The organism is Flavobacterium sp. MFBS3-15 (assembly GCF_026107645.2).
In the GTDB taxonomy this organism is placed as follows: Bacteria; Bacteroidota; Bacteroidia; order Flavobacteriales; family Flavobacteriaceae; genus Flavobacterium.
Map to the genome: position 1 here is coordinate 57672 of NZ_JAPCHV010000012.1, position 57671 is coordinate 115342.

Consider the following 57671-nt stretch of genomic DNA (forward strand, 5'->3'; position numbering starts at 1 on the left):
AGGGTATTCTCCAGCGTTGCCTGCGGGATCTGTGCGAGGCCCGTAAGGTTTAGCTCGGCAAGGAGCTCTCCGAATGCCGTGTTGGTCGGTGCAAATACGGTGAACGGAGCGTTTTGGGTACCCGAAAGAATACCTGCGAAATCAGGCTGGTCGTCCCTTGTAAGGGCCTGCACTAGTATGGAGAAGTTCGGATTCGCTATCGCATGGTTAACGATTGTAGGAAGGCCGATCACGTTGCCCACAACATGCACTACACCGTTGCTGGCCATAATGTCAGCGGTAGTTACGGTAGCACCGCCATTGGCAGCACCGCCATTGATCACCACGCCGTTTGCGGTGTTGATGAACATGCTGAGGGTATTGGTGGATGAAGCACTACCCTTGGCAAGGGTCTTTACATAACCTGTTGACAGGGATGTCGAGGTTGCAGCCCCGGAAACCACGTGGTTGAGCAACACTTCTTTCAATAAAGGTACCGGCACCTCCTCAAGGGAATCAAAACCGTTCTGCTGGAGGAAAGCCGTAAACGCCTGGTTGGTAGGGGCAAATACGATATAGCTGCCGCTTCCGTCAAGCGTAGCAGTAAGGCCGGCGCGGTCAAGCGCATCAACTAGTATGGAAAGGTTCGCATTAGCCGAAGCCACCTCGGCGATAGTGTCACCCTGGGGCATGGTATTGGTGTCGTCGTCGCTGCATGATACCAGCGGAAGGAAAGCCAATGTAAGGATTGCCGCTCCCTTCTTGAAAAAATCTTTTGTCATATTAATTTATTTTTAGGTTTGAGCCTCAAAATTAAACCAAAAGATTTTGTTTATGTATTTTTTAAATTATATTAAACAAAAATTTATATTTTGTTCAGGTGCCCCACTCTAGCAGGCAACGCGCTGTACCACAGGTGGCGGGCATGTGATGGAAAATGACGCTGCAGGAATTTAGTCCCAGGGCTTAACAAAGCATCAGTAAGGGAATCCTGAACATCAGGTAAAACGCGCCGCAATCTCTTCGAGCGAGGCAAACCGGCGAAGGCCTTCAGCCTCCATAGGACCCAGTTCAGCCACACGGCGCCCGACAACCCACAGGTCGGAGTCAGCACCCCGGACTTTTTCCAGCAACGCCTCGATATATTGCTGTAAAGGTTTCTCCTCGGGCAGTACGGTAAGGTAGGTTATGAAGGTCACCCCGGTAAATAGGCGCGTGACCTCCGAGAGGCTGTCTAGGGGTATATTGCTGCCCAAATACACGCAGCCACTGCCCTGTAGCGTTATGAGGTACTGCAGGTACATCAGGCCAAGTTCGTGGATCTCACCGAACGGCAGGAACAGTACATAACCCGGCACGGTCCCTTTCCTGACTTTCCTGCTGCAGAGCGCTGTCTGCTGCATGACAACCATCCGGATAAGGCAACTGATGAAATGCTCGTGCGCCGGCTGTATTTTCCCAGCCTGCCACATGAGCCCGATCTCTTCCAGAAACGGAAGGTAATACGCACGAAAGACCTCACTGAACGGCATCTTGGCCAATAGGTGGTCGGTAGCATCAAGGAACAGGGGCTGGTCGAAAGTCATCATAGCCAGCTTGAAGAGATGTACACTGTGGCTTATATCCCGCCTGCCGACCCTGATCTCCCCCACCATCATCTCTATCTCGGCCGTACCCATTTTGGCAACCTTCGATATCTTTAGACCGTATCCTGTCAAAAGTACTACATTGAGGAGCTTGCGCAGTTCATCAAGGCTGTAATTTCGAAGGTTATTTCCACTGCGTTGCGGGGACAGCAACCCGTAGCGCTTTTCCCATATCCGGATTGTATGCGCCTTGACGCCCGTCAAATCCTCCAGGTCCCCGATTGAAAATTCAGTCTTAATATTGTTCATAAGCACGGTTGGAGCCGCACATAACAGCCAAAGAGGCATGTCCGCAGGCATCCCGATGGTAAAAGTAAATAAAATTTTGTTTAACTTGATCTAATATTATATTAAACAATAATTTGTTTATGTATATTTGCTGTAACACTAAACAAAATAACGGTCGTTATGGAATTCCCTACAACGGTAAGCAGCATCGAAGAGCGGATTGATCGGATTGACCCTGAAGCGTACGCCCGGACACGGAATTATCTTTCCGGCGCCGTCTCACAACTTTCGGCCTACCTGTCACGCGGAATGATCAGCCCACGTTACGTCTATGCACGCCTGAGGCAGCGCCACAGCGCTGCTGCGTGCAGCAGGTTCCTCAGCGAATTGCTGTGGCGGGAGTACTTCCAGCGCCTCCAGCAGCACGATCCCTCCATCGAAAAGAATCCGCGCCTGGGAAAAGGTTCCGGCCACAGGGCCGTCCCGGCAGCCATCATGCGGGCAGCCACCGGCATTACGGCAATTGATGCCGCGATTGAAACGCTCTACAGTTCGGGATACATGCACAACCATGCTCGGTTGTATACCGCAGCGGTCTGCATGATGGCCGGCTATCACTATCTGCAGCCGGCTCCGTGGATGTACTACCACCTGCTGGATGGCGATGTCGCAAGCAACTACTGTTCCTGGCAATGGGTCGCAGGCCTGCACACCGGAATCCGCTATATCGCCAACCAGCAGAATATCGACCGGTACTGCAACACTTCGCAGCCCGGGACATTCCTTGACAGAAGCTATGAGGAACTAAAAAACGTCCACGAGCTGCCCGGACTGAGCGAGCAGGCGGAATCCGGCTTCGCCACCATCCTTCCGCCGACGCAGGAGATACCCGCAGGTAACCGGCCTATCCTTATCTATAATAGTTATAATCTGGATCCGGTGTGGAATGCCGGGCTCGACGCCGAGCGCGTATTGCTGCTCGACCCACTCCACTTCCGGGAGCACCCGGTCAGCGAAAAGGTTATGGCGTTCCTACTGGGAGCTGCCAGGAATATAAGCGGGATCCGGATCTATACGGGCAGCTATGCGCAGCTGAAACGGGATCATCCCTCGAGGGCGTTCATTGCGAAGGAGCACCCGCTGTTCGACTACCCGGGCGCCAGAATCGAACCCCGGGAGTGGCTTGCCGAGGCAGTCGACGGCAGCTATCCTTCCTTTACAAAATATTATGCAACCGTATTACAGAAATATCATGGAGAATTCGCTTAAAACTTATATCGTCGCCGGTGCCAGCAGCGGGATCGGGCTGGAACTCGCACGCCTGATGCTGCGCGAGGGCAGTACCGTGTATGGCATCAGCAGGACCCCCGGCCCGCTTGACGGGAAGCCGAACTATACGCACCTGCCGCACGATTTTCTCGGCGATGGGGAGCTGCCCGAAGTGCCTTCGAACGCCAACGGGATCGCCTATTGCCCGGGAAGCATCGTGCTCAAGCCCTTCGAACGGCTGACCCGACAGGACATCGTGGAGGCCATAACGCTAAATGCGACATCTGCATTCTGGTTTGCCAGGCGGTACCTTACCAATATCAGGGGTGCCAACGACGCGTCAGTGCTCTTGTTTAGCACCGTGGCTGTACAATCGGGGCTTCCCTACCATACGGGTGTCGCTATGGCAAAGGGTGCGGTTGAGGGCCTGACACGCGCACTCGCCGCCGAGCTTGCACCGGGCATACGAGTCAATGCCATTGCCCCGTCGCTGACCGATACCCCGCTGGCTGCCGGCCTGCTCAATTCCGATGCAAAGGCTGCGTCGGCGGCAGCACGCCACCCCCTGGCCGCTATCGGGACCGCCAGCGAGGTAGCGCTGTTGGGCTATCATGTCATGACCCAATACCGATGGTTAACCGGCCAGGTATTAGGCATTAATGGCGGACTCGGAACACTAATACGTTAATTATGAAGATACTCCTTACAGGCGCAACAGGCTATATCGCGCAAAGGCTGCTGCCTGTGCTGCTAGAGCAGGGCCATACGGTGGTATGCCTTGTACGGGACGCAGGTCGGTTCGACAGACGGAAGTTCGGCGCCGACAATGCCCCCGAGGTACTGGAGGCTGACCTGCTGGAACCCGAAAGCCTGTCCGGGTTGCCCTCCGATATCGATGCGGCCTATTACCTGGTCCATTCCATGGGGGCACAAGGGGAATTCAGTGCCATGGAAGAGCGTGCCGCACGCAATTTCTCGGCAGCGGTGGGTCGCACGCAGGCACGGCAGGTCATCTACCTTACAGGCATCGTGAATGAGGACAGGCTGTCAAAGCACCTGGCATCGCGGAAGAACGTTGAGGACATACTCGCCTCCGCAAAGGTGCCCCTGACGGCACTCCGGGCGGGGATAATCGTCGGCTCGGGCAGCGCTTCCTTTGAAATCATACGGGACCTTGTCGAAAAGCTCCCGGTCATGGTGGCACCCAAATGGCTGCATACCCGCTGCCAGCCCATTGCCATCCGCAACGTGGTCGAATTCCTCTCAGGCGTACTGCTAAGAGCGGAAACCTTTGGCAGGCATTATGACATTTATGGCCCGGACATCCTCTCCTACAAGGAAATGCTGCTTGATTTTGCAGCGGTCAGGGGGCTAAGGAGGAGGATACTGACGGTTCCGGTGATGACACCCCGCCTCTCCTCCTACTGGCTTTACTTTGTCACCTCGACATCTTATCCACTGGCCAGGAACCTGGTCGAGAGCATGAAGGTGGATGTAGTTGCGCAGCCCAACGGCCTCGCAGAATCCCTTGGGATACGCCTGATGCCTTACCGCGAAGCGATTGCGATCGCCTTCGGCAGGATCGAGCAGAATATGGTTATCTCTACCTGGAAAGATGCTATGGGCCCGCGACGGGCAGGGCATCTCTCCCTCCAGGTGCAGGTCCCCGAGTATGGCGTCTTTACCGATGTGAAGACCCTGCGGGCAAAAGATCCCGAAACCTCAGCGGACCGCATCTTCGCCATCGGCGGTACTGCCGGGTGGTACTACGCGGACTGGCTTTGGGGCTTCAGGGGATTCCTTGACAAACTCTTCGGCGGTGTGGGCCTGACACGCGGACGCAGGGACGCCAAGGCGCTTTCGGCAGGCGAGTCGCTTGATTTCTGGCGCGTGATCTACGCTGACCGCGGCGAAAAGCGGCTGCTCCTGTATGCCGAGATGCGGCTTCCGGGCGAGGCATGGCTGGAATTCACCATCGCCGACGGCCTGATCACGCAGACCGCCACCTTCCGCCCGCTTGGCCTTGCCGGCAGGCTGTACTGGTATCTTGTGCTGCCGTTCCATTATTTTATATTCAACGGGATGATCAAAAAGATAGCGCAATGAAGAGAAAAGTACAGCAATTCAGCATGGAGGAGCTCGACAGGATTATCGAGATGGCTTGGGAAGACCGTACCCCCTTTGAAGCGATACGGGCGCAGTTCGGGCTCAGTGAAGGGGGCGTACGCGGGCTGATGCGCAAAGAGCTCAGTCCGGCCAGTTACAGGAACTGGCGCACGCGTGTGGAACGCTGCCGTACCAAGCACCTGCACCGGCGCGACGAAGCGATCAGCAGGTTTCGCAGCAGCAGGCAGCGTGCCATCACCGGAAATAAGATATCGAAGCGATGAAAGGGTTCAAAAAAGCGAACCTGCCGTCAAAAGGCTGCAAAAATTGCGGCCTGCTCTTCACTTTACATGAGAAATTGGAGGAAGACTTGAAAAAAATATACTGCCTTCACAAGACGGGACTATTTGGCTACCAATAAAATATTTCAGGATATATTTCAGGGACTGACACGTTAATAGCGTTAAATAAATGGTAAAATCGCTGAATTAATAGTATTACTATTATATTTGCGACAAATATTGTTTTAATGAGAACATTGCTTTCAAATATAAAAGTGCAGGTCAACCCGAAAATCTACATCAAGGACCCTGAAACCTCTGTTTTAGGACGCAAGATCATCCAGGAGAGTATAATTCTCATTGATGAAATTGGGTTTGACAGCTTTACATTTAAGAAGCTTGGCGACCGCATTGGTTCCAACGAGAGTTCCGTCTACCGGTATTTTGAAAACAAGCACAAGCTGTTGGTTTACCTTTCCTCCTGGTACTGGAGCTGGATGGAATACCGGATCGTTTTCGCTACTGCCAACATTGCCGACCCGTCGGAGAAACTCCGTAAGGCGATTACACTCGTTACCGAAAAGATTGAAGACGATGCCACTACCGACTATATCGACGAATCGGTGCTGAACAGGATAATAATAGCTGAATTCACAAAGACTTTCCTTACAAAAGAGGTCGATTTGGAGAATAAGGAAGGTTTTTTCCTGATCTACAAGCGTGTTGTCAACCGTATCGTAGACATAATTACCGAAATAAGCCCTGATTTCCCTTTCCCGAAAAGCTTTGCCTCGGGTATCGTTGAGGGTTCCCTGCACCAGCATTTCATCAAGGACCATTTCAAGACGATCACCGACTGCAATGATGATGTCAGTCCTACAGATTTCTACCTCCATCTCGCAACATTTATAACCAAACAACCATGACACCGGCAAAACGATTCTTCAGCCTTCTAAAGCTTGACAGGAAAGATGTCTATCAGATATTCTTCTATGCGCTCTTTGCAGGGCTAATAAGCCTTTCGCTTCCTTTGGGAATACAGGCCATCATCAATTTTATCCAAAGCGGCAGGGTGAGCGTCTCATGGATAGTGCTCATTGTGGTAGTCGTGGCGGGTGTGGCCCTTGTCGGCTTGCTTTCGCTAATGCAGCTGCGCATCACCGAGAACCTTCAGCAGAAAATTTTTGTGCGCTCCTCCTTTGAATTCGCCTACCGGCTTCCAAAAATCCGCTTTGACGAGCTGTACAACAATGTGTATCCTCCGGAGCTGGCGAACAGGTTCTTTGATACGCTCACCATACAGAAGGGGGTGTCAAAGCTTCTGATCGATTTCTCTGCAGCACTACTGCAGATCGGCTTTGGCATCATCCTGCTCTCGCTGTACCACCCATTTTTTATCCTCTTCGGCATCCTGCTTGTGTTGCTGCTCTACATGATATTCAGGTTTTCTTACAAAGCCGGCCTCGATACGAGCCTAAGCGAATCGAAGTATAAGTACCAGGCAGCCGACTGGCTGCAGGAAATTGCGCGCAACAATTCATCATTCCGTACCCGTGTGAACTTCGACTATGCTCTGGAAAAAAATAATAGCCTTGTCGGCAGCTATCTCAACTATCGCGAGAAGCACTTCAACATCATCAGGCGCCAGTTTACTCAGCTCATCATCTTTAAGGTCATCATTACTGCTGGCCTGCTGCTCATCGGGGGCTACCTTGTGCTTGGGCAGCAGATGAACATTGGGCAGTTTGTAGCTGCGGAGATCATAATACTTTTAGTAATCAACTCTGTCGAGAAGATTGTCCTGGGCCTGGAGACATTTTATGATGTACTGACCGCTACCGAGAAAATTGGGCAGGTGGCAGATATGGACATTGAGGAGGGCACGCCGTCGGCAACCTTGCCTAATGATCAGCCAATAACGATAGAAGTGGAAAATATCAGGTTCCGGTATCCGGGGGCTCAAAAGGATATTATACGGAATGTCAGCCTGAAGATAGCACCCGGTGAAAAGATTTTGCTGCAGGGGGCGAATGGCTCGGGCAAGACAACACTGATACGCCTCCTTTCGGGTTTGCTGCAGCCCAGCTCAGGAAGCATTTTCATCAACGACGACACATTCACCAAAATTGACAATGCCAGCTACCGGTCTAAAATTGGCAGCATTATCCAGGGCGAAAGGCCATTTGAGGGTACAATCCTGGAGAATATCACTTTTAACAACCCTGCCGTAAGCCAGGAGGATATACGATGGGCGCTGGACTCGGTACAGTTGACCGACTTTATAAAGACCTTGCCGGAGGGGCTCAATACGCGTATATTTCCTGAAGGCAAGCAGCTTTCATCGTCTAATGCTCAAAAAGTGCTGCTTGCCCGCAGCATTGTCCACAGGCCTTCGATACTTTTCTACGAGGACCCCACTGACCGGATGGACGCGCAAACCGCTGCTGCGCTGATTGACTTCATATTTGCGAAAGAAAATCCATGGACCGCCGTCGTGTCGTCGGCCAATCCTCATTGGCAGGCAGGATCGACAAGACAAGTCACTATGGAAAATGGAAAAATAACCGAAGATAAAGTAGGATAGCCATGCTGAACATCTCCAATAACAAGAAAGCGCGGCTGGAAGCCGTTGCCCATTACAGCACGATACGGCAGTTGGCCCAACGGCCACACTACAAGGTGCTGAACCGGATCATAGCCGGCCTGAGCCTGCTGGCCGTGTTATTTCTTTTTCTCCCATGGACACAAAACATATCGGGTACCGGGGCAGTAACAACCTTAAAGCCAGACCAGCGGCCACAAACCATACATACAGCGATCCCCGGACGAATAGAACGGTGGTATGTCAATGAAGGGGACTTTGTGGAAAAAGGTGACACGATACTCTTCATATCCGAGATCAAGGAGGATTATTTTGACCCCAATCTCGTAGAGAATACCAAACAGCAGGTGGATGCCAAGAAAAATGCGCTCAGTTCGTATGATGGCAAGGTGGATGCACTGGAATCGCAGATGGCAGCGCTTGCCAATGAGAAGGGACTCAAAATCCAGCAGGCACGCAATAAGATACGGCAATCCCTGCTGAAGGTGAAAAGTGACAGTATCGACCTAGAGGCGGTAAAAACACAATTGCGTATAGCAACAACACAGTATGACCGGTCTGTCCAGCTAAATAAGGAAGGCTTAAAGCCGCTTACCGATGTTGAGGAGAAAAGGCTCAAGCTCCAGGATGCACAAGCGAAGATCATAACGCAGGAGAACAAGCTCCTTACAGCTAAGAATGAGCTTATCAACGCGCAGGTGGAAATCAACCGCATCACTGCGGAATACTCGGAAAAGATATCAAAGTCAAACAGTGACAAATTCACTGCCCTTAGCAGCCAGTTCGACACCGAGGCGCAGGTGAATAAGCTTGAAAACCAATTCGTGAATTACAGTATACGTAATGGCATGTACTATATAAAGGCCCCACAGGACGGTTACGTGAACCGGGCGCTGCAGTCCGGCGTGGGAGAGACCATCAAGGAAGGCACGCCAATCGTCAGCATCATGCCGGCGCAATATGACATCGCCGTCGAGACTTATGTCAGGCCCATCGACCTGCCCCTACTGAAGAAGGGCGACGAGATACGCGTATGGTTTGACGGCTGGCCCACCATAGTTTTTTCAGGCTGGCCTGATATGTCCTACGGTACTTTTGGCGGCAGGGTGGTTGCCATAGAAAACTTCATCAGCCCTAACGGCAAATACAGGGTCCTGATAGCACCGGATAAAGCGGAAGCGCCATGGCCGAAGCAGCTCAGCATCGGTGCAGGGGCACAGACGATAGCCCTTCTTGACACCGTACCTGTCTGGTTTGAAATATGGCGCACCCTGAACGGCTTCCCACCAAATTACTATCAAAAATCCGAGGGCAATACTAAAGAGAAAGACAAATGATCAGATTAGCGTACACACTGTTGCTCGGCCTGACGGTGCATGGTGCCTTCGGGCAGGGCCTCCAGCCCGGGGAGTTAAGTTTCAGCGAATATCTGGGCTACGTAAAGAAGTACCATCCCATGGTCCGCCAGGCCAACCTTACCATCAGCAGCGCGCAGGCGGAACTCATGTCGGCACGCGGCGCTTTTGACCCCAAAATTGAGGTCGATTTCGCTGAAAAGGAATTTAAAGGCACGGAATACTATTCGCTACTCAACTCAAGCTTCAAAATTCCAACATGGTATGGTATTGAAGTCAAGGCCGCGTTCGACAACAGCGAGGGCATGTATGTGAACCCGCAAAACACCACCCCGAACAGTGGCCTGACATCACTCGGCGTCAGCGTCCCTTTGGCTCAGGGGCTTCTCATCAACAGGAGGATGGCGGATTTGAGGTCGTCTAAAATCCAGCTTCGCCTCAGTGAGGCAGAGCGGAAACTGCAGGCTACCGATGCAATTTACCTTGCCGCGATAGCCTACTTCGACTGGAAAAAGGCATTCGATGAGGTGCGCCTCTACCGGACGTACCTGGAATTTGCGGAAACGAGGTATCTCGGGATCACCAAACTCATTGAAGCCGGAGATAAGCCGGGAATCGACAGCATCGAAGCGGGGATACTGGTGAAGTCAAGAAAATTATCGCTGGCTGAAGCATCGCTAAAGCTGACCAAAGCGCGGCTGGAGATGTCAAACTTCATCTGGATTGATAATGTCCCTGTTGAGCTTGATGAAAATATCGTACCCGAAAATGATGTGGCCGCTTCCATTACCGAAGAGCTTAACCTCAATGATTTTGCCACGGCAGCGCCCGATGTCGAAAACCACCCAAAAATCGTGGCGTTGCGCAATAAGTTAGACATCATGGAGGTAGAGCGGCGCTACAAAGCGAACCTCCTGTTGCCGAAAGTGGATATAAGTTACAATTATCTTTCCGAACCTTCCTATTTCAGCAATTACCGATTCGAAGACTATAAGGTCGGACTTAATTTCTCTTTCCCTATTTTCCTGCGCAAGGAACGCGGGGGATTGCGTCTGGCCAAGCTGAAGATACAGGATGGACAGCTGGATCTCGACCTCGAAAGGGTCGCCATAAAGAATAAGATTGCGGCCCGCCAGGCTGAAATTGCCTCCATCAGTGAGCAAAAAAGAATCATCGACGGCCTGGTGCAGGACTACAGTGTTATGTTGCAATCGGAAGAGCGGCTGTTCTCTTTTGGCGAAAGCTCGATGTTCCTTATCAATTCCAGGGAAAATTCAGTAGTTAGTGCAAAACTCTCGCAAATTGGTATAGAGAACAGGCTGCTCCAATCTAATGCAGAGCTGTTCAGGTCGGTGAGCAACCCTGATTGAAAAGTATTTAACTAGTTATTGGCCGCAGGAACTTGAAAAAAAATTATTATTGATAATAATGCTTATGACTGCGAATCAGCGCTTGAGGCCGTACAGGACATTTATCTGTAATCGAATGTAGTGAGCAGCAAGGCAGCACGCTGGCATTGCAGTTTCCTGAAAAGCAATGAGCGCTTTGGCATGATTATCCTAAACTGAATTTGGAAGATATGGGCAGGATAATGCCCGTCGTTCTACTATAATGTCTCACTGAAAGCGAAGTGTATTTCCTTGGATTAATCACGTCCCTCATCCGCCCCTTGTAGCAAAAACAACAAACGATCGTATAATTACTTTCTGCATCGGCAAATAAAAATCACAAAAAAACTTGCACAGTAAAATTTAATTGCCGTAAATTTGCCTAACGGTGTTAAGTGATTTAAACACTTACAAATCATGGGAAGTAAAGAGCGTATTTTAAGGCAAAAAGAACAGACCCGTGCCAATATCCTGAAAGCTGCGAGGCAAATCGTAAAACAGGAAGGATGGCAAGGACTCAGCATGCGTAAGATTGCCGATAAGATAGAATATACCGCCCCAATTATTTACGAATACTTTTCCAGCAAGGAAGCCATACTGCAGGAGCTTACCTGTAAAGGGTTCCAATTGCTGTCCAAAGACCTTGACGAGGCGAAGAAAAAATATGACGATCCTGTAGAGCAACTGGAATGCATGTGGATGGCCTACTGGGATTTTGCCCACAATAACAAGGAAATGTACCAGTTGATGTATGGCGTTCAGATGACGTGCTGCTCGCAATCGACACCCGAAAGCGATCACCCGTATGACCTCATCACAGAAGTTATCGGAGAGATAATGAAGAGCGATGATGAAGACGTAGTTATGCAAAAGTACTTTACCTTTTTCTCTGTTATACATGGGCTTATCTCCATTAATATGCTGAGCCAGGGACTGGGCGACGATATGAATAAACAAATATTGAAGGATGCTATAACCGGGATTACCCGAACCCTGCACCCGTAGCTTTTTTTTAACCTTTTACTTAACACTGTTAAACCATTTAAATCCATTTAAATCCATTCTATAATGCCATACCGGGCATATTTTTTAAACCTTTTACTTAACACCGTTAAATACTTTTATTTCGTTTAATTTAAAAATTTTTGAACCTTTACTTAACACCATTAAATAATTTAAGATCATTATGAAGCCAGTTAATCAAATTTTATCGCTTGCAGTAATTGCCTTGCTGTATGCATGTTCCGGCAAGCAGGACCAACCGGCACCAACCGCACAGGCCGTACCTGTTCCCGTTTATAATGTAACACAGCACGATGCCTTTACCTGGCAGGAATACCCGGTAATGCTGGAAGGCCGCACCGATGTGGAAATAAGGCCGCAGGTAGACGGCTACCTCCAAAGCGTATTGGTAGACGAAGGCGCCTACGTAAAAGCAGGGCAGCCCATTTTTAAGATACAGGACCACCGCTACCGCGAGGCACTCAACAATGCCTCAGGAAGCCTGAACGCCGCCGAGGCCGCGCTCATCAACGCTAAACTTGAAGTTGAAAAGCTTACCCCCTTGGTAGACGGAAAGGTAATTTCGGAATACCAGCTTAAATCGGCCAAGGCAGCCCTGAAGATTGCAGAAGGTAATAAAAAGCAGGCTGAAGCAGTGGTGGCTTCGGCACGCATCAACCTTGAGTTTACTACAGTTAAGGCGCCGGTAAGCGGCTACATTACCCGCCTGCCGAAAAAACAGGGAAGCCTTGTATCGGCAGCCGACCCGCTGCCTCTTACCACTCTTTCTGACAATGCCGAAATGCACGCCTATTTCTCGGTTAGCGAAGCTGATTTCATTGCCTTCCGCGACAAAAACGAGGGCGCTACGCTGAAAGATAAGCTGGCCCACCTTCCTGCCCTGTCGTTAGTGCTTCCTGACAATACCGAGTATGCGCAAAAAGGGAAGATCGATATGGTAGACGGGCAGTTCAACAAGACTACCGGGGCAATTACCCTGAGGGCAAGCTTCCCCAACGCGCAGGGGCTGCTCCGTGCCGGAAACACCGGTAAGGTAAGGCTTGGCCTGCCGCACGCCAATGCTGTTTTAGTACCGCAGGCAGCCACAGTAGAACTACAGGATAAAGTGTATGTATATACCGTGGATGCTTCTAACAAAGTAACTAAAACCCCTATAGTTGTAGTAGGCAAATCAGGCAACGACTATATCATTAAAGAGGGGGTAAAGGCAGGCGACCGCATTGTGTACAAAGGCTTCGAAGGCTTGCAGGATGGCGTGACCATAGCCCCTGAGAAGATAAAAGCCGAAATTGCATCTAAATAATTACAGTACAAAGACTTAACACTTAACAGAAATGCTTAAAAAATTTATAGACCGGCCGGTTCTGGCCACGGTCATATCCCTTATTTTGGCTATTTTAGGGACCATAGGCCTCGCCTCGCTGCCCCTCAGGCAGTTCCCTGACATCGCTCCTCCCGCGGTTCAGGTAACGGCCCTATACCCCGGCGCCAATGCCGAAACTGTGCTCCGCTCGGTAGCGCCATCGCTGGAAGAAGCAATCAATGGGGTGGAGAACATGAGCTACATGACCTCTACCGCCAGTAACGACGGATCGCTTGTGATTTCGGTATTCTTTAAACTGGGCACCGACCCCGACCAGGCTGCCGTAAACGTGCAAAACCGTGTGGCACAGGCCACCAGCCAGCTTCCTTCCGAAGTGATACAGGCGGGCATCACTACAGCCAAACAACAGAACAGCCTTATCATGGTGGTGGATATGTTCAGTGAGGACGAATCGAAATATGACCAGACCTTCCTCGCCAATTATGCACAGATCAACATCATCCCTGAAATCAAACGTATACCCGGTGTGGGCCAGTCGATCATCTTCGGTGGTAACAAAGACTATTCAATGCGTGTATGGCTCAACCCATCACAAATGGCATCGTACAACATTACGCCGCGTGAGGTAATGGCCGCCATACAGGACAAGAACCTTGAGGCTGCTCCGGGCAAGTTTGGCGAAAACAGCACACAGTCGTTCGAGTATGTTATCAAATACAAAGGCAAGCTCAACAAACCGGGCGATTATGAGAACATCATCGTCCGCACCAATCCCGACGGTACCATGCTGCGCCTTAAAGATGTGGCAAAGATTGAATTCGGTGCCTATACCTACGGTAACTTTACCCGTGTGAACGGCAAGCCGGGCATCAACATTGCCGTGATGCAGCTGCCGGGATCGAACGCCAACGAGATCCAGATTGCCATTGACGAGCTTATGGAAAAGGCTTCAAAGAAATTCCCTAAAGATGTAAAGCATCTTGTGCTGTACAATACTAAAACCATGCTCGATGCGTCAATAGCACAGGTTCGTTCAACATTGATTGAAGCATTCATACTGGTATTCATCGTCGTGTACCTGTTCCTTCAGGATTTCCGTTCCACGCTCATCCCGGCCATTGCGGTTCCTGTTGCCTTGCTTGGTACATTCTTCTTCATGTCGATATTCGGGTTCTCCATCAACCTGCTTACATTGTTTGCTCTGGTGCTCGCCATAGGTATCGTAGTGGATGATGCCATCGTCGTCGTCGAGGCCGTGCATGCCAAGATGGAGCATAAGCACCTCCCTCCTAAAGCTGCAACCACATCGGCCATGAGCGAAATTACAGGTGCTATCATCTCGATTACATTGGTAATGTCGGCAGTGTTCCTTCCGGTGGGTTTCATGCAGGGGTCAACCGGGGTATTCTACAGGCAGTTTGCCTTTACACTCGCCATTGCCATCATCATATCGGCCATTAATGCGCTTACACTCAGCCCTGCTCTCGCAGCCCTGTTCCTGAAACAGCACACCCCCCACCCTGTAAATAAGGGTGTTGGCGAGCCGTACAAAGCACCAACATTCAAGCAGCGTTTCTTTGCGGGCTTCAATGCTAATTTCGACAAGCTTACCAACCGTTATGTAGGAAGCCTGCGCTTTTTGGTACGCTACCGCTGGGCAACGTTGGCAAGCCTTGCAGGACTTATAGTACTTACCGTATGGATGGTACGCCGCACACCATCAGGTTTCATACCGAGTGAAGACCAGGGCTTCATAGCCATATCACTGTCAATGCCTGCGGGAAGCTCGCTCGACCGTACTACTGCCGCCATGCAGGAAGCAGAGAAAGCACTAGAACCGATGGAAGCCAAGCGTACGCTAATGGGGCTGTCGGGCTTCAACATTCTCACGCAATCATCCAGCCCGTCGTTCGGGGTGGCGTTCATCCTACTGAAAGAATCGAAAGAACGTGGCAGCATCAAAGACATTAACGCCATAATGGACGATGCGAGGCAGCGGCTTTCGGCAGTAAAGGGAGCCAACTTCTTTGTGTTCACCTTCCCTACCGTGCCGGGATTCAGTAATGTGGACGGGCTTGACTTTGTATTGCAGGACCGCACAGGAGGATCACTGGGTAAGTTCAGCGAGACGGGCAACAAGTTCATAGGTGAACTGATGAAGCGTCCTGAAATCGCCGTCGCCTTTACCTCCTTCCGTGCCGACTACCCACAATTTGAGATGGAAGTGGACGACGTGAAGGCCGAGCAGCTTGGCGTAAGCGTGAAAGACCTGATGCAGACGGTGCAGGCCTATTACGGAAGCGCACAGGTGAGCGATTTTAACCGCTTTGGCAAATACTACCGCGTGATGGTGCAGGCAGATAAAGGTACGCGCGCCACACCGGAATCGCTGGATGCCGTATTTGTGAAAAACAAAAATGGCGAGATGGTACCGGTAAACACGCTGGTAAAACTGGCCAGGGTATATGGTCCGGAAAATGCCTCGCGCTATAACCTGTTCAACTCGATGGGAATAAACGCCATACAAAAGCCGGGCTACAGCTCTGGTGATGCTATACGTGCCGTAGAGGAAGTTGCCGCACAGTCGTTACCGGAAGGCTACTCCTATGAGTTCTCGGGTATGACGAGGGAAGAAATATCATCGGGCGGGCAGTCGGCCATCATTTTTGGGCTCAGCCTCATCTTTGTGTACTTCCTGTTGGCAGCACAATATGAGAGCTACATACTGCCAATGGCTGTAATCCTCTCAATACCTACGGGCATCTTTGGGGTGTTTGCCGCCATAGGCATGACCGGAATTTCCAACAACATTTACGTGCAGGTAGCGCTGGTGATGCTTATTGGCCTTTTGGCTAAAAATGCCATCCTGATCGTGGAATTTGCCGTACAGCGAAGGCGGGCGGGCAAGTCTTTGCTGTCTTCTGCCCTTGAGGCTGCCAAGCTAAGGCTAAGGCCGATTATTATGACATCGCTTGCCTTTATCGTAGGGCTAATCCCTATGATGGGTGCCACAGGGCCGTCGGCGCAGGGTAACCACTCCATCAGTATTGGCGCTGCAGGCGGTATGCTTTCGGGCGTAATCCTTGGCCTGTTTGTCATACCGGTATTATTCATCGTTTTCCAATACCTGCAGGAGAAGGTTTCACGTAAAGTAGAAGAACCACAGCCTGCCCTTGAAACTGAACTTATAAAATAAAACAATGAGAACATTTAGTTATATACTCCTACTGCTCACGCTGATAGGATGCAAAGTTTCGAAAGACACGCCATTGCCGCAACAGGATCTGCCGGAAGCTTACCGCAATGCCTTTGCAACCGACACCACAACCATTGCCGACCTGAAATGGGATGCATTTTTTACCGACCCTCAATTACAGGAACTCATAGGCAACACTATAAAAGGCAACCTTGACCTGCAAATTGCCGTGAAGAACATCGAGGCATCAAGGCAGATGCTCCGCCAGAGCAAATGGGGACAGGTGCCGCAGCTTAACGCTTATGTCTCGGCAAGCAGCAACATACCGAGTGAGAACAGCCTGAACGGGCTGAGCCTGAATAACTTTCTTGGCACCAGCCATATTGAGGATTATAATGCCGGGCTATCACTTTCATGGGAAGCTGATATTTGGGGGAAGATCAGCAGCCGTAAAAAAGAGGCGCTGGCAAACTACCTTAAAACTGAAGAAGCCAAAAAGCTGGTACAGGCCAATCTTGTAGCCAGTGCGGCTCAAGGCTATTATAACCTCCTCATGCTGGATGCCCAACTGGAAGTGGCCCTGAAGAATCGTACCCTCAGCGAAAATACCGTGAATATGGTAACGCGCCAGTTCGATGCCGGGCAGGTAACCCACCTGGCGGTAGAGCAGGCCGAAGCCCAAAGGCTGCGTGCCGCACAAATAGTTCCGCAGCTCGAAAAGGAAATACTGCTACAGGAAAATGCGCTTAGCCTGCTTACTGGTACAGTACCAGGAGCCATAGGAAGATCGGGGACGATTGCTAATACAGCGCTGCACAGCGAGCTGCCAACAGGTATCCCTGCATCGATACTGAGCCGCAGGCCCGATGTAAAGGCACAGGAGCATGAGCTGGCCGCCGCCAATGCCCGTGTGGGTATCGCCAAAGCCTTCATGTATCCCGCACTGAATATCACTGCCAATGGTGGCCTGAACTCCTTTAAGTCGGATAACTGGTTCAACATGCCGTCGTCGCTGTTCGGGCTGGTAACAGGAAGCCTCGCGCAGCCGCTATTGCAGGGGCGCAGGCTGAAAACCCAATATGAAGTGGCCAAAACCGAACGCGAAAAAGCTGTTATAGGCTTCCGCCAGCAGGTGCTGGTAGCTGTGGGTGAAGTATCGGACGCATTGGCTGAAATAGAAAAACTTAAAGAAGAGGTGGCATTCGCCAATGAAAGGGTGGCCAACCTGCAAAAAGCCGTGGGCAATGCCGACAAGCTGTTTGGAAGCGGGCTGGCCAGCTACTTAGAAGTAATAACCGCACAAAGCAACGTATTGCAGAGCGAGCTCGACCTTGCCACTGTAAAACGAAACCAACTGGCCGCCGAAGTAAAACTCTACAGGGCACTGGGCGGCGGCTGGAAATAAAGATTGATTATTTGTTTTCTGTTAACTGGGAGGCTGTCACGGAGAAATCTGTGGCAGCTTTTCTTTTTATTGAGTAATTTGCCGCAAATAGCGATCATTGTGTATAATAATTAATTTTGACTATCAAATAGTCGTTTATTTAAATATTGCTTACTTTTAAGGAATATGGCAAAATTCCCCATGCATAATTATAAATATCAAAGAAAAACATTAGCCACACAAGCAGTGTTATGCCTGATTATTGCAATAATGGCAATATCATGCCAAAAAAACCGACAGGCGCCCGTATCCCGCTTACCACAAAAAGCAAGCATTGGAAATGTAAAAAGTCTTCAGGACGATAATCAGAAATATATAACTGAAGCGCTTGATAATACCGCCGGTCTTTCTAACAGCTCGGTGAATTGTGTTTTTCAGGATTCGCAAAACCTGTTATGGATAGGTACATGGGATGGGCTAAACCGATATGATGGCAGCAGCTTTAAGATTTTCAGGCCTGAACCCAACAACAGCAATTCCCTGAGCAACCAGGTTGTGCTGGATGTTGTCGAGGACGATAACGGCCAGATATGGGTACTAACCATGCATGGCATCAATCGTTACGACAAAACCACCGATAAATTTTACCAGTATTTTTATTCTGCTGATAGTGCCCCTCCCCTATCCGAATCACATTTTAAGCTTGCCCTCAACAAGGACAAAAAAGTCTTTTGTGCCGTAAAGGGATGGGGAATAGGTTATTTTGATGGCAATAAATTTAAAGTTCTTAAAACCGGGCTTGCAAAAGACAGAACCATACGCAGCCTTGAGTTTATGCAAAAGGATAAACTGCTTGCGCTAACAGAAGACAACAACCTTTACTCTATAGATATTAATGAAACGGAGCAATTGGCTACTGCAAAAAAAGCATTAGGAAATATAAAAGCATTTGATATACTTCCTGACAGAAACATCTGCATCGTATCGACTGACGGAATAGTCTCAATACTTGATGAAAACCTTAGAGCAAAAGAGGTATTCAGTGGCGGAATTGAAACTATCATAGGTCATACAGCCTCCGAATTACTCTTTCTAGGCAGACAGGGTTATACTACAACTGATTTTTCAGGTAATAAAATCCAAAGAAAGTGGGTGGACGCGCTGTCCAGGCACAAGGTTACCTCTATTATCAAAGGAAGCGAAGGCATAGTCTGGATGGGTACTGATGGTGACGGCCTATTGAAAGCTTCCCCACAGGAAAAGCTGTTTAGAACAATATCAAAAACACAGCTCCCTGAAATGGATGGAGGCATTGTAAGGTCGTTCTTAAAAGATGAAGACAATACCTTTTGGATAGGCACTAAGGGCAAAGGGCTGTTTCACATCACTTCAAATCTTTATACTGATTCACCCGCACCTTTGAACTATACTTTTTTTAACGAGGTCAACAGCCCTTTGGATAACGCTGTATATTCTCTTTGCAAGGGACAAGACGGGCTTATCTTCATTGGCACTGATGATGCAGGGCTAACTGTTTATGACAACAAAACCAAACAAGTTGTAGCATGGAAAGATATTGAAGGCAGCAATAATTGCGATTATTTTAAATCGGTTTATGCGATTTACCAGGACAATATGCAAAACATATGGCTGGGTACTAATGGCTATGGGATGATAAAGCTGAGCCTTGAACGCATGGGCCAAAAACTGAAAGTAGGCGCATTTAAAAAATATTCGGCCGCAAATGGGAGCACAAATGCTTTGGGCAGTAACATCATTTTTTCCATTGTCCCAAAAAATGAAAAAGAACTTTGGCTGGGTACCCGACTTGGCGGCCTTAATTTATTTAGTAAAACAACTGAAAAATTCCTTGCCTTTAAAAACAAGCCGGGAGATAGCTCCAGCCTTTCCAATAATGACATCCTGAGCCTGGGCTTTGACAAAAAAGGAAAGCTGTGGATAGGAACCAGCTATGGACTCAGCACACTGGAAAGCTTTGATGGCAGCAGTCCGAAATTCAAAAACTATTCGGTAAATGACGGTTTGCCCAACAATACTATACACGGCATCCTGGCAGACAGGAACAACAACCTGTGGATAAGCACTAACTTTGGACTTTCCGCGTTCAATGCCGATAGGGATAAGTTTACCAACTATGTAAAAAGCGATGGCCTGCAAAACAATGAGTTTGCAGACGGCGCGTTTTACTCTGATGCTGAGGCAGGACATATTTTTATGGGAGGCATTAAGGGTTTCAATTATTTTTCCCCACAAAAGATTAAGGAATCAACTGTGCTTCCCGACCTTTTCATAGACCGCATAAGCGGGCATAATCAGCCGGTACCATTTTACCAGGGCTTGCTGGTAGCGCCTGACAAGGATAATGCCCCGGCCCTTACCCTGAAGCACAACCAAAACTTTCTGGACATATACCTTACTGCACTTACATTTACTAACAACGAAAAGTGCCGCTATGCCTATCAACTGAAAGGTTTTGACAAGAACTGGAATACCATAGACAACCGCAAGATCATTTCATTTACCAATGTGCCTCCGGGCAACTACTCGCTGTACATGAAATGGAGCAACAGCGACGGTGTATGGACACAACCTGTGCATACTGCCGACATAAAAATTAAACCCGTTTGGTGGCAATCGAACATGGCATTGGTTATCTATACGATACTCGGGATAGGCTTCGTATTATTTGTCAGGAGCTATAACCTAAAGCGTCAATCATTGAGGCAAAATATCCTCTTCAGGCAACGCGAGGAAGAATTGCACGAGAACAGGCTTACTTTTTTTACGAATATTGCCCACGAGTTCCTTACTCCACTAACCCTCATTGCAGGACCGGTACAAAAGCTGAACGAAGCCGGAAACATGGATGAACGAAGCCGGAAGTTCATTAAAATGATACAGCGCAACGCATCAAGGCTATCTTTCCTTACACAACAACTACTGGAGTTTCGCAAGGCCGAGCACGACCATCTTGAGGTACGTGTAAGGCATTTTGACATGGTAGGCATTGTTGAGCAGATAGCCGAATTGTTTGACGACTGGGCCATTGACAAAAACATTAACTACCAGTTACAGGTACCCAACTCGCTTGAAGGATGGTTTGATAAGGAGAAGATTGAGAAAATACTTTTCAACCTCCTCTCAAATGCTTTTAAGTATACACCCATCGAAGGAAAGATCAGCTTTGCCTCCGAGATTGACTATGCGAAAGACGAAACCCTTAAGATAACGGTGACAAATACCGGCAAAGGCATTCCTAAGGAAAAACTCGACTCGCTGTTTGACCGTTTCTTTTTATCGGATCCCAACCAGGTATCAGATACCGAGATGTTTCGTACCGGTATAGGGCTGGCCTACGTAAAAAGGCTGGTAACAGTATTACGGGGCGAAATAGTGGTATCAAGCATACCCGATGAGACGACCACTTTTACCATACTGATTCCATGTGGCAAATCAGCTTTTACCGAAAAAGAAATAGATAACAGCACAACTTCGGGCCTTATTTCAAGACACTTAAAAGATATACTGGAAGAACCTGCACTATCGCAGGAAAGTATACATAAAAAACTGTCCTCTATTGAAAAAGCGCAGGACAACCGAAAGAAGCTTCTTATTGTAGAAGACGAAAAGGAAATACACACCTACCTAAAAGATTTGCTTGGTGAAAAATATAGCCTGGCCTTTGCCCTGAACGGTGCAGATGCTATGAAAATTGTAGAGAAAGACCTGCCCGACCTTATCATTAGCGATGTGATGATGCCGGTAATGGACGGCGTGGAGCTGTGCCGGATTATTAAGACAGATGTGCGTACCTGCCACATACCGTTTATAATGCTTACCGCAAAAAGCTCGGTAGAGCATCGGATCGAGGGACTGGAAAGCGGAGCCAATTCCTATATCCCCAAACCTTTTTACCCGGACCACCTTATGGTACGTGTGCAAAAGCTGCTGGAGGAAAAAGAACTTATACTTAAGCATTTTGCACAGGATACACTTGTAGAAAGCCTTAATGAAATACCTCTGGATAATGATGAGAAGGCGTTTATCAAATCCGCTATAGATATCATAAGGAAAAATATAGACAGCGAAAACCTGGACAGCGCTTTTATCGAGAAAGCTTTGGGTATAAGCAATTCGCAACTGTACCGCAAAACTAAGGAGTTTTTCAACCTCTCACCGGGCGACCTCATACGTACAGTAAGGCTTAAGTATGCTGCCGAGTTATTGCGCAAAAATGTGCTTACTGTATCGGAAATATGCTACAAATCGGGTTTCAACAACCGATCTTACTTTTACAGGGAGTTTAAAAAACTATACGGAACCACACCAAAAAACTACCAGTTGCAATTCAGCGCAAAAAAGGCAGCATTCAAATAATCTTGAAAATCAACAACTTAACATCAGTGTACACTTTTGAAGAAATAGTGTACACAATTTTTTTATGCGTTATTTACATTTACAACGTTTTCGTAACCCAATAATTAACTAAAATCCAAATTTAAACCAATGTTAATGACACACATGAAAAAAAATTATCAAAACATTAACAAAACACATTTCTGATATGAGTAAGAAAATTATTTGCCATTTGCTCCTTATGTGGGCAACATTATCAGGGGGGGCAATATTTGCCCAAACCGTATCGGGTACTGTAACCGATAAAGATGGGCCCCTGCCATCGGTTAGTGTTATTGTAAAAGGATCTGCCACAGGCACTACAACCGATTTTGACGGTAATTATACGATTAATGCAGGGCCTACAGATGTAATTGTATTTAGCTTTATCGGCTACGCTACGCAAGAGGTACCTAATAACGGATCAGGTACAATAAACGTTGTATTAGCCGAAGACACCCAGCAGCTTGACGAGATTGTGGTTGTGGGCTATACCGGACAGAAAAAAAGTTCGATCTCGGGTGCGGTTGCGCAGATCGATGTGGAGAACATGACTAAAACAAGGGTACATGATGTTGCACAGGCATTACAAGGGCAGGCTGCCGGTGTATTTGTAGCTGCCAATACAGGTGCTCCCGGTGACGGCATAAAAATTCGTATACGTGGTGAAGGCACTGTTAATGGAAATGACATACTTTATATTGTTGATGGCGTGCCAACTACAGAAATATCATTCCTTAACCAAGGGGATATTAAAACTATTACAGTATTAAAGGATGCTGCATCAGCATCGATTTACGGTTCGCGGGCAGGCAACGGGGTTGTTGTGATTACCACTAAACAGGGCGCAGAAGGAAAGGGTACGCTTGATGTGAATGCTTTTACAGGAATTCACTTTGCACAAAACCTGCCGGACATGCTGAATGCAGACCAGTACCTTACGGTTAAAGACCGTGCATGGCATAACACTATAGGAAATGATCCAAGCGCGGAAAGCCCCTATGCTTTTGACCGCAGGACTAGAACAGACCTTGCCAATACTAACTGGCTTGACGAATTGTTTAACACAGGTATATCAAACAACGTGCAGGTATCGGCAAGTGGTGGAAATGAAAAGATGCACTACCTTATATCAGGAGGATACTATGGAATGGACGGTATCGTAACCGAAGACAAGGATAAGTACAAGCGTGTAAATTTTAGGACAAACATTAACGGTGAATTATTTGACAGGTTTACGGTAGGCACAAACCTGCAGATAAGCTTTGCGTCGCAAGACAAGCTTTCATCTGCTGGTGACGCACCTGGCGTAATCCGCCACGCGCTTATCCGGCCGCCTGTTATTCCGGTTTACAAAGACCCTACCGACCCAACATGGTCATCGAGAAACCCTTACACCGACTTGCCATTTTACACTGGACCTGACGGCGGATGGAGTAAAATATACGAATACACCTCTAACCCTTTGGCAATAGTACACTTTACGGATGACAAGAGAAATACCTACCAGACATTTGGTAACGTATTTGCAGAATATGCTTTCCTTAGCGACAAATCGCTAAAGTTGAGGAGCAACCTGGGTGTTGACGCTAAGTTTTCGCATAACAAAAACTTTGGTGAAAATTATGGAGACCCTAACATTGCCAACCCAGCCGATGTATATTATGGACTTGGCAGAAACAATAGACCCAATAGCCTGAATGAAAACCGTGGTCAGGATGTGACCTTTACATGGTCAAACACACTGAATTTTGTAAAAAACTTTGGCGACCACAGCATTAATGCCTTGGCCGGCTCAGAGATAATTAAGAATAAAGCCGCTGCAATAGGTGGTGCACGCTCAAATTTTGATATTTTTACCGATCCTTTCCGCTACCTTGACTATGGCGGCATAGGAAGTGCAAACACTCCTTACCCTTATAGTTCGGGCAGCGAAACACAATGGACACTTGTTTCCTTTTTTGGCACTGCTACCTATGGATATAAAGACAGGTATTATGCTACTGCCACTATGAGGGCTGACGGTTCTTCACGATTTGGGCCTAATAATAAATGGGGCTACTTTCCTGCCCTTTCCGGTAACTGGATCATATCAAACGAAGATTTTCTGAAGGACTCTAATGCTTTATCATACCTGAGGCTAAGGGCCGGATGGGGACAAAATGGTAATCAAAACCTGCCATTCAATGGATATGACACCTTTGTTTTTTATACCGAAAATGGCCCTCAATTTCAGCGATTCGGAAATGATGACCTGAAATGGGAAACCACTACGCAAACTAACATAGGTCTTGATTTCTCATTCTTAAACAATAAACTCTCATTTTCAGCAGATTATTTCCATAAAAAAACAGACGACATCCTTCTAACTATAACACCTCCGGGTATTGCGGGTAACCTAAGCCCAACATGGATAAATGCCGGATCGGTAGTAAACAAGGGACTTGAATTGATGGCGAGTTACCAAAACAATGACAGTGACTTTAAATATGGTATATCTGCAAATATGGCTACCCTAAAAAATGAGGTAACACAGCTTGAAGGAAGAGTACCTTATATAAATTACACCGGCGATAACACAAGAGTTGAAGTAGGACAGGCTTTGCATTCGTACTATGGATATGAATTTATCGGCATATACCAAAACCAGGCTGAAATTGACGAATACCTATATACAAACGCTAACGGAAGACAGCCCGGAGATATGAAGTTTAGAGATGTAAACGGAGATGGCGAAATCAATGCTCAGGATAGAAAAATTATTGGTAACCCAACTCCTGAGATAACATATGGTATCAATTTTAATGCATCGTATAAAAACTTTGATTTGTCGTTCTTGTGGCAGGGCGTTAGTAACATTGACCGTTACAATGACCTTAAACAGATACTCGATTATGATACAAGGCCTTTCAATTCTACTACCGCAGTACTTGGAGCATGGGACGGTGAAGGCTCAACCAACTCAACCCCACGCTTAACTTTTAATCCTAATGGTGGGCAAGAGATTTCAAGCAAATTTGTTGAGGATGCATCCTACCTTAGACTGAAAAACATAGAATTGGGCTACACATTCACAAATTCGATAAAAGGTTTTACCAGCCTGCGAATCTACGCTTCAGGACAAAACCTGCTAACATTTACCAAATACACAGGCCTGGATCCCGAATCTACATTATATAAAGACCAGGGTACTTACCCACAATCTGCCGCTGTATTGTTTGGTGCACAGATTAAACTCTAAAAAAACAGTTATGAAAAATTATATTAAAATTGGATTATTAGCAGGCGTTATGGCATTTACTGCCTGTGAAGATGAACTGGATAACCCTCCGTATGGTGTATTAACGCAGGACGAAGCTGACGATACTCCAACTATCACTTCTATGGAAAATACAGTACGCTCATCGTACGACCTGCTTTCTAACAGGCTGAACATTTTAGGCGACTGGAACTGGGCCGGCGGCCTTGTGTTCCAAAACGATTATATACTTCAGGACATCGCATCGGACGATATGGAGAAAAAATGGGTCACTGATGGTGACCAGCCCTGGATGGACGAGATAAACAACTTTACGTTTACCTCTACCAACGGAGGGCCAAACGGATTATGGAAATATAATTATGAAGCTATAAAAAGGCTGAACACTGTACTGGAACATTTAAACAAAGATAACATCGAGGAAATCACAGGGATAACTACTGAAAGGAAAAATCAGTTGAAAGGTGAAGCCTACTTCCTCCGATCTTACTATTATTTCTCGCTTGTAACAAATTTTGGAGATGTGCCACTTGTACTTCAACCGATTAAAACTTTTGAGCAGTCGTTTGAAGTGGCAGTACGTGCACCAAAAGAACAAGTATGGGAGCAGATTAAGGCTGATCTTGTTATCGCGAAAGGATTGTTGCCTAACACGAAGTATTCTTCTGAAACAGAAAAATGGAGGGTATCTAAAGGCGCTGTGATTGCATTACAGGCAAAATCAGAACTGTATACAGAGAATTGGAGTGCAGTGCCGACGCTTGTAGATGAGCTTGGTCCTTTGGGTTTCAGCCTGAATACAAATTACTTTGACTCGTTCAGGACATCGTCTGAATTTAATGAAAATGAAGTAATTTTTTGTTTCGACCACCAGACTAACGCCACTCCTCGCAGAGGCAATGGTATATGTGCACCACTTGGCTGGGGCTTTTTTGCGCCAAGCAGTGATTTCCTCGCGGCATTTGAACCTAATGATCCCAGGCTATTATATACAGTAAATGTAGGGCCACAAAACGTGAACAAAATGCTGGGCAGCCTCGATGGTCTAAATAAAGGCAATGATGATGCGCCAAATAATAAGATATATATGCGCTATGCCGATGCATTGCTTTGGAAGGCCGAAGCTTTATTGAAAACTGGCGATCATGCGGGAGCAATCGCAATCATCAACCAGATAAGAGAAAGAGCCAGAACAACGGTAACAGCTGATGGCGATTTTGCGCCAGCGGGCACGCTGCCAGCAAGGCCGTCTTCTACCGATACGGCTACTGTGATGGATTGGCTTATCCATGAAAGAAGAGTGGAACTTGGCTTTGAGAACCAAAGGATGCTCGACCTGAAACGTTGGGGGATAGCAAAAGAAGTACTACAGGCGCACGGAAAGAACTTCCAGGATAAGCACTACCTCTATCCGATTCCACAATCTGAAATAGATGTTTCGGCAGGTACGCTTACACAAAATCCTGGATACTAAGAAAACTTATTAAAAATACGTGTTTGGGTTAGTGCCCGGGACTGTTCGTAATCAGACCGGGCTAACCTAAATCACTTTACAATTGCAAATGAAAGATTTAGCAAAACGCTTTCCACAAAATCCATTACTATCTCCGGCCGACCTTATTCCAAGCAGGGACGGGCTGGAAATTACCTGCTTGCTCAACCCCGGTGCCTTTACTTTTCAGGGTAAAACATGGCTTATAGTGCGCGTGGCAGAAAGGCCAAAGCAGGCTGAAAAAGTGATCTCCTTCCCTATCCTTACCGGAAACGGGAGCATAGAGATTATGGAGATTGACAAGAACGACCCGGAGTTGATAGCCGATGACGCAAGGGTCATTAACTACAAGGGCGAGGATTACCTTACTACCCTGTCGCACCTGCGCCTGCTGTGCAGCGACAACGGTATTGATTTTTATGAACCGGATGGCTACCCAGTGCTTGTGGGCGAAGGCATTATGGAAACCTTCGGCATTGAGGATTGCCGCGTGGCCGAAATTGACGGCACTTATTACCTAACTTTTACTTCAGTTTCGCCAAACGGCGTGGGTGTTGGTTTGCGCACAACTAGAGACTGGAAAAACTTTGAGAAACACGGGCTTATATTCCCGGCGCACAATAAAGATTGTGCCATTTTTGACGAGAAGATAAACGGCCTGTTCTATGCCATACACCGACCAAGCAGTGTAGACATAGGCGGTAACTATATATGGATCGCCTCATCCCCGGACGGCATTTACTGGGGCGGCCACAAATGCATTGTAAAAACCCGCAAAGGCCATTGGGACAGCAAGCGCGTAGGCGGAGGCGCTGCCCCGATAAAAACGGAAAAAGGCTGGCTGGAAATATACCATGGCGCTAACGAGGCACACCAATATTGCCTTGGAGCAGTCCTTTTGGATTTGAACGACCCCTCTAAAGTGCTGGCACGTACGGAAGAGCCTATCATGAGACCGCTGGAAGAGTATGAATTGAAAGGCTTTTTCGGTCATGTGGTGTTTACCAACGGGCATATTGTGGAGCCTGACGGCGACACAGTAACGGTTTACTACGGCGCGGCAGACGAATTTGTATGCGCTGCGAAATTCTCCATTCAGGATATCCTTTCACTTTTAAAATACGACCGATGCTGAAAAAACTTATTACAGAGGTCGACCATTTTAAAAACCAGTCGCATAACTTTAAAATACTGGTGCTTACCAATCTGGTATATGCGTTGGTACAGCCGGTGATTGATATATTTGTGGCGGCCTATATCATGCGGAATTCTGATGATACCTCGATGGTAGTGACTTACCAGCTGGCTATTTACACGGGTATCCCCCTTACGTTTTTGCTGAATGGCTTTTTGCTGAAACATATCAGTATAAGGATGCTCTATTCGATAGGTATGATGCTTAGCGGCGTTTCGATGATCATCATGATGTCCCTTACTACACTTACTCTTGGAGGCATTGCAGTAGCGGGCATTACAATGGGGTTGTCGTTCGGGCTGTATTGGTCCAACCGCGACTACCTGGCGATATACACCACAAACGACGACAACCGGAACTACTACTACGGCCTCGAAACGTTTTTTTACACCATCATTGCCATAATAATCCCGGTTGCCATAGGCTGGTTCATCCAGTCAAAATCAGGTGCCGACGGAAAGCACGATGCGTACGTTATCATTACCTGTATCGTATTTGTCATCACCATGTGCGCTTCGGCAGTATGCTTCAGGGGCAGATTTGAAAATCCGGTACAGAAGAAATACATCTTCTTCAAGTTTCATCCTCTGTGGTACAAACTACTTTCATTAGCAGCTTTCAAAGGGTTGGCACAGGGATTCCTGGTAACCGCCCCTGCCATGCTTATCTTTAAAATATTGGGCGAAGAAGGTGCGCTGGGCAATGCACAATCCATAGGAGCCGTGTTGGCCGCCATCATCATTTATTTCGTAGGTCGTTTCTCGAAGCCGTCTGACAGGGTAAAGACGTTTACCGTAGGGCTTGTGCTTTTTGCGATAGGTGCATGCGCCAATGGCCTTCTGTTCAACGAAACGGGCGTTATCGTGTTCCTGCTGCTGCTGCTCATGGCAAAACCTCTAATGGACCTGGCCTACTACCCTATCCAGCTGCGTGTTATCGACATTGTATCGAAAATAGAAAAGCGTGGCGAGTTTGCCTACATCCTGAACCACGAAGCCGGACTATATCTTGGAAGACTGCTGGGCGCGGGTACATTCCTGCTGTTGTTTTATTTTGTATCTGAAGACTTTGCCCTTCAATATGCAGTGGCCATCATTGCCATATTGCAATTATGCTCTATCTTCATCAGCAAAAACATTATTTCCCATGGCAACAGGATAGCCACTGAGCCTGAAAAGATTGAACCTGAAGAAGTGATGCAGGAAGCAGCTTCTAACTTAGTATAACAAATCATCAATCAGAAAATGAACAATATATTAAAAGCCTATTTATTATTCGTATCTGCCTACAGCCTGCAAGCGCAGGTAACACAAATCCCGATTCCACGCGTTGACCAGATGCCCGATATGCCTGCGCATTTTGAAATCATCGACTACAACAAGCTGTCGCACGACTTCAATACCGTGGTTTTCGACTTTAATGCCAAAGGGAAACACTGGCCGATTGTGTGGATAGACAAATCGCAAAAAAATTTTCCACAGGATGTTGTGGGTATGTATACCGCGATGGGCGATGTAAGGCAGGGACCAAATAACAATAGAGGGATGTTCCATGAAGCACTGGCAAGCATGGGAGCAACGTTGGGAGCAACGTTGGTGGGCATCGACAAGACCAAAGACCGTGGCCACAATTATGTTGCCATGCTCAAAAACTACTTCAACAGCGAGACCGGCTGGGACATCATGATGAACAATACCTGTCCTGAAGTAGCATTGCTGGGTGGCGGCTATGGGCGCGACTGGTGGTATGATGTGTATCCGAACGTGCTTTTTTATGCCATTTACGAAAAATACCCGAACGAACCGGGACTGGAGCAGATGGCACGCAAAATAGCCGATAAGTTCTATGAGGCCGACAAGATACTGAACGGCAACTACGACTACTCGTTCTTTGACTACGGGAAAATGCAGCCGATGAAGAACAACATTTGCGCACAGCCCGATGCTGCGGCAGGCCATGCTTGGGTACTGTACTCTGCCTACAAGAAATTCGGGGACAAGAAATATCTTGACGGGGCCATATCGGCGCTTAATGCGTTACAGTCACAGCCCATCAACCCCACCTACGAACTACTGATGCCTTTTGGGGCCTACCTGGCCGCAAGGATCAACGCCGAAGAAGGTAAAACCTACGACATCGACAAAATGCTTGCCTGGAGTTTTGACGGCACCGCAATTTGCCGCGAGGGCTGGGGAGTGCTGGTGGGCAACTGGAATGGCTACGACATTTCAGGCACAGTGGGCAGCACGGTAGACCGCGGCGGCTACGGCTTCCTGATGAATACCTACGACATGGCATGGCCCATTGTACCGATGGCCCGCTATAACCAGGCATACGCCAATGCCATCGGCAAATGGATGCTGAATGCTGCCAATGCCTCAAAATTCTTCTACCCGCAGTACATGCCGGATGAGCATGAAACCATTCCGGAGCTGGCAGATGCAAGTAAAAACGTTATCGCCTATGAAGGTATCATCAAGCGCTCAAACATGGATCGGTACCAACACGTACCCGCACCGGTAGCCCAGGGCGACGGACCTCTATGGGTACCGGGACAGAACCCGCCGGAGTCGCAATTGAGCGTGTACGGCAGCGGCCACGTGGGGATATTCGGCAGCATCATAAAAAAGACGGATGTGGAGGGAATATTGCAGCTTGACCTGCTGGCAACCGACTCATTCCATGATAAGGCATATCCATCATACTTGTACTATAACCCTCATGGGGAAACAAAAACCATTACTGTAAAAGCCGCTAAAGGCCAAAAAGTAGATCTATACGACACCATATCAGGCAAGTTTATTGCGAAGAACGTGAAGGCATCTGCCAAGGTTACCATCCCGGCAAAAGGATCAGCGGTGATTGTGATGGTCCCTGCTAAAGGCAAAGTGACCCGTTCAGGCTCTAAGATGCTTGTTGACAATGTGGTAATTGATTATAATGCAGCAAAATAATGCGCAGCCTTTCCACCAAAATAGCAATCCTGTTCATGGCTTTGTGGGTTAGTAATTCTTTTGGACAGGAAAAACATTGGTGGAAGGAAAGCGTATTTTACCAGATATACATGCCCAGTTATGCCGACAGCGGTGGGGACGGCTATGGCGACTTTAAGGGTATCACGCAAAAGCTGGATCATATTAAAGGACTGGGCATTAAATGTATATGGCTAACCCCTTTTTTAAAATCGCCCAAGGTGGATAATGGCTATGATGTAGCAGACTATTATACTGTTGACCCAACCTACGGCACGATGGAGGATTTTCAGGATTTTCTTTATGAGGCGCACAAACGGGACATTAATGTAATTATGGATATGGTGGTGAACCACACCTCAACCGAATGTGAATGGTTTAAGGAAGCTCAAAAATCAAAGGATAACTACTATCGCGATTACTACATATGGAAGGACAATCCCAACAACTGGGAATCATTCTTCGGAGGGACGGCATGGCAACTGGACGAAACTACTAACCAATATTATTACCACAAATTTGATGTATCCATGGCCGACCTGAACTGGTCGAACCCCAAAGTCATAGCCGAAATTGAAAAGGTATTGAAATTCTGGCTTGAGATGGGCGTAGATGGTTTCCGGTTTGACGTGATCAACTTCCTTACCACCGATGGCATCCTTCAGGACAACCCTATGAAAAGTGACCGTCAGGAACATCTGTACGACATCAACCAACCCGGTATAAAAAACGCGCTCAAAAAACTGAAGGCCGTAGTAAACAGCTATCCCAATCGTTTTACTGTGGGAGAAATAGGCAGCGACAAGATTGATGTATTAAAACAATACCAGTCGCCCGATATGATGGATGTGGTGTTCAATTTTAATTTTGGCAGCATACCCGAATTTTCGGCAGAGAAAATATTAGGAGAACTGCACAGCATGGAAAAGGAAATGGAAGGATACCCTACCCTGTTCTTTGGCAGCCACGACATGCCTAGGATGATGGACCGACTGGCAGGTGGCAACGAGGAGAGGGCTTTGGCTTTGGCAACCCTGATGCTCACTGCCAAAGGCGTTCCTTTCATTTATTTTGGGGAGGAAATAGGGATGAAAAATATAGTGGCCAAATCGTATGATGACATTGTCGACATACAGGGCAAAACCCATTACAGGCTGGCTAAAACTAACGGTAAAACCGATGCCGAGGCGCTTGTAATAGCCAACGGCCATAATCGGGACAAATCACGCGGCCCGATGCAGTGGGATGCTTCCGCGAATTCGGGATTCACTACAGGTAAACCCTGGATAAAGGTACACCCTGATTACAAAATCACCAATGTTGCGGTACAGTCGAAAGTTAAAACCTCATTGCTCAATGAATACAAAAAGCTAATTGCCCTGCGCAACAACACACCTGTATTACAATACGGACAATACACCCAACTGGAATTTGCCGGTGACAGGATCACTTTTACCCGTAGCTTTGAAGGTAGCAGCATTACCGTTATCATCAATTTTGGCAAAAGCTATACTCCTTCCCTTCCGAAAAAAGCAAAAATTTTAGCGGGGAATAAAAATCTTCGTCCCAACAGCTATCTTATTTACAATCACTAACCAAGTTTCTCAAAACATTTTATGGTATGTGACACAGGTCATTTACCCAGAATTGTCATTGCGTTAATTTTGCTTTGTTACGGATAATGCCTTTTGGCTCCGTAGCCTAACAACGATGCGATGGAACGATCTATAATAAAATTCGGTGAGGCCGGGACGGGCAATGCTTCAGAAATAGGGAGCAAAAATGCCGCTTTAGAGGATTTGTATGCAATCCCGGCCACTAAGGGCCTTCATGTTCCCGATGGATTTGCGGTAACGGTGGCTGTCTTTACGAAGTTCATGCAGCACAACGGTCTGCAGGAATCGCTTAGGCAGCTCATGGAACGGTTGGAGAGGAAAGATTTTTCTAACCTTAATGAAACCGGTACAGCAGCACGAAGGCTTATCATGGAAGCGAAATTCCCGCGGATTCAGGAACAGGAAATAACTGATGCGTATGCTGCACTCCTTCCCCTGAAAAATGGCGATGTGGCTGTACGCAGCAGTCCGTTTGCTACAGGATTTTCAAATCTTTTTCCGGAAGGGCTGCACGAATCGTACCTCAATATAAGAGGGCCATTGGCGCTCATTTATGCCATAAAATGCTGCTATGCGTCGCTCTACAGCAACAAGGCGATAAAATTCCGCGAAACCCACGGCATTGCGCATGATGCTGTATATCTTGCCATCGGCATACAGCGCATGGTACGTGCAGGCACAGGATGCTCCGGGATTTGCAACACACCGCACTCCGGTTCCGGTTTTCCCGATGGGGTCCGGATCACTGCCAACTGGGGATTGGGCCAGAATACCCTGCCGGAAACGTGGGACGAATACATCATCCGCCGGCCGTTGCAAAATATGGCAGGCAATATCCAAAAAAGCACCGGCAGCAAAAGCAGGATGACGGTGTACAAGGATGTATCTGCCGGAACCAACTCGACCCTCACAATCATTACCCTTCCTGAACTGCGCGTTAAGACGGTGCTTGACGATGCAGAAATTTTTGAGCTTGCCCGGCTTGCGCTGCTTCTTGAGGTACACTATGGCCGTCCTGTAGGATTTGAATGGGCCAAAGACGGTGACGATGACCTGTTTTACATTACCGGGTTATGCCCTGAAGACCCGCGCAGCTACAGACACACGGAAGTAATGCATCCCAAACCGCAAAAGGGCTACGATGTAGCATAAGTGACTTTTATGATAAATCTTACAGATTATTTTCCCGATATTTGTTTTTTAGTAAAAGACACCTGATGAAAAACGAGGCGCTTTTAAACTCCATCGTAGAGAATGCAATAGACGGCATCATTACCATCAACGACCGGGGCATAGTAGAATCCATAAACCCTGCGGCATGCCAGCTCTTCCTGTACTCTCCTGAAGAGGTTGTAGGCCGGAATATTTCAATGCTCATGCCGCCCCCTGATAAGGAGAGGCATGACGACTACATTGAGAGATACCGGCACACCGGGCAGGCCCATATCATAGGATACGGCCGGGATGTTATAGGCCTGAAAAAGGACGGCAGCGTTTTCCCTTTCCGTTTGGGTGTTAGTGAAGTGAAGTATGAAGGAGAGCGCATGTTTGCGGGTTTTATACACGACCTGAGCCACCAGAAAGAGGCAGAAAATCGCCTTATGGAATATACTCAGCATCTGGAGGATGTAGTAAAGGAACGTACAACTTCACTCAACGAAACCATTGAGGAACTGACCAAGGCCAAAGAAGAAGTGAGCCTGTCGCTCGAAAAGGAAAAAGAACTGGGTAAGCTCAAGAGCCGGCTGCTCTCTATGGCTTCGCACGAGTTCCGCACACCGCTGAGTTCCATACAGCTTTCGGCATCCCTGATAGAACGCTATACAGCCCAATTGGAAAATGCCAATGTAGAAAAGCACTTATACAAAATAAAAGGTGCTGTAAACAACCTTACTACCATTCTCAACGACTTCCTGCACGTGGAGAAGGCAGAGGCCGGAAAGGTAGAAGTAAAATGGGGCTCTTTTGACATTGAACACTTTTGCAGGGAAATTGTTGATGAGATACAACTGCTTGCCAAAAAAGACCAGAATATCATCTACAATCATGTAGGTAAAAATACGGAAGTATTCCTGGACCGAAACCTGTTGCGCAACTGTATTTTCAACCTCATGTCGAACGCAATAAAATACTCCGGAGAGAATACTACCATACACCTCAGCACATGCATTGATGCGGATAGTTTTACCATCACTGTGGAGGATAACGGCATAGGCATACCCAAAGAGGAGCATAAGCACCTGTTTGAAGCCTTTTTCAGGGCACAAAACACGGGGAACATACCGGGCACCGGGCTTGGCCTCAATATTGTACTGCGCTATGTAACCCTGATGAATGGCACCATCAACTTTAAAAGTGCCACCAACGAAGGAACTTTATTTACAATTACATTCCCAATACAATGACCAGAGTACTGATAATAGAGGATAATGACGATATTCGCGAAAACGTAGTGGAAATACTGGAGCTTTCCGGATACACGGCATATGCTGCACCAAACGGGAAAGCAGGAGTTGAGGTGGCCATAAAACAGCTGCCCGACATCATACTTTGCGACATCATGATGCCTGAAATGGATGGCTACGGCGTTATAGAGGCGCTGAACAATCACCCGCAAACCCGTGCAACGCCTTTCATTTTTCTTACGGCAAAAGCAGAACGCACGGATGTGCGAAAGGGCATGGACCTGGGCGCTGATGACTACCTGACAAAGCCTTTTGATGATACCGAACTGTTAAATGCCATTGAAAGCCGGCTGAAGAAAAAAGAGGTACAACAGCTGTTTTATGGCAAAACCGCTGAGAAACTTGACAGCATCATGAGCAAAAACAATGGCCTTGAAGAGCTGAAAAAGGTAATGCAGGAGCGCGATACTCGCATTTTTAAAAAGAACCAGGCCATACACCATGAAGGCGACCGCGTAACAGGCATCTACTTCATCATCAGCGGGAAGGTAAAAACGGTACAGCTGACACAGGACGGCCGCGAACTGATAACCGGGATGTATGCAGCCAACGACTACCTGGACCTGAACATCATACTGTCCAACGACACTTATATTGATACTGCCATTGCCGTGGAAGAGGCCGAACTGAGTTTCCTGCCAAGCGAGCAGCTGGACAAGCTGCTATTCCTTCACCCGGACATTGGGGCAAAATTCATAAAGATGCTGGCCAACAACATACGCGATAAGGAAACAAGGCTGTTGCAAATTGCTTACCTATCGGTACGCAAGCGTATTGCACAGTCGATTATACGCCTGTTGGATCAGGAGGGCAATGGTGTGAGGAGCATCAAAGTAAGCCGTGATGACCTGGCTGCGATATGCGGTACAGCCCCGGAAACCGTGAGCCGCACCCTAACCGACTTTAAGGAGGAAGGCCTTATTGAAAAAAGCGGCAGTACCATACAGGTGCTGAATTATGAAAAGCTGGACAAACTGAAGAATTAAGCCTCAGGCTATTTATAACTTTTCCATTCCTGCAAGGGTTTCCATCAGCTTGGCTTCTTTTTCGCGATAGCTTTCCATAAATCGCTCCATCCTTTGTATAACTGAGGCATCTATGGCAAAGGCATCTATTTTTTCCTCAAAACGCTCTCCCCTGAGCAGTTTTTCGCTAAGCTGTTCGAGTTGGCCATCAGCTTTAAAAATGGCATTGCGCAGTTGCCCCTTGTTTTTGCCGTCCGGATCGTCGAGCCTGTCGGCTGCACGGGAAATCTTTTTTCGTGCTGCAAGGACATTGTTTTCAGACTGCCGTTTAAACAGTTTCCAGTCGTCCATTGCATTCCGTATTTTGTAATCCAGCTCTTCATAATCAGCCTGTACGGTAGTTTCGTACTGCTCTTTTTCTTCCTGGTCTTCAGCACATCCTTTGGGAGCCAGTGCCAGCAATATACCGGCAAGCACATAAATTTTCATAGTGTTGATGTTTTATGGCAAATCTCAACCATTATTTAAAGCCATAAAATGATTCCTGTCACTACAAGCCAGGGCAAATATTGCAAAGGTGATGCCTGTCATTTTTTGCAGTTGTACCGTCCCGTACTTTTGAAACATAAAAAATGACGGAAATGGAAAGTTCGATATTGCAAAAATATAATGTACCGGGGCCGCGCTACACCAGCTACCCTACTGTTCCCTATTGGGATAATTCAGGTTTTACAGAAACATTGTGGCAGGACAGCGTAGTGCGCTCATTTGGCGAAAGCAATGGTGTGCAGGGCATCAGCCTGTACATCCATCTTCCGTTCTGCGAAAGTATGTGCACCTTTTGCGGGTGCAACAAGCGTATCACGAAAAACCATGCGGTAGAAGCAAGGTACATAAGTGCCATACTGAAGGAATGGGTGATGTACCGTGATCTTTTCAGGAGCAGGCCCCGCATAAAAGAGCTGCATCTTGGCGGGGGAACACCTACATTCTTCAGTCCTGAAAACCTCGAAAAACTTATTAAGGGCATCTTTGAACTGGCCGATGCGGCGCCGGGATATGAGTTCAGCTTTGAAGGACACCCCAACAACACTACCCGCGAACATTTGGAAACCCTATACAACCTGGGATTCCGCAGGGTAAGCTTTGGCGTTCAGGACTACAGCGAAACCGTACAAAAAGCCATCAACCGTATACAACCTTTTGAAAATGTGGCAAAAGTGACCCGTTGGGCCCGTGAAATCGGGTACAGCTCCATCAGCCATGACCTGGTGTTTGGGCTGCCGCACCAAACGGTTGAAAACATTGTGGACACTATTGAAAAGACCAATGCGCTCAGGCCCGACCGCATCTCTTTTTACAGCTATGCCCATGTGCCGTGGATAAAAGGCACAGGACAACGCGGCTTTGATGACGCGAGCTTGCCAAAAGATAACGAAAAACGCAGGCTGTATGAAGTTGGAAAAAAAATACTCTGCGACAAAGGGTATCACGAAATTGGCATGGACCATTTTGCATTGAAGAGCGATAGCATGCACGAATCATTTAAGAAAGGAACGCTTCACCGCAACTTCATGGGGTACAGCTCTTCCAGCACCCAACTGATGATCGGGCTGGGCGTATCTTCCATCAGCGACAGCTGGTACAGCTTTGCGCAAAATGAAAAAACACTGGAGGATTATTACCAAAGGATAGAACAAAATGAGTTACCGGTTTTCCGAGGGCACATTCTTACAGAAGAAGATCTTGCCATACGCAGGCACATACTGAACCTGATGTGCCGGTTTGAAACATTATGGGATGATGAAGACAGTTATTTCAACGAATTGCCGGAAGTGCTTTGGGATTTGAGGGAGATGGAAAAAGACGGGTTGGTAATAATTGACGATATGTCGATAATGATAACTGAAAAAGGCCTTCCGTTTGTACGTAACATCTGCATGGCCTTCGACCTGAGGCTGAAAAGGAAGGCTCCGGAGACGAAGCTGTTTTCGATGACGATATAATTTTAGGATTTAGTTTAGAAAACCGGTATTGCATGATACCGGTTTTTTTATCACCTTTCGAATAAGTTAGTGCCCAGGTGTAACGCAGTCCGGGGCAGAGGTCACAAAAAGGGAAAGGTCGCCGGGAGAAAGATACGGGATACTCAGTCCCAACCCTCGCACGATGAACAACATGCCGATGGCTACTGCCGCATAAGGGACTATCTTACTGAAGGAATTACGCAGGGGATTTTTCAAAATCCCGGAAGCATAGACTACCATGCTCATCAAAGGGATGGTCCCGGCACCGAACAGCATCATGTACAGCATTCCGAGCGGCACGCTTTGCATGGCAATGGCACCAAATAATGCTGCATAGACCAATCCGCACGGCAGGAAACCGTTAAGCACCCCGGCAGTATACAATGACCTGTAGCCCTTTTTCCTGAACCTGCTCCCCAATCCGGTTTTCACTTTCGAAATAGCCATGTACACCGGCTTACTAAAATTATAGCGCGCAAAGATATTCTCCGGTACCATTACAATCGCAATCATCACAATACCTGTAATGATGGAAAACTGTTGTTGGATTCCGGCAAGGTAGAGCCCCCTGCCCATTGTACCAAAAATCAGCCCTAACGAACCGTAAGCCGTTAGCCTGCCTGCGTGGTAGGTAAGTATCTGTAAGGTTTTCTTAGCAGGGTTGTTGCGATCCACCGGCAGCATCATGGCTATGGGCCCGCACATGCCAATGCAGTGCAGGCTGGAAACAAGGCCGAGTATGATGGCGGAGTAAAGCATCTTTTTTTAGATTGTTGGATTTTTAGATGAGAGATAATAAACGAATAGATGATGGACTAAATCCGTAATGCTAATGTCTATTATCTATCATCTATTATCTCTTTGTCTATTGTCTTCTTACAATGTCAGCACTTGTCGTACAAGGTATCCCTTATTGTCGTATTGCCAGTCTACAGTAATGTCCCATCGACCGCCTGCCAGGTCACTTTTAGGTATGAGCAAATGATGGCCTGATAATGAAAAAGGGACTTCAAAATCAAGTTTCTGGTCAGACGGCCTGTAAAGGGACACTTTACCTTTAATTTTCTTATAATCGAGCTCTTCCGGGAAACTGATAGCTATACCTCCTCCCTGATTTACAATGAGCACCTTGTGCTCCAGCCCGGCAGCATTTTGTTCCTTGTCCAGCTGTGCCTGCAGTGTGCGCTCCTGTTTGTAGTATTCCTCTACCACAAGCTCATTATCGTATTTGCTGTCGCTTTGCACCCGGAAGACAAAAAACAATATGAATCCCATAAAAAGTGCAAACGCTGTTACTATTCCCGTACCCCAATTGAATTTCATGTCATTTTAGTTTTAGTTGAACGTCCGTGGCCCCAAAAAGTTAGTAGTCTCGGTATCTAAGCGTTTATCCCCGTTGTACACTTCCAGGGTAATTTTCGTTTTGTCTCCCTTAAGCCAGACGGGATTTATCTCTACAAACAATGTCCCTGAAGCGATCCCCTCCCTTGGCACTTTAAACCTTGGCGCGCCTACTGGTTTTACGATGCCCTTAGGGCTGGACAGTACAAAGTGTACATCGTTAAAATCTCTTGTGGTTTTATTGATTACCTTATATGTAAACACATTGCTTATATTCCCGCCTTTATGTTCAAAAAGCTGTCCCGGAAGGCGTAGAACAGTTGCCTCAACATCGTTACGTAAAAAGAGCATCCCTGAAAAGACACCTGTCAATATGAGCAGTACCGCTGCATAGCCCTTCATCCGCGTGGTAAAAACGAACTTTTCCTTTTTGGTTATTTCATCCTCACTTGCATAGCGTATCAATCCCTGCGGAAAGCCTACCTTATCCATAATGGTATTACACTCATCAATACAAGCGGTGCAGTTGGTGCACTCAAGCTGGGTTCCGTTGCGTATATCGATTCCCATTGGGCAAACGCTCACACAAAGCTTGCAGTCGATACAATCTCCCTTGCCCGAAAGTATCCGGTCTTCATTCTTAATTATCCTGCCGCGGCCGTTTTCAGCTTCGCCACGCACATGGTCGTAGGCAACTACAATCGTTTTATTATCAAGGAGTGCGCCCTGCAGCCTACCGTAAGGGCAGGCGATGATGCATACCTGCTCCCTAAACCAAATATATATGAAATAAAAAACTCCTGTAAATATCAGCAGGGCAATCAGGGTACCCATGTTATCGGCAGGACCTTCCTCAACCATTTCGATCAGCTCATCACTGCCGGTGAGATAGGCCAGGAACACATTGGCAATGACAAAAGAGATGACAAAAAACACAAACCACTTGAGGCCCTTCTTACGGATTTTCTCCTGGTTCCACTCCTGCTTATCGAGTTTTATCTGCGCATTCCTGTCACCTTCAATCCAGTATTCTATCCGGCGGAATACCATTTCCATGAAGATTGTCTGGGGGCATATCCACCCACAAAAGATTCGCCCGAACGCGACTGTGAAAAGTGCCACAAACACGACCCCAATGATCATTGAAATAACAAAAAGGTGAAAATCCTGTGGCCAGAAAGGAAAACCGAAAATATTAAACTTACGCTCTAATACATTGAACATAAGGAACTGGTTACCATTAATTTTAACAAATGGCGCCGCTATCAAAAAAGCCAATAAGAACCACGAAACAGTTTTCCTGTACTCATACAGTTTTCCCTGTGGCTTTTTAGGATACACCCATGCCCTTTTTCCTTCTTCATCTACTGTTCCGAGACGGTCCCGAAACTCCTCATCATGCAAATCGTCCATGTAATATTATTTACTGTTAGCCGCCACTTCAGGTGCTTTTGTAGTCTCGTCTTTCCAGACTTCACCATCCGGGGCTTTAGGATCTTTAGGGTTTGAGCCCTGTAGCGAAATTACATAGCTTGCCACCTTTTGTATCTCCGATGGCTTTAGTGTCCCTTTCCACGGCACCATACCCTTACCGTCGCGCCCACCTTCGGTTATGGTGTGGAAGACATTTTTGATACCTCCGCCCAAAATCCAGTGTTCGTCCGTTAGGTTTGGCCCTATAGCGCCACCGGCATCTGCCCTGTGGCATGCGGCACAGTTGGTTTCAAATATCTTTTTCCCTTCTGCAAGTTCCCCTGCATCAGTCAGTAAGGTTACAGTATTGGCATCAATCAGGTCTTTAGCGGTCTTCCTGTATTCCTCAACGGCAATGCGCGCCTCTTCCATTTCAGTGTCAAATTCTGCTTTTTGGTCGTCACCGTCCATAATGTGGAAACGTACCAGGTATACCGCAGCAAACAAGATGGTTACATAAAAGAGCTTTACCCACCACGGAGGCAACACATTGTCCAGCTCGTGTATGCCGTCGTAATCGTGGTTCATAAGTACAGTACCCTCTTCTTCTATTGACTTGCCTTTTATAAAGAACCCTCTAAGTTTTATAAACCACGCACTCTGCGTGAAGTCAGTTTCATCGGCTGCGGCCAGTCTTGCTTTCTGCTCCTCGTTCATAAGGGCATTGGTTACCTTATCAACTGCAGCCACCATAATTTCAATGGCTATCAGTATGAAAACGACTATGAAAAGGAATAGCGAAACTTCGGGATATTTAATAAATGCCGGCCTGTCGCCTGAATCGATGAAAAACTCAAGTGCTGCAAAAATTATTGCAAATATCAGTGGTGCCCTTACATAAACAGGAAAATACTTTTTCATATGGCTTTGTTTTAAATTGTATTATTTTCATCCTCTCCCGAAAAAGGAAGGTTACTCAGTTCCTCAATTTTATCTTTCTTGTATGTGTAGACCCACGTGTACAATCCCACAAAAAAAATGAAGAATATAAGCAGCGAAATGATAGGGTAAATCTCAATCCCTGCAATGGATTCCAGATTGTGCTTTACAAACTTTAGCATGGCTTATTATTTTGAAGGTTTGTTTTCTTTAATCTTTATATCTGTACCAAGGCGCTGCAGGTACGCTATCAGGGCCACAATTTCGCGGTCTTTCATAGGAACAAACTCCTCACCCCTTGCCTGTGAAGCTTTTCGGCTTTCCTCGTAGCTCTTTACAAAGTCGGGATCCGCATGCAGGCTTTTCTCGATTTTGGACGCCTGCTCGCTAATGCTGGCTTTCGCATTGGCAATATCCTTTTTGCTGTAAGGAACTCCAAGTTGCCCCATCACTTCCATCTTTTTCTCAATGTCGGAATAATCCATTTTTTTGTTATCAAAGAGCCACTTATAGGCAGGCATGATTGAGCCTTCGGAAGTGCTTTGCGGATCCCACATGTGGTTAAAATGCCAGTTGTCGCTGTACTTGCCCCCTACCCTCATCAGATCCGGGCCGGTGCGCTTTGACCCCCACAGGAACGGATGGTCGTACACATATTCACCCGATTTGGAATACTCGCCATAACGCTCCACCTCACTTCTGAAAGGCCTGATCATCTGTGAATGGCAGCCTACACAACCCTCACGGATGTAAAGGTCACGCCCTTCAAGCTCCAATGGCGTATATGGTTTTACAGTAGAAATTGTAGGTATGTTGGACTTTACCATTATAGTCGGAACAATCTGTATAACTCCTCCTATCAGTACAGCAATGGTGGCAAGTATTGCAAGTTGTATCGGCTTTCTTTCAAGCCATGGGTGGAATTTTTCACCCTTAAGCCTTTTGCTGCTTATTTTTTGCAGTTCAGGCGCTTCGGCAAGCTCGTCCTCGATTTTCTGGCCCTGCCTTACAGTCATTATGATATTATACACAAGTACAAGCAATCCTATCACGAAAAGCGTTCCGCCTATCGCCCTCATCCAGTACATTGGCATGATTTGCTTCACCGTTTCAAGGAAGTTGCCGTATTTCAATGTTCCGTCAGGATTAAACTCCTTCCACATAGAAGCCTGGGTAAAACCGGCAACATACATAGGCAATGAATACATGATGATACCCAGCGTACCGATCCAGAAGTGGAAATTGGCCAGCTTAACAGAGTATAGCGAAGTCTTAGTCATGCGCGGTATGAGCCAGTAGATCATACCGAAGGTAAGGAACCCGTTCCAAGCCAGTGCACCGACGTGCACGTGTGCAACGATCCAGTCGGTAAAGTGGGCAATGGCGTTTACATTCTTAAGCGAAAGCATCGGCCCTTCGAACGTCGCCATGCCATAGCCGGTAATGGCAACCACAAAAAATTTGAGTACCGGGCTTGTGCGCACTTTATCCCACGCGCCGCGCAATGTCAGCAATCCGTTGATCATGCCACCCCATGATGGCGCGATAAGCATGATGGAAAATACCACGCCCAGGTTTTGCGCCCAGTCGGGCAACGCTGAATACAGCAGGTGGTGCGGCCCGGCCCAGATGTAGATGAATATGAGCGACCAAAAGTGGATGATGGATAGCTTATAAGAATACACAGGACGGTTAGCGGCCTTCGGTACAAAATAGTACATCAGTCCCAGGAATGGCGTGGTCAGGAAAAAAGCCACCGCGTTATGACCGTACCACCATTGTACCAGCGCATCCTGAACGCCTGCATAGGCTGAATAGCTTTTCATGCCACTTACAGGCAGGGCAAGGCTGTTAAAAATGTGAAGTATTGCTACAGTTATGAATGTGGCCAGGTAAAACCAGATAGCAACGTACATATGGCGTTCCCGCCTTTTGATGATGGTGCCAATCATGTTGATGCCAAACACCACCCATATCAGTGCAATGGCAATGTCTATGGGCCACTCGAGCTCGGCATATTCTTTAGAAGAGGTATAACCCAACGGGAGCGATATGGCTGCGGCGACAATGATGAGCTGCCAGCCCCAAAAGTGAATGTTGCTCAGTGCGTTGCTAAACATCCTTGTTTTAAGAAGTCGCTGCATTGAATAATAAATACCCGCAAACATAGCATTTCCCACAAAGGCGAAAATAACCGCATTGGTATGCAGCGGCCTCAGCCTTCCGTAACTTAGCCAGGAAACACCGTCGGTAAGGTTGGGGAACAGGTACATCGAGGCTATCAGCAGCCCCACGAGCATTCCCACTACCCCGAATACAATCGTAGCGTAAAGGAACTTTTTTACTATCTTATTGTCGTAATAAAATTGTTGCATTTCCATGATCAGGCGTTATTTTGATTTTGTGGTTTGTTTTCTTCCTTCTTTATCTCGTCGTCAAATAATACCCTGACAGAAGGGGTATAACTGTCGTCAAATTGCCCCTGCTTCACTGCCTTTATGAAGGCATAAAGAAAAAGGACCGCGACAATAATACTGATGGTGATCAATAAATAGATTACGCTCATGGTTCTTAAATTTATGTTAACAAAATTAGTTGAGGCACGGTTCTTAAAATATGACGATGGTCATGTTTACTGTTTTTTTTACAATTATTTTCTGCGTGCATAATAATTACTCATTACCGTCACAAAACTGATGATGGTAATTGTGCTCAGCGGCATGATGATCGCGGCTGTGAGCGGCATAAGCCTTCCTGTAACGGCGAAAGACAACCCCACCACATTGTACAGCAGCGACAGTACAAAACTCATCCGGATGGTGTTGATAGTCCGTTTGGAAAGCTGCATGAAATATCCCAGTTTTCGGAATTCTCCCGCATCGAATATGCCATCACAGGCAGGCGAGAACACATTGACATTTTCAGAGATGGCGATTCCGACATTGCTTTGTGCCAGAGCACCGGCATCGTTAAGCCCGTCGCCAATCATCATTACGTTACTGCCTTTCATTTGGAGATTTTCAATAAAAGCCAGCTTCTGCTCCGGTTTTTGGTTAAAATGAAATTCAGTCCCCAGAGGGAGCAGCTGTTCCAGCACATGCCTCTCGCCGGCATTGTCGCCTGATAGTATTTTAAGTGAATAATTCTTCTGCAATTCGGCAAAAAGCCCCTTCAGGCCTTCGCGATATTGATTATCAAAAACATACTTGCCCATGTAGTTGCGGTTAATGGCAATGTGCACGTTGGTCTGCATCAGGTTATCCTCCTCGTAGCCTACAAATGCCGCCGACCCGATTTTAATATGAATACCATCAATTACCCCACTAATCCCTTTTCCGGTTACTTCCTCAAAATCATCTACCGGGAGCGCGCGCGTCATAGGCAGCGCATCATACAGCATCCTGCTCAAGGGGTGGTTCGAGCCGCGCAGTACATTCCTTATGTACATCAGCTGCTTGTCGTCAGGAGCGGTACCCTCAAAATAGATTTCCGACTTTTTATTGGTGGTTATGGTTCCTGTCTTATCAAAAACTATGGTATCAATCTTTGCCATCTGCTCTATCACGGTGGCATTTTTAAGATAGAGTTTGCGGTTGCCCATTATCCGGAGCACGTTGCCCAACGTAAATGGGGCGCTCAAAGCCAATGCGCATGGGCACGCCACTATAAGCACGGCAGTAAACACATTGAAGGCAGTTTGCGTATCAATAAAAATCCATATGCCGAAAGAAACAACTGCTATCAATAGCAATAATGGAGTAAAATATCGGCTGATGGTATCGGTCATGGTCTTGTAATCCCTGTCGCCCTTTCGGGAAAACACGTCATTGCTCCACAACTGTGTAAGGTAGCTTTGCGATACCGACCGCAGCACTTCCATTTCGACCACAGGGCCAATCTGCTTACCTCCTGCATATATCTTGTCACCGGAATGCTTGGTTACGGGAACCGATTCACCTGTTACAAAGCTGTAGTCTATCAGGGTGCTCTCGCTCATCAGTATCCCGTCTACAGGAATGAGCTCGTTGTTGCGTATCAGTAGCCTGTCACCTGGCTGCACATCATATACAGGTATTGATACTTCGCCCCTGTCGGCCACTAACTTAGTTACCGCTATAGGAAAATAGGATTTGAAATCACGTTCGAAAGAAAGGAAATTATACGTTTTTTGCTGGAAAAGTTTTCCTAAAAGCATAAAGAACACCAGCCCCGTAAGGCTGTCGAAAAAGCCCTGCCCGTAGCCAAAGATGATGTCGACAGTACTGCGAACAAACATCACCACGATACCCAATGCGATGGGTACTTCGATATTTAACATGCCCGCCCTGACACTTTTCCATGCCGATATGTAATATCCGCTTGCCGAGTAGAGGAACGACGGTAATGCCAATGTAAATACAAGCCAACGGAAAAAGCCGCGGTAATTGTCCAGCCAGTACTCCTCCATTTCAAAATATTCGGGAAATGACAGCAGCATGATGTTTCCAAAGCAAAAGAACGCGACGCCCAGCTTATAGATAAGGTCGCGGCTCACACTTTTAGGCTTATTGTCATAATTGTCGAGGCTGATATAAGGCTCATAGCCAATGGAGTTGAGCATATATACAATTTCCTTAAGCGTAGTGGCCGATGGGTCAAAGATGATGCGCACCCTTTTTTCATGGAAATTGACCTGCGAGCTGCTTACGGCCTTGTTGAGTTTATTAAGGTTTTCCAATATCCAAATACAGGAGCTGCAATGGATGTGCGGAATGTAGAGGCTAATAATATGTAAATTGTCCTCTTCAAATTCCAAAAGCCTTTTAACGATGTCCTCATTGTCAAGAAAGTCATACTTGCCACTGATTTCCTGTGGTGTTGATCCCGGCGACCGCTCAAAGCTGTAATAATCCGTAAGCCCGTTGAGGCTGAAAATTTCATATACGGTCTTACAGCCGTTGCAGCAAAAAGATTTCTCATCAAAAATGATCTCCTCTTTCTTTACAACGTCCAGTCCGCAATGAAAACATTTTTGCGTGTCCATTATTTGCTCATTTTACCTGTGGGCAAAATTGGCTCCTATGCCCAGAAAGGGAAATGACATGCATCATTAAGGCTGTGCATGTTTAGATGTTAAAAGTGACAAAAGTCATATTTACTACAATCGGGCAGACGTAATTTTACACCAAAATTTAACCTCATGACCCGATATACCACAGCAGAAGAAGCCGTAAAAATCGTACAGTCCAACCAAAGGGTATATGTACAGGCCGCGGCAGCGACGCCTTACTTCCTTACCAAAGCACTGAGTGAAAGGGCCTCAGAGCTGCGCAATGTAGAACTTTGCCATCTTCATACCGAAGGCGAAGCGCATTATGCCAATCCTGAACTGGCCGACAGTTTCCATGTGAATTCCTTTTTCATTGGCAAGAATGTGCGCCACACGCTGGCAGCAGGCAACGGATCTTACACCCCAGTGTTCCTAAGCGAATTGCCAAACCTGTTCCGGCGTAAGATTATTGCCCTTGACGCGGCGTTCATCCATGTATCGCCCCCTGATGCCCATGGTTACTGCTCACTTGGCGTATCGGTAGAGGCAACGCTTGCCGCTATACAAAATGCAAAAACTGTAGTAGCGCAGGTCAACCCGCAAATGCCCAGGACCTTTGGCGACGGCATCATTCATGTTTCGCAAATTGATTATCTGGTGGAAGTCGATACTCCGGTGTTTTCGCACGGGCAAGGCGCTATTTCCGAAACCGAAAACAGGATCGGGCAGTATGTCGCCTCCCTCATTGATGACCGGAGCACGTTACAAATGGGTATCGGTTCCATACCGAATGCCGCGTTGTCGAACCTCAAAAACCACAAAGACCTTGGCCTGCATACCGAAATGTTCTCCGATGGCGTTATCGACCTCATCGAGAAGGGTGTCATCAACTGCAAATACAAAGGGGTGATAAAGGGAAGGGCGCTTGCCACGTTTCTCATAGGCTCGCAAAGACTGTATGATTTCGTAAACGATAACCCATTCGTCGAAATGCGCGAATCGTCATTTGTAAACGATACCGCACAGATACGCCGCAACCCGAAAATGGTGGCCATTAATTCGGCTATCGAGGTAGATGTGACCGGGCAGGTGTGCGCCGACTCGATTGGCATGAAAATGTATTCCGGTGTGGGTGGCCAGATGGACTTCATCAGGGGTGCCTCACTAAGCGAAGGCGGAAAGGCTATAATTGCGCTACCTTCAGTAACCAAAAACGGGGCCAGCAGGATTGTGCCTTTCCTTAAACAGGGAGCAGGAGTGGTGACTACTCGTGCCCATGCACAGTATATCATTACCGAATATGGCATTGCCGACCTTTACGGAAAAACACTCAAGCAGCGAAACAAGGCCCTGATTGAGATTGCGCACCCTGACCATAGGGAAGCCATTGAAAAAAGCTTTCATGAAGGAGCCGCCTGCTGACAACACTACCCTACGTTGCTAAAACAAAGCCGCACCTGTAATAGGCGCGGCTTGCCAACATAAATACTAAACCTAAACTTAAATAAAACTATATTTTTACGGCTACTCTACAACTTCTACAGCCAGGCCGTTGTTCCAGTTTTTGTGCTCATTATTATAGTACAAATAGGCCGATGAAGCTATTCCTAAATACTGTCCCGGAACCTGGGCCTTAAGGTCGATGTTTATTTTTCGTGTCTCCTGAGGCCCCATCTGCCTGAAGTACAGCACCAATTCGCTGCCAAAGATCTCGTAGTAGTCTACAATTTCTTTTTCTACCAGTTCCTTTAGCTGCCATGGCTCGGGCGACATGCCGCCAGGTATTCCAATGCGCACCAGCGGGTTATTTACCACAGATTTAGATGTATTGGCCACCTCAGCGCTTATTCTGGCGGTTTCGCTAACCTTTACCTTATTGCTGCTAAGCGATGTCTTCAGTTCCAGCAGGCATTCCGCCGAATTATCAGGCACATAGCTCATGTAATCTACATAGAAGAGAAACGGTACCGTCCTGCCTTCCTCGATGCCAATGGTAAAGGTATTTTTACCCAAAGCAATATTGCCCGATGTATTTACCGCTATATTGCCCGATGCATCAAAACCGGTACTGAGGGCAACGCTGTTTACGCTGGCACTAACCTCCGGCTGGCCGGGTACGTTTTGAGCCATTTTGGCAAAGGTAGTTACGGCTTTCAGCCCCAACGCTGTTGCCTGTGTAGAGCCAAACCCTCCCCTGCTTTTGCTGGATTGTATATGATCCAGTGCGCTAAGTAACTGCTCCGTAACCTTGCCTTCTTTCATGATGGCGAGTGCGTACAGCGACAGCCATTCCACCGTTTGCGATGTACCATAGCTGTGTACCACCGTTTGCTCTACCTTTACTTTATTGTAATCCTTTCCTTCGCTGTCGCTCCTGATGTTGCCTAACAGCTTTTTATACGAGGCAATGTCGCTGAGGTTATAAGCTGCCAACGACATCAGCGACATACGGTATATATCGCGGGTCTCCAACGCTTCGGCAAGTGCCTTTTGGTATTCATTGTCAAAGCCTTTTTCGCCAATTTCCGAAAGCACATATACTATGTAAGCGTTATTTACCTCATCTTTTATCGACGAAAAGCCATACTTGCCCTGATGCTGCCTAAAGCCGCCTTTGCCATCTTTCCTGGAATTCAGCCACTTCACAGAGCGCTTCACCAATGCGGCATCTATGTCGATGAAATCCTTCATTTCGTGGAACTGCAGCAGCCCGTATGCCGTGAGCGCCTCATGCCCCGGATTGCCGCCATACCACTCGAAACCACCTCCTTTCGACTCATAATTCTTCAGTTTCTTATAGCCGTTTTCCAGGTAACCCAATGCCTTTTTACGGAAGTCAGCATCCATGCCGCCTTTGGCAGTGAGCAGCTGCAACGCCATGATATTAGGATAGTTGGATGACGACACCTGCTCAAAACACCCCGACGGTTCACGCAACATGGATTCCAGCCCGTTTGACAATTCGTTATACGGATTCACAATGAACTTCAACCCCGACTTAATGCTGTTATCCAGCGCTTTGCCTACGTTAAAACTGCCTGAAGTGCTTTTTGTTCCCGAAAATGCCAGGCTTACCGGGAAACCTTTACCATACACATCCATAAGCTTCTCAATGGTAGATGTATAGCTGCCTGAAGTCACTTTTACCTTTACTTTCAGGCCATTGCCTGTTTTTACGGCAGTAATCGGAAAGTATACCGTGCGGGCCTCACGGGGATTAAGCGTAATGCTTTGCTTTTCAGCGGTTGCCAGGAAGTTCGGATTGCTTTCAAGTACAGCATCCACGGTAACAGCCTGTTCTGAGTTGTTTTTTAGCCATAGTGGTATCCTTACAACGTCTTCCTGAGTGGCATATAGCGGTAGTTTCAGGTCAGATTGCATGGTTTCCAGCACGGCGTAGGAATGCTTGCCCTGCCCCAAATCTCCTTTGTAGGATGTCCCTTCTGCCACTATCGTAAAAGTAGTCGTATCGTCAGAATTATAGTACCCAAACTGTGCTTTGCCCTCCGTATTGGTTTGTACGGTGGCATTCCAGTAGATGCAATTCCTGAAGTCGGTTTTTTGCTCCGTTTGGGTATTTTTGTAGACCGGCATGTAGAATTCTGAGGATACAGAAAGGGATTTTGTGGTATGCCTTGATATGATTTTTGGGGTATAATGGTAGGATTTACCGAGCAGTATCCCGTTACCACCATTAAATTTGCTTGTCCTCACCACGATCACGCCATTGGCACCCCTGTTCCCATATATGGCTGTCGCCCCTGCATCTTTTAAAATAGATACCGATTCTATGCTTTGAGGCGAAATTGCCCTGAAACTATCCGCATTTAACGGTACGCCGTCGATGACAAACAGCGGCTCCACATAGCCGTTAATAGACCCATACCCCCGTAAAACCACGGTACTGTTCGCGCCCGGCTGACCTGATCCAGTAGATATATTCAGCCCGGCTACCTGACCCTGAAGGCTTTGCACAATTGATGCATTAGGCCTGCCTTCTATAGTCTTGGAGGAGATCGTGGTCACTGCCGCTGTCATATAGGAGCGCTTTTGGGTACCATACCCAATTACCACCACCTCTTCCAGTTGGTTGCTTTCTCCTTCCATGATAACTTTCCCATCAGACACCTGCCGTACTTCGGCTATGGCAGACTTTGGCTTTTCGATAGGGGCTATCTCCCTGCTCTCCACTGCGGCCAGCTTCAGCTTACTTTTCAGCCCCGCTACTTCATTCAGGTCGGTTACCGAGTTCTTTATTGTATACTCCCGGTTCTTTTCGCTTTCAGCTACCAGCCATGCTTCCCTTTCGTAATGTGTACGGGTAAACTTAAAATACCCTTCAGCATTGCTTTTGGTTTCGTACACCTTACCCGTATCAGAAAATAAGTATACCTTCAGCACAGCCGGATTGCCTTTGGTATCGAGTATAAAACCTTCCACATCCGAGCTTTTTTCGGCCATTGCCGTTGCCTGTTTGCCGTCAAAAGCATTTATCTCTTCCTGTGCGAAACGCCTCCAGCCGTGGGTGTTGAGCAACATGTCGAGCGCCGCCAGCCTTTTCTCCAACGGCTCTTTTTCGTCGAAGTAAAATCGTGGCTCGTGGATGCTCCCTTTCAGCTCGTGGCCAAACAGCATCCAGGTCAGCAGGTTGTGCTGCTTGTCGTCAATATAACTCAGTATCTTCTCATCCACCACCGAAATGGAAAGGCTCGAAGCCACGGGCTTGCCGTCCCTGTCTTTCGTCGTAACCGATACATTCACTTTCTCCCTGGGCAGGTAGTGCTCTTTATCGGTTTTCAGCTCAATTTTCAGGCCTTCCCTGTAATTGATAAACACCAACCTTTCGGCAACCGTTTTACCATTGGCAACCAGCGACAGGGCATACATACCCGTGGGCAGCCCCTTTGTTTTCATTGTCAACTCATTACGTCCCTCTGATGCTTTTATGCCTACCGACTCACGCACCTTATCGCCATTGCGCACCACCATTTCACAATTTGCCGTAGCCGGAGCATATAATACAATTTGCAATGCACCATCAATAGGCTGTACCGTAAAGGTATAGCCCGCAGCCAATGCCAACGGTAGTGCATAGTGCTGTTTGGCTTCAAAGGGTGCCGTAATCACGGCAGCATACATTTTTCCCTGCTCCGGGGTAAAGGCCACCTTGCCCATACCATCATAAAAACTGGCAAAGTCGGCTACCCTGTTGCCATGCTGGTCCTGAATGTACCCGGCCACATCCAGCTGCTTGCCAAACTCATTCTTCGCGATGAAGAATACATTAGACGGCTGCCCGGCAACATAACTGCCGCTTTCGGGCAAAAACTGCAGGTCGGCAAAGTCAAGGCTTATCGGTATGGCACGGGTAACCGATTCGCTGATGCCGTCATACTGCACCCGCACGTTCACAAGCCCATCGTTGGATTGCAGCACTTCCGGCAATTTGAACTTTACTACGGCCTTGCCATTGGCATCGGTCGTACCGGATTGTGTGCCTATATTTTTCCCTTCTATAAGCACATCATATGCAAATGCATGCTTGCTGAGCGGCTTGTTGTCATTGCTCTTTAATGTAAAGTCAGCCTCACAGGTATCGCCAGGCCCATAGCCTTTTTTCCGGAAATCAAGTGTCATGAGCATCCGGTTCGCCGATACCTTCTGCACGAAAAAGCTCTTCTCGAAAGCCGGTTCGCCCAGCTGTTCCTGCAGTTTGGTATATGCTTTCAGGCGGTACATGCCCCCCGGATGATTTGCTGTAAGGGTAAACGACCCCGCTGCCCCGCCCTGCGCCACCATGTAGCATTGGGTATCGAGCTTTTTGCCTGCACTGTCGTAAATCTCCACATATACGTAGTCGCTTTGCAGCGTAGGGCTGTTATCGGCATTGGCTACGTACAGCTTGTAAAAAACGGTCTCTTCGGGCAGGTAAAGCACATTGTTGAGATGTGCATATACTTTTTCCGACTGGCGCTGCTTATAGAAGGCCTGCATTTGCGATGTGCCGTTTTGTCCTGACGCCAGGCCGGAAATCAGCAGGAATAGTATGATTGCTAAGGTTCTCATGTTTTTTAGTTTTAAGGGTCTGCTTACTTTATTTCTATTAACCACATAACTTGTCCCGCTGCAAGCAGGAGAGACATAGGATTTACAGCTTTGGGACGCCTTCATAGCGACACAGAGCATGAAGCTTTGCTTCATCTGGGTGACACTATGTTTCCTTATGGGTGATACAAACACTATCCTCCCTATGTACCTATGTGGTTAAGATGTTATTTTAGAATTTTACTGCTACCGAAAGCCCGTACACACGTTGCAGGGGCGAGTTGAAATAGTCCAGTCCGGACGTGTCGGCCGAATTGAACAGCGCATTATTGGCAAAGGCTGTATCGCTTTTGGACAGGATGAACACATTATTGACAAATGCCGAAACCACCAGCCCTATGGAGCTTTTGCCGTTCTTCACACGGCCATTGTACCCTATGGTAACATTATGAAGCCTGAAAAAAGTGGCATCCTCAATGGCATCTTCGGCCACGCCGCCAACACCGTAGCGTACCCAGCGGTTTTGCGCTACGGGCAAGGACGGGTCATAAAAGCTTACCGGCTGCGTGTTGGGCTGGCCTGTTTGGGTAACGCCTTTAAACACAAAACCCGTAATATCGCGCTGCTGTGCCGTTGTCTGCGACACACCATAATAATCAAGCGTTTGCGAAGTACCGTTCCACAAGTCGCCGCCCTGGCTCCAGTCAAATCCTAACCTTACGTAGAAGGATTTATAATTAGCCTTTGTGCCAAAGCCCAGCACAAAATCGGGATTGGGATCACCAATGACGGCAGGCGATGCTGCCACAAGCGGGAAACCGTCATCGCCTATTACCTTGTTGCCATAGGCATCCCTTTGGTACACACTCCCAACAATGACACCCACCGGCTGCCCTTCGATGTAGTTTTTATTGACATCGGCAAAACCCGCAAACGGTATGCGATCCAAATTGCGCGACAGGCCTGTAACCTTATTCTTGTACATGGTGAAATTCAGGTCGTGCGTAAAATTCAGCTTGTCGTGGGTATACCGCGGATGGTCGAAAGATGCCGAAAACTCCAATCCTTTCTGCTCGTAGTTTACCGCCGGCAGCCAGGAAAATGTCCCTCCGGTGTTTACGGGGGCATACATATCGGCGACCTTTCTTTGGTAGAGCTCAAAGTTTAGCGCTATAGGGCGGTCATAGCTCAGCCCTACAGTATATGCCTTTTCGCGGGTAGTAGTTGTAACGTCCGGCGCAAACAGTTCCTGATGGTTGCGCATCTGCTTAAATTCGGCAAGATTGTAGGCAAGGCTGTTAAAGTACAGGTTGTTGTTTTGCAGGCCCGGCTCATACTGGCGTGCGGTGGCATTGCCATAAAGGCTGAAATTCCGGATAAGGAAGCGATTCCACCTAAAGCTGCCCGAGACCCCTCCGTATGCGGCAGCTGTATATGTGGAGGAAAAAGCGATGTCGGCACCGCCTTTAATTTCCAGTCCGTCATCATAGTCTAAAATATCCCAAAATTTGTGCGATGCATTGAGGTTCAGTCCTGCCTCGGTCCTGTCCTGTGTTTTAGCCAGGGTGTATTGTACATCGGGCATCGCCGGATAATCGGCCGCGCTGCTGAATCCCTCACCATACTGCCTGCGGAAATCCCGCTGCCGGTGCTGCACATTCAGCCTGGCGCCAAGCTGGGTATTTCCTAAATTGTCATATACAAAATCATTTTCGAAAGTGAGAAGGCTGTATTTTTCCCTCCGGTCTGTATAGTCCGGTATGGCTACCTGCGCGGCGAAAGGGATATTTCCCCCGGTAAGCCGCATATCCGAATATTGCGGAAGCAGCTTAGCCGTATTGGTTACGTTACTCCGGCGGTAAACATCGGAGAATGAAAGCGACAAGGCCGTATTTTTGGCAGCATCGCGGGTATTGCGTAACAGGTAATATGGGTTGTTTTCCTGGTGGCTGAAATTGCGCGGGGTGCCGTCGGGAAGCAATGTCCCCGCATTGTTGTCGAAATGCGCCGGTGTAACGGCATTGGCAAAAACCGCCTTGTTATGTATGAAGTTGGCATTGCTCAATTTGTCCTCAAAACGATTGAAATTGAAAGTACCGTTCAGGGTATGTTTTTTATAGGTCCTGTCATAGGAAAGCGTAGTGGCTAGGTCGTTGTTCTTCACTTCGGGCAGGTTGCCGGCAGCGCTCCTGTAGGTAAGATTCAGCTTCAGGTCGCCGCCCGTTGCCAATTTCAGCCTTGCGGTAAGGGCTGATTTATTTTCCGTTGAGGTTTGGAAAAAGCGGTTGGCGCCAAATACCGGTATGCGGCTGCCGGTGCCCACGGTAATGTCACCACCTGAATACCATGGCGTAGCGTTATCGCTTATGTGCAGGGTGCTGAGCTGCGGCCCCCAACTGAATGGTTCATTAGTTTCGGGGCCCTGGTACGTTACCGCGCCATTGACGCTCCTGCCCTGTGCAAAGCGGTTTTGGAAACTGCGCTCACGCATCGGTACACCGGCAAGGAATTCGGTATACAGGTCAATATACAGCCTGCTTTGGTTATAGTTGTTTATAAAATTGTACACATTGCCTTTATCCTTTTTGATCCGGATAACATTCTGCATATAATTGGGATAGGCATAGTTGGTCGTAGTGCCCGATGGCCCTGTGGGCTGCAGGGTGTCGTTTTGCTGCTTCAGGCTGTTGGCAAAGTCGCTGCTCATGATGGGCTGCACCCGCTGGCTGCCTTCGGGCGTGCCGTTGGCATTGGTGATTTTAATATACTGCGTCTGCATGCCGATGTAGCTGATTTCCAACTCCTGCCCCACCCTGACTTTAATGGAATAGTTGCCATCGATGTCCGATTGTGTGCAGGTTGTGGTATTTCGTATGCAGATACTGGCTCCCGGTATGGGCAGTCCGGCATTGTCGGTCAATACGCCCGAGTAGTTTACCATTTGGCTGTAACCGGAAAAGAAAAATAAGAGTAACAGATATCTCATGTGGCATGTGTTTACCTACTAGGATAATGAAATCAGGTAAAAGGTTGGGAGGACATCAAAATTTCATTTATTTAACAAGCCGATTCTTAATATGATTATTAAAAATACCTATAAATGGGTATACTTAAAATTTTGTTAAAATTGTATATTTGTCCCGTAAGACATAATCCCTAAACCCTCAACTAACCAAAACACAAGTTGTTATGGCAAAAAACTACATTCAAAAAATAATTATCGTCCTGTTCTTTTTTTCCGGCTTTGGCGCGCACGCGCAGCTTTTTTCACTATCGCAGGCCGACGCTTCAGGATGGGATCGGCCTATGACTGCCGGAGAGCAGGTATGCTTCCCTACAGCGGCTGCGGGCACGGCAACACTTATGTTCCGTATCACCAACGATAGCGGTGGTGGATTAGCGCTTACAGGGTCGCCGGTCGTTTCAATTTCCGGGGTCAATGCCGCAAACTTTACGGCAACGCAACCCTTGCAAACAGTCCTTACAAACGGTAGCAGTACCACCTTTACCATTTCGTATTTGCCAACTGCCGGAACTATCAGTAATGCAACAGTAAACGTAAACTATGGTGGCGGGAGCGGTACAGTCACTTTTACGCTCAAGGGCGCGCCATTTGACTTATACGGCCCAATGTACCCTCCTTTTGGCACCATTATGGCCGACGGGGTAGGCATGACCGGAAGGCCCGGAGGAAGGGACATTTTGCTCACCAACGTTTCGATGGCGCTTCAAACTACAACCTATTGGGGGCCACAGGTAAACTCTGCCGGCATTTTGCAGCTTCAGACATCCCTTAATAATAATACCTATACCAATCAGGAAACATTCACCTTTATTGCAGCCGAAAGCAACCTGCCTCAGGGTAGAGCAGTGTGGCGGGGAACCACAAACATACAGAACGCCATAAACGGTACAACCCCAATAGTTTATTTGCGTGCTACACTACTAACCAGGCGGGCTGACAATACCATTGTTCCACTCATCGACCCTACAACACTCGGACTATCAGCACAAATTGGGGGGCTCGTGCCTTTTACCAGCCTTACTGATTACCTAAAAGCCAATTACCTGATCGAGGCATCGCTAAATGGAATAAACTGGCAGCCTTACCTCGACTTTTACGACGCCTATCCTACCCCTCCGGGGCCGCTTCCCGGACAGGGTATCGGCAACGCCTACAGCTCTGTAAGCAATGGCTTTTACTGGATAAACCACAAGCCAACGCTGACACAAAACCAGATACTGCCCTGCAATGAAGGGGGAACTGCTGCCATAACAACAGCAAGGCTGAATGCTACCGACAGGGAAGACATGCCCACGCACCCCGAGTGGCTGGTTTTTCGTTTTGAAACCCAGAATGCAGGTACTAACCCATTGGGTTTTGGCACAGGAGTGCTAAAGAAAAACGGAGTGCAGATGGTGGAAACAGACACCTTTACCTTGCAGGACTTACAAAACAACCTGATTACCTATGAACACAACGGAGGTGAAACGGTGTATGACGAATTCCAGTTCAGCCTTGTAGACAGCAAGGGCAAGCTGGCCAGCGACAGCGGTTTCAGCATTTTCAACTTCAAGATAAATATTTCGCCTGTCAATGATGCCCCGGTGGCCGGCAACCTGCAGTTTGACACATCTTACATTGCCCCTTATGACGGTAACTTAACAGCTACGGACCCCGACAATGCTACGTTTACCTATGCAATCGTTACACAG

Annotated in this window: 38 protein-coding genes (2 of these 38 cut by a window edge); 25 read left to right on the top strand and 13 right to left on the bottom strand. The window is 47.5% G+C overall.

The annotated features are described in order from the left end of the window. Positions 1-761, bottom strand: the 5' portion of a protein-coding gene (locus tag OGH69_RS11760; RefSeq protein WP_265174672.1) for a fasciclin domain-containing protein. 220 nt of this gene lie to the left of the window's left edge; 761 of the gene's 981 nt are visible here — the first part of the coding sequence; its start codon is at positions 759-761; the stop codon falls past the left edge of the window. 216 nt (positions 762-977) lie between these two features. Next, positions 978-1874, bottom strand: a complete 897-nt coding sequence (locus OGH69_RS11765; RefSeq protein WP_265174673.1) for a MerR family transcriptional regulator — start codon at positions 1872-1874, stop codon at positions 978-980. Positions 1875-2033: 159 nt separating this feature from the next. On the opposite strand from OGH69_RS11765, the gene OGH69_RS11770 reads away from it, so the two are divergent. The 22 genes from OGH69_RS11770 (at position 2034) to OGH69_RS11875 (ending at position 36182) form a co-directional block, all read left to right on the top strand. Continuing rightward, positions 2034-3122: an FAD-binding domain-containing protein gene (locus OGH69_RS11770; RefSeq protein ID WP_265174674.1), complete on the top strand. Its 1089-nt coding sequence runs from the start codon at positions 2034-2036 to the stop codon at positions 3120-3122. Between the two features lie 55 nt (positions 3123-3177). Further along, positions 3178-3810, top strand: a complete 633-nt coding sequence (locus OGH69_RS11775) for an SDR family NAD(P)-dependent oxidoreductase (protein WP_265174675.1) — start codon at positions 3178-3180, stop codon at positions 3808-3810. Between the two features lie 2 nt (positions 3811-3812). Next, positions 3813-5228 carry an SDR family oxidoreductase gene (locus OGH69_RS11780; RefSeq protein ID WP_265174676.1) on the top strand — a complete coding sequence of 472 codons (1416 nt, stop codon included), beginning with the start codon at positions 3813-3815 and terminating at the stop codon, positions 5226-5228. Next, positions 5225-5512: a TIGR03643 family protein gene (locus OGH69_RS11785; protein WP_265174677.1), complete on the top strand. Its 288-nt coding sequence runs from the start codon at positions 5225-5227 to the stop codon at positions 5510-5512. The genes OGH69_RS11780 and OGH69_RS11785 overlap by 4 nt, the downstream gene beginning before the upstream one ends. A 245-nt stretch (positions 5513-5757) precedes the next feature. After that, a complete protein-coding gene (locus tag OGH69_RS11790) occupies positions 5758-6435 on the top strand; it encodes a TetR/AcrR family transcriptional regulator (RefSeq protein WP_265174678.1) in 678 nt (225 codons plus the stop codon). Continuing rightward, positions 6432-8093, top strand: a complete 1662-nt coding sequence (locus OGH69_RS11795; protein ID WP_265174679.1) for a peptidase domain-containing ABC transporter — start codon at positions 6432-6434, stop codon at positions 8091-8093. The genes OGH69_RS11790 and OGH69_RS11795 overlap by 4 nt, the downstream gene beginning before the upstream one ends. 2 nt (positions 8094-8095) lie before the next feature. Then, positions 8096-9448 carry an HlyD family secretion protein gene (locus OGH69_RS11800; protein ID WP_265174680.1) on the top strand — a complete coding sequence of 451 codons (1353 nt, stop codon included), beginning with the start codon at positions 8096-8098 and terminating at the stop codon, positions 9446-9448. Continuing rightward, complete coding sequence (locus tag OGH69_RS11805) at positions 9445-10836, top strand: TolC family protein (RefSeq protein ID WP_265174681.1); 1392 nt, start codon at positions 9445-9447, stop codon at positions 10834-10836. Before OGH69_RS11800 ends, OGH69_RS11805 begins: the two co-directional genes overlap by 4 nt. A gap of 435 nt (positions 10837-11271) precedes the next feature. After that, positions 11272-11859: a TetR/AcrR family transcriptional regulator gene (locus tag OGH69_RS11810; protein WP_265174682.1), complete on the top strand. Its 588-nt coding sequence runs from the start codon at positions 11272-11274 to the stop codon at positions 11857-11859. A 181-nt stretch (positions 11860-12040) separates the two neighbouring features. Next, complete coding sequence (locus tag OGH69_RS11815) at positions 12041-13180, top strand: efflux RND transporter periplasmic adaptor subunit (protein WP_265174683.1); 1140 nt, start codon at positions 12041-12043, stop codon at positions 13178-13180. Positions 13181-13211: 31 nt separating this feature from the next. Continuing rightward, a complete protein-coding gene (locus OGH69_RS11820; RefSeq protein ID WP_265174684.1) occupies positions 13212-16397 on the top strand; it encodes an efflux RND transporter permease subunit in 3186 nt (1061 codons plus the stop codon). 4 nt (positions 16398-16401) lie between these two features. Continuing rightward, complete coding sequence (locus OGH69_RS11825) at positions 16402-17802, top strand: efflux transporter outer membrane subunit (RefSeq protein ID WP_265174685.1); 1401 nt, start codon at positions 16402-16404, stop codon at positions 17800-17802. Positions 17803-18051: 249 nt separating this feature from the next. Further along, a complete protein-coding gene (locus OGH69_RS11830; RefSeq protein ID WP_265174686.1) occupies positions 18052-22179 on the top strand; it encodes a hybrid sensor histidine kinase/response regulator transcription factor in 4128 nt (1375 codons plus the stop codon). 187 nt (positions 22180-22366) lie between these two features. After that, entirely contained in the window at positions 22367-25438 is a 3072-nt protein-coding gene (locus OGH69_RS11835; protein ID WP_265174687.1) for a SusC/RagA family TonB-linked outer membrane protein, read from the top strand. 10 nt (positions 25439-25448) lie between these two features. Continuing rightward, on the top strand, positions 25449-26930 hold the full coding sequence (locus OGH69_RS11840; protein WP_265174688.1) for a RagB/SusD family nutrient uptake outer membrane protein: 1482 nt from the start codon (positions 25449-25451) through the stop codon (positions 26928-26930). 88 nt (positions 26931-27018) lie between these two features. Next, positions 27019-28083 (top strand): glycoside hydrolase family 130 protein, encoded by a 1065-nt coding sequence (locus tag OGH69_RS11845; protein WP_265174689.1) that lies wholly within the window; start codon positions 27019-27021, stop codon positions 28081-28083. Further along, the gene (locus OGH69_RS11850; protein ID WP_265174690.1) at positions 28077-29369 is read left to right on the top strand and encodes an MFS transporter; all 1293 of its coding nucleotides are present in this window, start codon (positions 28077-28079) and stop codon (positions 29367-29369) included. The genes OGH69_RS11845 and OGH69_RS11850 overlap by 7 nt, the downstream gene beginning before the upstream one ends. Before the next feature lie 18 nt (positions 29370-29387). Next, a complete protein-coding gene (locus OGH69_RS11855) occupies positions 29388-31097 on the top strand; it encodes a hypothetical protein (protein WP_265174691.1) in 1710 nt (569 codons plus the stop codon). Then, on the top strand, positions 31097-32710 hold the full coding sequence (locus OGH69_RS11860) for an alpha-glucosidase (protein WP_265174692.1): 1614 nt from the start codon (positions 31097-31099) through the stop codon (positions 32708-32710). Before OGH69_RS11855 ends, OGH69_RS11860 begins: the two co-directional genes overlap by 1 nt. Positions 32711-32830: 120 nt before the next feature. Beyond that, complete coding sequence (locus OGH69_RS11865) at positions 32831-33883, top strand: PEP/pyruvate-binding domain-containing protein (protein ID WP_265174693.1); 1053 nt, start codon at positions 32831-32833, stop codon at positions 33881-33883. Positions 33884-33948: 65 nt separating this feature from the next. Continuing rightward, a complete protein-coding gene (locus OGH69_RS11870) occupies positions 33949-35136 on the top strand; it encodes a PAS domain-containing sensor histidine kinase (protein WP_265174694.1) in 1188 nt (395 codons plus the stop codon). Next, positions 35133-36182: a response regulator gene (locus tag OGH69_RS11875; protein WP_265174695.1), complete on the top strand. Its 1050-nt coding sequence runs from the start codon at positions 35133-35135 to the stop codon at positions 36180-36182. Before OGH69_RS11870 ends, OGH69_RS11875 begins: the two co-directional genes overlap by 4 nt. Positions 36183-36194: 12 nt before the next feature. Here the strand turns inward: OGH69_RS11875 and OGH69_RS11880 are convergent, their stop codons facing one another. Further along, positions 36195-36650: a hypothetical protein gene (locus OGH69_RS11880; RefSeq protein ID WP_265174696.1), complete on the bottom strand. Its 456-nt coding sequence runs from the start codon at positions 36648-36650 to the stop codon at positions 36195-36197. Positions 36651-36802: 152 nt separating this feature from the next. On the opposite strand from OGH69_RS11880, the gene hemN reads away from it, so the two are divergent. Continuing rightward, positions 36803-38167, top strand: coding sequence for an oxygen-independent coproporphyrinogen III oxidase (gene hemN, locus OGH69_RS11885; protein WP_265174697.1), 1365 nt, complete (start codon positions 36803-36805; stop codon positions 38165-38167). Between the two features lie 66 nt (positions 38168-38233). Here the strand turns inward: hemN and OGH69_RS11890 are convergent, their stop codons facing one another. From OGH69_RS11890 to OGH69_RS11925, 8 genes are all read right to left on the bottom strand, one after another. Next, a complete protein-coding gene (locus OGH69_RS11890) occupies positions 38234-38947 on the bottom strand; it encodes a sulfite exporter TauE/SafE family protein (RefSeq protein WP_265174698.1) in 714 nt (237 codons plus the stop codon). Positions 38948-39064: 117 nt separating this feature from the next. After that, positions 39065-39511, bottom strand: a complete 447-nt coding sequence (locus tag OGH69_RS11895; RefSeq protein ID WP_265174699.1) for a FixH family protein — start codon at positions 39509-39511, stop codon at positions 39065-39067. Positions 39512-39523: 12 nt separating this feature from the next. Further along, complete coding sequence (ccoG, locus tag OGH69_RS11900; protein WP_265174700.1) at positions 39524-40942, bottom strand: cytochrome c oxidase accessory protein CcoG; 1419 nt, start codon at positions 40940-40942, stop codon at positions 39524-39526. Between the two features lie 6 nt (positions 40943-40948). Then, complete coding sequence (locus OGH69_RS11905) at positions 40949-41863, bottom strand: cbb3-type cytochrome c oxidase N-terminal domain-containing protein (RefSeq protein WP_265174701.1); 915 nt, start codon at positions 41861-41863, stop codon at positions 40949-40951. An 11-nt stretch (positions 41864-41874) separates the two neighbouring features. Then, a complete protein-coding gene (locus tag OGH69_RS11910) occupies positions 41875-42063 on the bottom strand; it encodes a CcoQ/FixQ family Cbb3-type cytochrome c oxidase assembly chaperone (protein WP_265174702.1) in 189 nt (62 codons plus the stop codon). Positions 42064-42069: 6 nt separating this feature from the next. Further along, entirely contained in the window at positions 42070-44262 is a 2193-nt protein-coding gene (ccoN, locus tag OGH69_RS11915) for a cytochrome-c oxidase, cbb3-type subunit I (RefSeq protein ID WP_265174703.1), read from the bottom strand. A gap of 2 nt (positions 44263-44264) precedes the next feature. Then, positions 44265-44447: a cbb3-type cytochrome oxidase assembly protein CcoS gene (gene ccoS, locus OGH69_RS11920; RefSeq protein WP_265174704.1), complete on the bottom strand. Its 183-nt coding sequence runs from the start codon at positions 44445-44447 to the stop codon at positions 44265-44267. Between the two features lie 84 nt (positions 44448-44531). Beyond that, the gene (locus OGH69_RS11925; RefSeq protein ID WP_265174705.1) at positions 44532-46904 is read right to left on the bottom strand and encodes a heavy metal translocating P-type ATPase; all 2373 of its coding nucleotides are present in this window, start codon (positions 46902-46904) and stop codon (positions 44532-44534) included. A 156-nt stretch (positions 46905-47060) separates the two neighbouring features. Between OGH69_RS11925 and OGH69_RS11930 the strand changes: the two genes are divergently transcribed. Next, positions 47061-48332, top strand: a complete 1272-nt coding sequence (locus OGH69_RS11930; RefSeq protein ID WP_265174706.1) for an acetyl-CoA hydrolase/transferase family protein — start codon at positions 47061-47063, stop codon at positions 48330-48332. A gap of 102 nt (positions 48333-48434) precedes the next feature. Here OGH69_RS11930 and OGH69_RS11935 read toward each other — a convergent pair whose 3' ends face one another. Beyond that, positions 48435-52976 carry a TonB-dependent receptor plug domain-containing protein gene (locus OGH69_RS11935; RefSeq protein ID WP_265174707.1) on the bottom strand — a complete coding sequence of 1514 codons (4542 nt, stop codon included), beginning with the start codon at positions 52974-52976 and terminating at the stop codon, positions 48435-48437. Between the two features lie 211 nt (positions 52977-53187). Further along, complete coding sequence (locus tag OGH69_RS11940; protein WP_265174708.1) at positions 53188-55941, bottom strand: carboxypeptidase-like regulatory domain-containing protein; 2754 nt, start codon at positions 55939-55941, stop codon at positions 53188-53190. Between the two features lie 203 nt (positions 55942-56144). On the opposite strand from OGH69_RS11940, the gene OGH69_RS11945 reads away from it, so the two are divergent. Further along, positions 56145-57671: the beginning of an HYR domain-containing protein gene (locus OGH69_RS11945; protein ID WP_265174709.1), read on the top strand. The gene runs 6024 nt beyond the window's last position; only the first 1527 of its 7551 coding nucleotides appear in the window; it begins with the start codon at positions 56145-56147; its stop codon lies off the right edge, out of view.

Excerpts from the sequence above, each read along its gene's own strand:
- OGH69_RS11765 (WP_265174673.1), bottom strand. The coding sequence starts at position 1,874 with ATGAACAATATTAAGACTGAATTTTCAATCGGGGACCTGGAGGATTTG.
- OGH69_RS11770 (WP_265174674.1), top strand. The coding sequence starts at position 2,034 with ATGGAATTCCCTACAACGGTAAGCAGCATCGAAGAGCGGATTGATCGG.
- OGH69_RS11775 (WP_265174675.1), top strand. The coding sequence starts at position 3,178 with ATGCTGCGCGAGGGCAGTACCGTGTATGGCATCAGCAGGACCCCCGGC.
- OGH69_RS11780 (WP_265174676.1), top strand. The coding sequence starts at position 3,813 with ATGAAGATACTCCTTACAGGCGCAACAGGCTATATCGCGCAAAGGCTG.
- OGH69_RS11785 (WP_265174677.1), top strand. The coding sequence starts at position 5,225 with ATGAAGAGAAAAGTACAGCAATTCAGCATGGAGGAGCTCGACAGGATT.
- OGH69_RS11790 (WP_265174678.1), top strand. The coding sequence starts at position 5,758 with ATGAGAACATTGCTTTCAAATATAAAAGTGCAGGTCAACCCGAAAATC.
- OGH69_RS11795 (WP_265174679.1), top strand. The coding sequence starts at position 6,432 with ATGACACCGGCAAAACGATTCTTCAGCCTTCTAAAGCTTGACAGGAAA.
- OGH69_RS11800 (WP_265174680.1), top strand. The coding sequence starts at position 8,096 with ATGCTGAACATCTCCAATAACAAGAAAGCGCGGCTGGAAGCCGTTGCC.
- OGH69_RS11805 (WP_265174681.1), top strand. The coding sequence starts at position 9,445 with ATGATCAGATTAGCGTACACACTGTTGCTCGGCCTGACGGTGCATGGT.
- OGH69_RS11810 (WP_265174682.1), top strand. The coding sequence starts at position 11,272 with ATGGGAAGTAAAGAGCGTATTTTAAGGCAAAAAGAACAGACCCGTGCC.
- OGH69_RS11815 (WP_265174683.1), top strand. The coding sequence starts at position 12,041 with ATGAAGCCAGTTAATCAAATTTTATCGCTTGCAGTAATTGCCTTGCTG.
- OGH69_RS11820 (WP_265174684.1), top strand. The coding sequence starts at position 13,212 with ATGCTTAAAAAATTTATAGACCGGCCGGTTCTGGCCACGGTCATATCC.
- OGH69_RS11825 (WP_265174685.1), top strand. The coding sequence starts at position 16,402 with ATGAGAACATTTAGTTATATACTCCTACTGCTCACGCTGATAGGATGC.
- OGH69_RS11830 (WP_265174686.1), top strand. The coding sequence starts at position 18,052 with ATGGCAATATCATGCCAAAAAAACCGACAGGCGCCCGTATCCCGCTTA.
- OGH69_RS11835 (WP_265174687.1), top strand. The coding sequence starts at position 22,367 with ATGAGTAAGAAAATTATTTGCCATTTGCTCCTTATGTGGGCAACATTA.
- OGH69_RS11840 (WP_265174688.1), top strand. The coding sequence starts at position 25,449 with ATGAAAAATTATATTAAAATTGGATTATTAGCAGGCGTTATGGCATTT.
- OGH69_RS11845 (WP_265174689.1), top strand. The coding sequence starts at position 27,019 with ATGAAAGATTTAGCAAAACGCTTTCCACAAAATCCATTACTATCTCCG.
- OGH69_RS11850 (WP_265174690.1), top strand. The coding sequence starts at position 28,077 with ATGCTGAAAAAACTTATTACAGAGGTCGACCATTTTAAAAACCAGTCG.
- OGH69_RS11855 (WP_265174691.1), top strand. The coding sequence starts at position 29,388 with ATGAACAATATATTAAAAGCCTATTTATTATTCGTATCTGCCTACAGC.
- OGH69_RS11860 (WP_265174692.1), top strand. The coding sequence starts at position 31,097 with ATGCGCAGCCTTTCCACCAAAATAGCAATCCTGTTCATGGCTTTGTGG.
- OGH69_RS11865 (WP_265174693.1), top strand. The coding sequence starts at position 32,831 with ATGGAACGATCTATAATAAAATTCGGTGAGGCCGGGACGGGCAATGCT.
- OGH69_RS11870 (WP_265174694.1), top strand. The coding sequence starts at position 33,949 with ATGAAAAACGAGGCGCTTTTAAACTCCATCGTAGAGAATGCAATAGAC.
- OGH69_RS11875 (WP_265174695.1), top strand. The coding sequence starts at position 35,133 with ATGACCAGAGTACTGATAATAGAGGATAATGACGATATTCGCGAAAAC.
- OGH69_RS11880 (WP_265174696.1), bottom strand. The coding sequence starts at position 36,650 with ATGAAAATTTATGTGCTTGCCGGTATATTGCTGGCACTGGCTCCCAAA.
- hemN (WP_265174697.1), top strand. The coding sequence starts at position 36,803 with ATGGAAAGTTCGATATTGCAAAAATATAATGTACCGGGGCCGCGCTAC.
- OGH69_RS11890 (WP_265174698.1), bottom strand. The coding sequence starts at position 38,947 with ATGCTTTACTCCGCCATCATACTCGGCCTTGTTTCCAGCCTGCACTGC.
- OGH69_RS11895 (WP_265174699.1), bottom strand. The coding sequence starts at position 39,511 with ATGAAATTCAATTGGGGTACGGGAATAGTAACAGCGTTTGCACTTTTT.
- ccoG (WP_265174700.1), bottom strand. The coding sequence starts at position 40,942 with ATGGACGATTTGCATGATGAGGAGTTTCGGGACCGTCTCGGAACAGTA.
- OGH69_RS11905 (WP_265174701.1), bottom strand. The coding sequence starts at position 41,863 with ATGAAAAAGTATTTTCCTGTTTATGTAAGGGCACCACTGATATTTGCA.
- OGH69_RS11910 (WP_265174702.1), bottom strand. The coding sequence starts at position 42,063 with ATGCTAAAGTTTGTAAAGCACAATCTGGAATCCATTGCAGGGATTGAG.
- ccoN (WP_265174703.1), bottom strand. The coding sequence starts at position 44,262 with ATGGAAATGCAACAATTTTATTACGACAATAAGATAGTAAAAAAGTTC.
- ccoS (WP_265174704.1), bottom strand. The coding sequence starts at position 44,447 with ATGAGCGTAATCTATTTATTGATCACCATCAGTATTATTGTCGCGGTC.
- OGH69_RS11925 (WP_265174705.1), bottom strand. The coding sequence starts at position 46,904 with ATGGACACGCAAAAATGTTTTCATTGCGGACTGGACGTTGTAAAGAAA.
- OGH69_RS11930 (WP_265174706.1), top strand. The coding sequence starts at position 47,061 with ATGACCCGATATACCACAGCAGAAGAAGCCGTAAAAATCGTACAGTCC.
- OGH69_RS11935 (WP_265174707.1), bottom strand. The coding sequence starts at position 52,976 with ATGAGAACCTTAGCAATCATACTATTCCTGCTGATTTCCGGCCTGGCG.
- OGH69_RS11940 (WP_265174708.1), bottom strand. The coding sequence starts at position 55,941 with ATGAGATATCTGTTACTCTTATTTTTCTTTTCCGGTTACAGCCAAATG.